Source organism: Pseudomonas sp. D2002, assembly GCF_013385735.1.
In the GTDB taxonomy this organism is placed as follows: Bacteria; Pseudomonadota; Gammaproteobacteria; order Pseudomonadales; family Pseudomonadaceae; genus Aquipseudomonas.
Genome location: NZ_JACAPL010000002.1, coordinates 203,144 through 260,814 on the forward strand (window position 1 = coordinate 203,144; position 57,671 = coordinate 260,814).

Annotated in this window: 41 protein-coding genes (2 of these 41 running past the window's edge); 28 read left to right on the forward strand and 13 right to left on the reverse strand. The window is 60.1% G+C overall.

Translation table 11 applies throughout. From position 1 onward, the window contains the following. Positions 1–4,439: the 5' portion of an NAD-glutamate dehydrogenase gene (locus HX783_RS01300; protein WP_177015659.1), read on the reverse strand. The gene continues 430 nt to the left of window position 1, outside the view; only the first 4,439 of its 4,869 coding nucleotides appear in the window; it begins with the start codon at positions 4,437–4,439; the stop codon falls past the left edge of the window. A 493-nt stretch (positions 4,440–4,932) separates the two neighbouring features. Here HX783_RS01300 and HX783_RS01305 point away from each other — a divergent pair, with 493 nt between their 5' ends. The 7 genes from HX783_RS01305 to HX783_RS01335 all read left to right on the forward strand — a co-directional run bounded on the left by HX783_RS01305 (position 4,933) and on the right by HX783_RS01335 (position 12,584). Beyond that, the gene (locus HX783_RS01305; protein WP_177015660.1) at positions 4,933–5,286 is read left to right on the forward strand and encodes a hypothetical protein; all 354 of its coding nucleotides are present in this window, start codon (positions 4,933–4,935) and stop codon (positions 5,284–5,286) included. 455 nt (positions 5,287–5,741) lie between these two features. Beyond that, positions 5,742–6,701 carry a MoxR family ATPase gene (locus HX783_RS01310; protein WP_017739127.1) on the forward strand — a complete coding sequence of 320 codons (960 nt, stop codon included), beginning with the start codon at positions 5,742–5,744 and terminating at the stop codon, positions 6,699–6,701. Between the two features lie 5 nt (positions 6,702–6,706). After that, complete coding sequence (locus HX783_RS01315; RefSeq protein ID WP_177015661.1) at positions 6,707–7,639, forward strand: DUF58 domain-containing protein; 933 nt, start codon at positions 6,707–6,709, stop codon at positions 7,637–7,639. Further along, a complete protein-coding gene (locus HX783_RS01320) occupies positions 7,636–8,130 on the forward strand; it encodes a DUF4381 domain-containing protein (RefSeq protein WP_177015662.1) in 495 nt (164 codons plus the stop codon). Before HX783_RS01315 ends, HX783_RS01320 begins: the two co-directional genes overlap by 4 nt. After that, the gene (locus HX783_RS01325; protein ID WP_159955999.1) at positions 8,123–9,211 is read left to right on the forward strand and encodes a VWA domain-containing protein; all 1,089 of its coding nucleotides are present in this window, start codon (positions 8,123–8,125) and stop codon (positions 9,209–9,211) included. Before HX783_RS01320 ends, HX783_RS01325 begins: the two co-directional genes overlap by 8 nt. Then, positions 9,208–10,947: a tetratricopeptide repeat protein gene (locus tag HX783_RS01330; protein WP_177015663.1), complete on the forward strand. Its 1,740-nt coding sequence runs from the start codon at positions 9,208–9,210 to the stop codon at positions 10,945–10,947. Before HX783_RS01325 ends, HX783_RS01330 begins: the two co-directional genes overlap by 4 nt. Continuing rightward, positions 10,944–12,584, forward strand: coding sequence for a BatD family protein (locus HX783_RS01335; protein ID WP_159955995.1), 1,641 nt, complete (start codon positions 10,944–10,946; stop codon positions 12,582–12,584). The genes HX783_RS01330 and HX783_RS01335 overlap by 4 nt, the downstream gene beginning before the upstream one ends. 126 nt (positions 12,585–12,710) lie before the next feature. On the opposite strand, the gene HX783_RS01340 is transcribed toward HX783_RS01335, so the two are convergent. Together HX783_RS01340 and HX783_RS01345 are read right to left on the reverse strand one after the other, a co-directional pair. Further along, complete coding sequence (locus tag HX783_RS01340; protein ID WP_177015664.1) at positions 12,711–13,121, reverse strand: hypothetical protein; 411 nt, start codon at positions 13,119–13,121, stop codon at positions 12,711–12,713. Positions 13,122–13,382: 261 nt separating this feature from the next. Then, entirely contained in the window at positions 13,383–14,000 is a 618-nt protein-coding gene (locus HX783_RS01345) for a hypothetical protein (protein WP_177015665.1), read from the reverse strand. A 439-nt stretch (positions 14,001–14,439) separates the two neighbouring features. Here HX783_RS01345 and HX783_RS01350 point away from each other — a divergent pair, with 439 nt between their 5' ends. The 8 genes from HX783_RS01350 (at position 14,440) to HX783_RS01385 (ending at position 30,530) form a co-directional block, all read left to right on the forward strand. Then, positions 14,440–14,739, forward strand: a complete 300-nt coding sequence (locus HX783_RS01350; protein WP_177015666.1) for a DUF6124 family protein — start codon at positions 14,440–14,442, stop codon at positions 14,737–14,739. 290 nt (positions 14,740–15,029) lie between these two features. Beyond that, on the forward strand, positions 15,030–15,437 hold the full coding sequence (locus HX783_RS01355; protein ID WP_177015667.1) for a hypothetical protein: 408 nt from the start codon (positions 15,030–15,032) through the stop codon (positions 15,435–15,437). Between the two features lie 25 nt (positions 15,438–15,462). Beyond that, complete coding sequence (locus tag HX783_RS01360; RefSeq protein ID WP_177015668.1) at positions 15,463–18,576, forward strand: hypothetical protein; 3,114 nt, start codon at positions 15,463–15,465, stop codon at positions 18,574–18,576. A 425-nt stretch (positions 18,577–19,001) separates the two neighbouring features. Further along, complete coding sequence (locus HX783_RS01365; protein ID WP_177015669.1) at positions 19,002–19,301, forward strand: DUF6124 family protein; 300 nt, start codon at positions 19,002–19,004, stop codon at positions 19,299–19,301. Between the two features lie 190 nt (positions 19,302–19,491). Beyond that, positions 19,492–20,733: an exonuclease SbcCD subunit D C-terminal domain-containing protein gene (locus tag HX783_RS01370; protein WP_177015670.1), complete on the forward strand. Its 1,242-nt coding sequence runs from the start codon at positions 19,492–19,494 to the stop codon at positions 20,731–20,733. After that, positions 20,730–24,368: an AAA family ATPase gene (locus HX783_RS01375; protein WP_177015671.1), complete on the forward strand. Its 3,639-nt coding sequence runs from the start codon at positions 20,730–20,732 to the stop codon at positions 24,366–24,368. Before HX783_RS01370 ends, HX783_RS01375 begins: the two co-directional genes overlap by 4 nt. Next, positions 24,365–24,961: a glutathione S-transferase gene (locus tag HX783_RS01380; RefSeq protein ID WP_177015672.1), complete on the forward strand. Its 597-nt coding sequence runs from the start codon at positions 24,365–24,367 to the stop codon at positions 24,959–24,961. The genes HX783_RS01375 and HX783_RS01380 overlap by 4 nt, the downstream gene beginning before the upstream one ends. A gap of 424 nt (positions 24,962–25,385) precedes the next feature. Further along, complete coding sequence (locus HX783_RS01385; protein ID WP_177015673.1) at positions 25,386–30,530, forward strand: hypothetical protein; 5,145 nt, start codon at positions 25,386–25,388, stop codon at positions 30,528–30,530. A 92-nt stretch (positions 30,531–30,622) separates the two neighbouring features. On the opposite strand, the gene HX783_RS01390 is transcribed toward HX783_RS01385, so the two are convergent. The 5 genes from HX783_RS01390 to HX783_RS01410 all read right to left on the reverse strand — a co-directional run bounded on the left by HX783_RS01390 (position 30,623) and on the right by HX783_RS01410 (position 36,023). Further along, positions 30,623–30,802 (reverse strand): hypothetical protein, encoded by a 180-nt coding sequence (locus HX783_RS01390; protein ID WP_159955985.1) that lies wholly within the window; start codon positions 30,800–30,802, stop codon positions 30,623–30,625. A gap of 156 nt (positions 30,803–30,958) precedes the next feature. Then, complete coding sequence (locus tag HX783_RS01395; RefSeq protein WP_177015674.1) at positions 30,959–32,134, reverse strand: lactonase family protein; 1,176 nt, start codon at positions 32,132–32,134, stop codon at positions 30,959–30,961. Continuing rightward, positions 32,121–32,417 carry a DUF5629 family protein gene (locus tag HX783_RS01400; protein ID WP_177015675.1) on the reverse strand — a complete coding sequence of 99 codons (297 nt, stop codon included), beginning with the start codon at positions 32,415–32,417 and terminating at the stop codon, positions 32,121–32,123. The genes HX783_RS01395 and HX783_RS01400 overlap by 14 nt, the downstream gene beginning before the upstream one ends. 180 nt (positions 32,418–32,597) lie before the next feature. After that, positions 32,598–34,973, reverse strand: coding sequence for an RND family transporter (locus HX783_RS01405; RefSeq protein ID WP_177015676.1), 2,376 nt, complete (start codon positions 34,971–34,973; stop codon positions 32,598–32,600). Positions 34,974–34,988: 15 nt separating this feature from the next. After that, positions 34,989–36,023 carry a YCF48-related protein gene (locus tag HX783_RS01410; RefSeq protein WP_177015949.1) on the reverse strand — a complete coding sequence of 345 codons (1,035 nt, stop codon included), beginning with the start codon at positions 36,021–36,023 and terminating at the stop codon, positions 34,989–34,991. 1,050 nt (positions 36,024–37,073) lie between these two features. On the opposite strand from HX783_RS01410, the gene HX783_RS01415 reads away from it, so the two are divergent. Together HX783_RS01415 and HX783_RS01420 are read left to right on the forward strand one after the other, a co-directional pair. Beyond that, complete coding sequence (locus HX783_RS01415) at positions 37,074–38,189, forward strand: Gfo/Idh/MocA family protein (RefSeq protein ID WP_159955975.1); 1,116 nt, start codon at positions 37,074–37,076, stop codon at positions 38,187–38,189. Positions 38,190–38,485: 296 nt separating this feature from the next. Continuing rightward, positions 38,486–40,165 (forward strand): M10 family metallopeptidase C-terminal domain-containing protein, encoded by a 1,680-nt coding sequence (locus tag HX783_RS01420; protein WP_177015677.1) that lies wholly within the window; start codon positions 38,486–38,488, stop codon positions 40,163–40,165. 62 nt (positions 40,166–40,227) lie between these two features. On the opposite strand, the gene HX783_RS01425 is transcribed toward HX783_RS01420, so the two are convergent. Beyond that, entirely contained in the window at positions 40,228–41,853 is a 1,626-nt protein-coding gene (locus tag HX783_RS01425) for a methyl-accepting chemotaxis protein (protein WP_159955971.1), read from the reverse strand. A gap of 233 nt (positions 41,854–42,086) precedes the next feature. On the opposite strand from HX783_RS01425, the gene HX783_RS01430 reads away from it, so the two are divergent. From HX783_RS01430 to HX783_RS01440, 3 genes are read left to right on the forward strand one after another with little or no spacing between them, the layout of a single operon-like run. Next, complete coding sequence (locus HX783_RS01430) at positions 42,087–43,514, forward strand: nucleobase:cation symporter-2 family protein (RefSeq protein WP_159955969.1); 1,428 nt, start codon at positions 42,087–42,089, stop codon at positions 43,512–43,514. A gap of 12 nt (positions 43,515–43,526) precedes the next feature. Then, entirely contained in the window at positions 43,527–43,988 is a 462-nt protein-coding gene (locus HX783_RS01435; protein ID WP_177015678.1) for an LEA type 2 family protein, read from the forward strand. Positions 43,989–43,993: 5 nt separating this feature from the next. Continuing rightward, the gene (locus HX783_RS01440; RefSeq protein ID WP_177015679.1) at positions 43,994–44,545 is read left to right on the forward strand and encodes a GNAT family N-acetyltransferase; all 552 of its coding nucleotides are present in this window, start codon (positions 43,994–43,996) and stop codon (positions 44,543–44,545) included. A gap of 117 nt (positions 44,546–44,662) precedes the next feature. Here HX783_RS01440 and HX783_RS01445 read toward each other — a convergent pair whose 3' ends face one another. Continuing rightward, positions 44,663–45,589, reverse strand: a complete 927-nt coding sequence (locus tag HX783_RS01445; protein WP_177015680.1) for a carbon-nitrogen hydrolase family protein — start codon at positions 45,587–45,589, stop codon at positions 44,663–44,665. Positions 45,590–45,679: 90 nt separating this feature from the next. Between HX783_RS01445 and HX783_RS01450 the strand changes: the two genes are divergently transcribed. After that, a complete protein-coding gene (locus HX783_RS01450; protein ID WP_177015681.1) occupies positions 45,680–46,600 on the forward strand; it encodes a LysR family transcriptional regulator in 921 nt (306 codons plus the stop codon). Here HX783_RS01450 and HX783_RS01455 read toward each other — a convergent pair. Continuing rightward, positions 46,572–46,826, reverse strand: coding sequence for a hypothetical protein (locus tag HX783_RS01455; protein ID WP_003190904.1), 255 nt, complete (start codon positions 46,824–46,826; stop codon positions 46,572–46,574). The two genes, HX783_RS01450 and HX783_RS01455, sit on opposite strands and share 29 nt — an antisense overlap. Positions 46,827–46,989: 163 nt before the next feature. Here HX783_RS01455 and HX783_RS01460 point away from each other — a divergent pair, with 163 nt between their 5' ends. Continuing rightward, on the forward strand, positions 46,990–47,310 hold the full coding sequence (locus tag HX783_RS01460; protein ID WP_159955959.1) for a YqjD family protein: 321 nt from the start codon (positions 46,990–46,992) through the stop codon (positions 47,308–47,310). A 61-nt stretch (positions 47,311–47,371) separates the two neighbouring features. On the opposite strand, the gene HX783_RS01465 is transcribed toward HX783_RS01460, so the two are convergent. Further along, positions 47,372–48,409 (reverse strand): Ldh family oxidoreductase, encoded by a 1,038-nt coding sequence (locus HX783_RS01465; RefSeq protein WP_177015682.1) that lies wholly within the window; start codon positions 48,407–48,409, stop codon positions 47,372–47,374. A gap of 169 nt (positions 48,410–48,578) precedes the next feature. Between HX783_RS01465 and HX783_RS01470 the strand changes: the two genes are divergently transcribed. After that, complete coding sequence (locus tag HX783_RS01470) at positions 48,579–53,723, forward strand: dermonecrotic toxin domain-containing protein (RefSeq protein WP_177015683.1); 5,145 nt, start codon at positions 48,579–48,581, stop codon at positions 53,721–53,723. An 18-nt stretch (positions 53,724–53,741) separates the two neighbouring features. On the opposite strand, the gene HX783_RS01475 is transcribed toward HX783_RS01470, so the two are convergent. After that, entirely contained in the window at positions 53,742–54,011 is a 270-nt protein-coding gene (locus HX783_RS01475; protein WP_016979404.1) for a PepSY domain-containing protein, read from the reverse strand. 152 nt (positions 54,012–54,163) lie between these two features. Between HX783_RS01475 and HX783_RS01480 the strand changes: the two genes are divergently transcribed. The 5 genes from HX783_RS01480 to HX783_RS01500 form a co-directional block, all read left to right on the forward strand. Then, on the forward strand, positions 54,164–55,159 hold the full coding sequence (locus HX783_RS01480; RefSeq protein ID WP_177015684.1) for a FecR family protein: 996 nt from the start codon (positions 54,164–54,166) through the stop codon (positions 55,157–55,159). 315 nt (positions 55,160–55,474) lie between these two features. Next, on the forward strand, positions 55,475–55,933 hold the full coding sequence (locus HX783_RS01485; RefSeq protein ID WP_177015685.1) for a hypothetical protein: 459 nt from the start codon (positions 55,475–55,477) through the stop codon (positions 55,931–55,933). Continuing rightward, entirely contained in the window at positions 55,930–56,493 is a 564-nt protein-coding gene (locus HX783_RS01490; RefSeq protein WP_177015686.1) for an adhesin, read from the forward strand. The genes HX783_RS01485 and HX783_RS01490 overlap by 4 nt, the downstream gene beginning before the upstream one ends. A 66-nt stretch (positions 56,494–56,559) precedes the next feature. After that, entirely contained in the window at positions 56,560–57,255 is a 696-nt protein-coding gene (locus HX783_RS01495; RefSeq protein ID WP_177015687.1) for a heme utilization protein, read from the forward strand. A 62-nt stretch (positions 57,256–57,317) separates the two neighbouring features. After that, positions 57,318–57,671: the 5' portion of a C39 family peptidase gene (locus tag HX783_RS01500; RefSeq protein ID WP_159955945.1), read on the forward strand. Its footprint extends 324 nt past the window's final position; 354 of the gene's 678 nt are visible here — the first part of the coding sequence; the start codon lies at positions 57,318–57,320; the stop codon falls past the right edge of the window.

Below are 57,671 nucleotides of genomic sequence, written 5' to 3' on the forward strand. Positions count from 1 at the left end.
GTGCCTGCAACCATGCGTGCCAATAACTCCGGTACGCCGGCTTCGGTGTAGGCCTGGTAGCGGTTCTGCCAGCCTTCACGGGTCGGGCCTTCCAGCAGTTCGTCGAGCTTGAGGCCCAACGCCGCCAGGTGCGGACCGAAGTGCGCGGTGTCACGGCCAGCGTCCTGCTCGTTGCGACGGCTGCGCAGGAACCAGCGCGTGGCACGGCGGCCCAGGCGCATCAGCTCATCCATCAGCTCCAGTTGCACCTCGGCGGAGACCTGGTGGTCCAGGGCTTCGATCTGGCGGAACCAGTGCGGGAGGTGGAAGATGTCACGCACGATCACGTAAGCACCGGCCACGTTCGCCGGGCTCATGCCGGTCGACTCTTTGAGTCGTTGCACGAAGGTGATGCCCATGTGGTTGACCAGGTCGTTGGCGATCTGGGTGCTGACGATTTCGCGCTTGAGGCGATGGCGACGCATGGCTTCGCCGAACTTGGCGACCAGGCTCGGTGGGAACGCGGTCTCCATGTCACGGGTCAGGTAGTCGTCATCCGGCACCAGCGACTTGAGCAGGGCTTCCTTGAGGTCGATCTTGCTGTACGAGATCAACACCGACAGCTCCGGACGGGTCAGGCCCTTGCCGGTGGAGGCACGCTCGCTGAGCTGCTCCTCGGTCGGCAGGTACTCGATGGCGCGGTCCAGCTTGCCACGGCCTTCCAGGTCGCTCATCAGGCGCTTGTACTCGGCTGCACGCTCGTAGGCTTTGCGCGCGGCCAGGGACAGGGCCTGGGTCTGCTTGTAGTTGTTGCCCAACACCAGGCTGCCGACTTCGTCGGTCATGCTCGCCAGCAGCTGGTTGCGCTGCTTGTCGGTCATGTCACCGGCCTGCACCACTTCGTTGAGCAGGATCTTGATGTTCACTTCGTGGTCGGAGCAGTCCACACCACCGGCGTTGTCGATGAAGTCGGTGTTGGAACCGCCGCCATTGAGGCCGAATTCCACACGACCCAGCTGGGTCATGCCGAGGTTACCGCCCTCGCCCACCACCTTGCAGCGCAGCTCGTTGCCGTTGACGCGCAAGGCGTCGTTGGCCTTGTCGCCCACGTCGGCATGGCTTTCGGTGCTGGCCTTGACGTACGTACCGATACCGCCGTTCCACAACAGGTCCACCGGCGCCTTGAGCAAGGCGTTCAGCAGTTCGGTCGGGGTCAGCTTGTCGGCCTGGATGTCGAAGCGCTCTTTCATCTGTGGCGAGATGGCAATGCTCTTCGCGCTGCGCGAGAAGATACCGCCGCCTTCGGACATGATGCTGGTGTCGTAGTCGGTCCAGGCCGAACGCGGCAAGTCGAACAGGCGCTGACGCTCAACAAAGCTGGTCGCCGGGTTCGGGTTTGGATCGATGAAGATGTGCAGGTGGTTGAAGGCCGCGACCAGTTGCAGCTTGTCGGACATCAGCAAGCCGTTACCGAACACGTCACCGGCCATATCGCCGACGCCCACTACAGTGATGCTGTCTTCCTGCACGTTGATGCCGCGCTCACGGAAGTGACGCTGCACACCGACCCACGCGCCTTTGGCGGTGATGCCCATCTTCTTGTGGTCGTAACCGGCCGAACCACCGGAGGCGAACGCGTCGCCCAGCCAGAAGCCGTAGTCGATGGCGATACCGTTGGCGATGTCGGAGAAGGTCGCAGTGCCCTTGTCCGCCGCGACCACCAGGTACGGGTCATCGTCGTCATGGCGCACGACGTTGGCCGGTGGCACCAGGGCGCCGTCCTTGAGGTTGTCGGTGATGTCCAACAGGCCGGAAATGAAGATGCGGTAGCAGGCGATGCCCTCGGCCGCGATCTCGTCCCGGCTGCCGCCCAATGGCAGGCGACGCGGCAGGAAGCCGCCCTTCGCACCCACGGGCACGATGACCGAGTTCTTCACTTGCTGGGCTTTTACCAGGCCCAACACTTCGGTACGGAAGTCTTCTTCACGGTCGGACCAGCGCAGGCCGCCACGGGCGACGTTGCCGAAGCGCAGGTGCACGCCTTCAACACGCGGCGAATAGACGAAGATTTCAAACTTCGGCACCGGTTTCGGCAGTTCAGGAATCGCGCGCGGGTCGAACTTGAAGCTGAAGTACGACTTGTTCTGGCCGTTGGCGTCGGTCTGGTAGAAGTTGGTCCGCAGCGTGGCCTTGATCAGGTCCAGGTAGCGACGCAGGATACGGTCTTCGTTGAGCACCTGAACGTCGTCCAGGGCGGTGAGGATCGCTTGTTCCAGGCGTTGCTGCTTGTCTTCCAGGTCATCGGCGGTGAGCTTGCGCGCCAGGTAGAAGCGCGTCTTGAACAACCGGGTCAACTCGCGGGCGATGTCGGTGTGGTTGTTCAGGGTGCTGGCGATGTAACCAAGGTCGAAGCCCAGGCGAATCTGCTTCAGGTAACGCGCATAGGCACGCAGCAGTGCCACGTCGCGCCACGGCAGGCCGGCAGTCAGGACCAGACGGTTGAACGCATCGTTTTCGGCATCGCCGTGCACGATGTGCACGAACGCGTCCTGCAGGGTGTCGTTGAGCTGCTGGATATCCAGGTTCACGCCTTCGGCGGCGATGAAGGCGAAATCATGAATCCAGAACTCGCGGCCATTGGCATGGCGCAGGCGGTACGGGAATTCACCCAGCACGCGCAGGCCGAGGTTTTCCAGGATCGGCAGCACGTCGGACAATGCCAGCGGCGTGTCGGCGTGGTAGAGCTTGCAATGCAGCTCGCGCTGGCCGGAAACCTGGCCCAGCGGCTGATAGAAGCTCATCACCAGCGGGTTGGCTTCGGTCAGGCTGTTGAGGTGCTGCATGTCGACCACGGCCGAATGCGCGGCAAAACGCTCGCGATAGCCGGCCGGGAAGCCTTTCGGGAAGTCCGCCAGCACGTTGGTGCCCTGGGCTTCGCCGAAGCTCTCGACCACCAGGCTCGAGTAGTCGTCCTGCCAGCTGCGGCAGGCCTGCACCACTTCTTTTTCCAGTTGCAGCGGGTCGATGTCCAGGCGGTTCTTCGGGTCAACCCGCAGAATCAGCTGCACACGGGCCAGCACGGACTCGGAGAAGAAGGTCCAGAATTCGCAGTCCGAGGCTTTCAGGCGATCCATCAGCACTTGCTGGATCTTCTGGCGCACTTCGGTGGAATAGATGTCGCGCGGCACGTAGGCCAGGCAGTAGCAGAAACGACCGTACGGGTCTTTGCGCAGGAACACGCGGATCTTGTTGCGTTCCTGGATCTGCACGATCGACATCACGGTGCTGAACAGCTCGTCGACCGGGGTTTGGAACAAGTCATCACGCGGCAGTACTTCCACCACTTGAGCCAGCTCTTTGCCCAGGTGCGCCTTGGGCTGGAAGCCCGAACGACGTTCGATTTCCGCCACTTTGCGACGGATATACGGGATCACCCGCACGCTTTCGCCGTACACCGAGGAGGTGTAGAGGCCCATGAAGCGGTGTTCCTTGATGACCTTGCCGTCGGCGCTGATCTCGCGGATCGACACGTAGTCCGGGTACGCCGGGCGGTGCACACGGCTTGGGTGCGCGGCCTTGGCGAACGACAGCACGGTCGGTTCACGCAGGTAGGCCACGGCGTAGTCTTCGATGCGCAGGTCTTCAGCGGTGAGGCCGGCACGCAGCAGCTTGGTCAGACCGAGGAAGGAGCTGGCGTCATATTCGATATGACCGCCGTCCTTGTCGTCACGTACCACGAATTCTTCATAGCCGAGGAAGGTGAAGTGGTTGCCCACCAGCCATTCCAGAAAGTTCTTGATCTCGGCTTTTTCTTCGCCGTCGATGCTGAACTGGCTGGCGTCGATACCGGCCAGCAGGTCCTGGACCTTGGCCTTCATCGGTTCGAAATCGGCCACGGCCACGCGCACTTCACCCAGCACTTGCTCAAGCTCTTTGCTCAGCACGTTGAGTTCGGCGGCATTGGCGCAGCGGTCGATTTCCAGGTACATCAGCGATTCTTGCTGGATGCCTTCGCCCTGGGTGCCTTTTGCCAGGATTTCCAGCAGTTCGCCCTTCTTGCCACGGCGCACGCTGAGCACGGTGGTTTGCAGGGTGTGGATGCTGTAGCCACGGCGGTTCAGCTCGGTGCGTACCGAGTCCACCAGGAAGGGCAAGTCATGGTGCAGCACTTCGACCGCGGTGTGGGTCGACTGCCAGCCATGACGTTCGTAATCGGGGTTGTAGACCCGCACTTGCGGTTGGGTGTGATCAAAGCGCTCAAGCAGGCGCCAGGCAGACAAGGTGCAACCGGCCAGGTCGGAAAGGCGACGTTGGGTCAGTTCGTCCAGGGAAATAATGCCGAAAAATTGCTCAGCGAACAGCGCCACTTGTGGCAGTGCCTGTTCACTGATGTGCTGCGCCAGTGCCGCTTGCAGTTGATGCTGGAAGTCGGCCTTGCTGGCTGCGGTGAAGAACGCCATCTGTGGTACTCCGCTTGGGCTTGTTATTGATGGAAGCGTCGCGTGTTATCCCCTTGCGGGGAGACCGTCAGCGCTGGTCGTCGGTGCTGATAACAAACACCTTAAACGAATCAGGGTGACAGGTGGGTGAAGCTGGACAAGACAATGAGGTCACATACAACTTCCATAAGAGGTGCGCCATGCAGGGTGACGGTACGACGGGCAGGTCAGACTCCCGGCACAGGGCACATCCGTTGCGCAGCTTAACGAGTGTAGGAAGACAGCTGCTTGCGACGCTGCGACATATTCGGTCATCGGTACGCAGGCTTGCGGTTGCGACTTGCGCAACCCGGATTTTTCTGCAGAAAAACCGGCTATTTTCAAGCCCGCGAGTACCGAAAATGACTGGTATGGCCCGTCAGGTCATGCACTGGGTCTGACATACGATGCAGCACAAAATTCGCCGCAGTGGCACAATTGCCTGGCTGCGCCCTCCCCAAAGACAGGATTTCCCATGCTGCAACTGAACACCGACGCACTGATGGCCACCCCGTGCGACGACGAAGAAGACAACATGGCCATGCTCTGCTGCCACGGTAAAAACGGCGAGATGTTCATGCTGTCCCGGTACCCGGATGAAGATGAAGTGGAACTCACCTGGGATTACGAGCCCTCGGCCCTGGATGGCCTGAAGGTCACCCTGAGCGACACCACGTTGCTGATCGAGCTGGCGGCGGGCGATGCGGATGCGCTGGGGGGCAAGGATCAGCTGCGGATCAACCACAGCACTGCCGCGTCGGATTTGGCTGAAGTTGAAGAAACCCTGCAGAACATTCTCAAGGGCACCGGCACCTATACCCGCACCTGATCGTCCCCACGCTCCGGCGTGGGAACGCATCCTGTGACGCTCTGCGTCACCCGTGCGCAAGAATTGAGCCTTGCATGCGCTGCCTGGACGCGGAGCGTCCGGGCGGCGTTCCCACGCAGAGCGTGGGAACGATCAATGTGGGAGCTGGCAAGCACTGATCGTTCCCACGCTCCGGCGTGGGAACGCATCCTGTGACGCTCTGCGTCACCCGTGCGCAAGAATTGAGCATTGCATGCGTTGCCTGGACGCGGAGCGTCCGGGCGGCGTTCCCACGCAGAGCGTGGGAACGATCAGCCTCAGCGCAATTTGTGCGATACACACAAAATTCCTACAAGTTTTCCTAAAAATACCCCGCGCGCCGTTAGTCTCCGCCCCCCTCGATGCATTAAAGTAAGCCCCCCAGGCCAGGCGTTTTTTTCTCAACGCCCGGTCAATCTCTCCAGGAACCGTCATCGATGGAACATCGTGAAGCGCTGCTCGCGCTGCGAACCTTTCTTTCTACGCAGATTCTCGGCCAGGAAAAACTCATTGATCGCCTGCTGATCGCGCTGTTGGCCGACGGCCATATGCTGGTCGAGGGCGCACCGGGCCTGGCCAAGACCAAGGCCATCAAAGAGTTGGCCGAAGGCATCGAAGCGCAGTTCCATCGTATCCAGTTCACCCCCGACCTGTTGCCCGCCGACATCACCGGCACCGAGATCTATCGCCCGGAAACCGGCAGCTTCGTGTTCCAGCAAGGGCCGATCTTCCACAACCTGGTGCTGGCGGACGAAATCAACCGCGCCCCGGCCAAGGTGCAATCGGCGTTACTCGAAGCCATGGCCGAACGCCAGGTCAGCGTCGGGCGCAGCACCTACGAGTTGTCGCCGCTGTTTCTGGTGATGGCCACGCAAAACCCCATCGAACAGGAAGGCACCTACCCGCTGCCCGAAGCGCAGCTCGACCGCTTCCTGATGCACGTCAAGATCGGCTTCCCGGACGCCGCCGTTGAACGGCGCATCCTGCAGCAAGCCCGTGGCGAAGCACTCAATGGCGAAACCAAGCCCGAACGCCGCGTCAGCCAACAGGCGATCTTCGCCGCGCGCAAGGAAATCCTCGGCCTGTACATGGCCGACGCCGTGGAGGAATACCTGGTGCAACTGGTGATGGCCACGCGCACCCCGGCCAAGTTCGACCCGGAAATGGCCGAGTGGATCGCCTACGGCGCCAGCCCGCGCGGCTCCATTGCGCTGGACCGCTGCGCGCGCGCCCACGCCTGGCTGGCCGGTCGCGATTTTGTGAGCCCGGAAGATATCCAGGCGGTGCTGTTCGACGTGCTGCGCCACCGCATTATTCTGTCGTTTGAAGCGGAAGCCGCCGGCATCGACCAGGACCGCGTGGTGCAACGCATTCTCGACGTCGTTGCCGTCGCTTGAAACCCATGAATGCAAGCGTAGGAATCCGCGTCACGCTCAGCGAACTGATTGAGATGCGCCACCGCGTGCGCGAAGTGCAGCTGTTTTCCACGCCGAGCCAGCGCAGCCCGCTGATCGGCCTGCACCATTCCAAGCTGCGCGGGCGTGGCGTCGACTTTGACCAGGTGCGCGTGTACCAGGCCGGCGACGACGTGCGCACCATCGACTGGCGCGTGACCGCGCGTACTCAAGAGCCGCACACCAAACTGTTCCACGAAGAGCGCGAACGGCCCATTTTCATCATGGTCGAGCAAAGCTGCCGGCTGTTTTTCGGCTCCGGCCAAATGTTCAAATCGGTGCTCGCCGCCCAAGCCGCCAGCCTGATCGGTTGGGCCGCGCTGGGGCATAACGACCGCGTCGGCGGGCTGGTGTTTGGCGACAGCGAGCACTACGAAATCAAACCCCGGCGCAGCAAGCAAAGCCTGCTGCAACTGCTCAACCGCCTGGTGCACGTCAACCAGAGCCTGAATACCGAAAGCCGCCCGGAAGCCGACGCCTTGGGCATGGCGCTGCGCCGTGGCCGCGAAGTGTTGCGACCGGGCAGCCTGGTCATCGTGATTTGCGATGAGCGCGCGCTGACCGAGGGCGCCGAGCAACAGCTGAGTTTGTTGTCACGCCATTGCGACTTGCTGCTGCTGCCGATCTCCGACCCGCTGGACCACGCCCTGCCCGCCGCCGGGCTGCTGCGTTTTGCGGAGCGCGGCGCACAGCTGGAACTGGATACGCTGAATTTCGACTTGCGCCAGGCCTACAAAGCCCAGGCCGAAGCCCGCGTCGCACGCTGGGAACTGCTCGCGCAAAAGCTGCGCATCCTGCTGATGCCGCTGAGCACCCAAAGCGAAATGGTCGAGCAACTGCGCGAATACCTCAACCCGCAACGCCCGGTTAAAAAGCAATGAGCAGCCTCGACCAACTGCAACCGCTGATTGCCCCGCCGGCCATCGGCTTCTGGCCGCCTGCACCGGGTTGGTGGCTGTTGCTGCTGGTGATTCCGCTGCTGGGCTGGGGCTTGTGGGCCTTGCGCCGCTTCCTGCCCACGCGCCGCCCGCTGGCCCGCGCCGAACAACCGCTGGACCCGCTGCGTATCGCCGCCCTCGCCGAGCTGGCGTTGATGCCCAAACCCTACGACGGCGCGCCGGCCGGTGCCTGGCTGCAACAACTCAACGGCCTGCTCAAGCGCCTGTGCCGCAACGACTACCCCTACAGCCAGAGCCACACCCTCAATGGGCGAAAATGGCTGGCATTCCTCGACAACCGCTGCCCGGCTGCCGGCCTCACGCGCTGGATGGTGCTGGTGGAAGGCGCCTACAAACCCGAATGCAAACTCGACGACAAGGCTATCGCCGGCCTGACCCAAGCCGTCGACACCTGGATTCGCAAACATGTTTGAGTTCGCCTGGCCGTGGATCTTTGCCCTGTTGCCATTGCCGTGGTTGATGCGGCTTATCTTGCCGGTGGCCGACAGTGGCGAGCCGGCATTAAAGGTCAGCTACCTTGCCGACCTCGAAGGCCTGGCCCGCCGCCGTGCACGCGTCAACCTGCCGGGCTGGCGCCAGCAAGCACCGTTCGTGGTGCTGTGGTTGCTGCTGCTCACCGCCGCCGCGCGCCCGGAATGGCTCGGCGAACCGCTGCCGATTGCCGCCAGTGGCCGCGACCTGCTGGTGGCGGTGGACGTGTCCGGTTCCATGGATTTCCCCGACATGCACTGGCAGGACGACGACGTCAGCCGCCTGAGCCTGGTGCAACACTTGCTCGGCGACTTCCTTGAAAGCCGCGAAGGCGACCGTGTCGGCCTGATCCTGTTTGGCAGCCAGGCCTATTTACAAGCCCCGCTGACCTTCGACCGCCGCACCGTGCGCACCTGGCTCGACGAAGCGCGCATCGGCATTGCCGGCAAGAACACCGCCATCGGTGATGCGATTGGCCTGGCCTTGAAACGCCTGCGCCAGCGTCCGGCGCAAAGCCGCGTGCTGATTCTGGTCACCGACGGCGCCAACAACGCCGGGCAGATCGACCCCTTGACCGCCGCGCGCCTGGCCGCTGAAGAAGGCGTGAAAATCTACCCGATCGGCATTGGCGCCGACCCGGAGCAAACCGGCTCACTGGGCATTCTCGGCGTCAACCCGAGCCTGGACCTCGACGAACCCGCGCTGAAGGCCATCGCCGAGGCCACTGGCGGGCGCTACTTCCGTGCCCGTGACGGCGACGAACTGCAGAAGATCAAGGAAACCCTCGACCAGCTCGAACCCGTTGCGCAACAGCCGACCCAGGCCCGCCCGGCCCAGGCGCTGTACAGCGCGCCATTGGCCCTGGCGCTGGTGTTGAGCATGTTGCTGGTGATCCAGGAGCGCTGGCCCAACAACGCGCTGCAACGCGCCTTCAATAAACTCTCGACTAAGGGCAATTTCCTGCAACAGCACCCTGAATGGCGCCAACGCCTTAAACGCCTGCGTTTGCGGAGGCGGCGATGATCGACCTGTGGCCGCACTGGTTCCGCCCTTGGTGGCTGTTGCTGCTGCCGCTGCTCGGCTGGCTGCTGTGGCAGCTGTGGCATCGGCAAAAGCGCGCCGGGCGTTGGCAGATGATTTTGCCGCCGGCCTTTCATGCGGTGTTGCTCAGTGGCGGCAATGGCCGCGAAAGCAAATCGCCGTGGGTGGTGCTGGGCATCGCCTGGCTGTTGGCCGTGCTGGCCTTGCTCGGCCCCAGCTGGCAACGGGTTGAACAGTCCAGCCAGAAACCCGCCGACCCGGTGGTGGTGCTGCTGGAATTGACCCCGGAAATGCTCGCCACCGACAGCCCGCCCAATCGCCTGGAGCAAGCGCGGCGCAAGCTGTATGACTTGCTGCAGGCGCGCGCCGATGCGCCCACCGCCATCATCGTGTACGCCGGCAGCGCCCACACGTTGGTGCCGCTGTCGGATGATTTGGCCACCAGCCGCAACTTGCTCGACGCCCTGCGCCCCTCGATCATGCCCGAGCCCGGCCATCGCGCCGACCTCGCCGTGGAAAAAGCCCTGGGCTTGCTCAAGCAAGGCGGCCTCGGCCAGGGCCGCCTGTTGCTGGTAGGCTCCTCGCTGTCGAAACAGGAACGCCAAGGCATTCGACTGCAGTTGCAAGGCGCCCAGGCCCCGACCTTGTCGATCCTCGGCATCGGCAGCCGCGAAGGCACGCCGGTCACCCAGGAAAGCGGCGAGTTCCTCAAGGACGAACAGGGCGCGATTCTGGTGCCCCGCCTGGACAGCCCAACCCTCAAGGCCTTCGCCAGCGAAATGGGCGGCCGCTACCGCGCCGCACGCCTGGACGACAAAGACCTGCGCCAACTCAACCTGCTCGATGGCCCGCAAAATTTGCGCAACGACGGCCAATTGCTGCACCTCGACACCTGGGCCGACCAGGGTTACTGGCTGCTGCTGCCGCTGTTGCTGCTCGCCGCCTGCGCCGGGCGTCGTGGCTGGTTGTTTTGTTTGCCGTTGCTGTTATTGGGCGCGCCGCAGCCCAGCTATGCGTTTGAACTGCAAGACCTGTGGCTGCGCCCCGACCAGCAAGGCCAATACCTGCTGAAGAAAAAGCGCCCCGCCGAGGCCGCCGAACACTTCGAAGACCCGCAATGGCAAGGTGTAGCGCTGTATGAAGCGGGCAATTACGCCGAGGCGATCAAGCGTTTTGCCCAGAGCAATGACGCTTATTCCCACTACAATCGCGGTAATGCGTTGGCCAAATCCGGCGAGCTGGAAGCGGCGATTGATGCCTACGAACAGGCGCTGGAAGCCCAACCCGACCTGCAACCGGCGTTAAAAAACAAAGCCCTGGTCGAAACCCTGATCCAGGAAAAGGCCGAGCCCGAGCCCGCCAAGCCGGCAAAAAAGGAAGATGACGAAACCACCCAACCCGGCCAAACTGCGCAACCGGGCACCAGTGGGCAAAGCGCCACGGGCGGCGAGCAATCGCCCCAAGGCCAGGGCGAGGCCAACACCGGCGATAGCCAAACCGGCGGCACACCCAAGGCCGGTGGCAACGATGTGCCGGGCAGCGAGCTGGGCGATGAGCAAACCACCACGCCGCCGTTGCGCCCCGCCGATGTCAACCTCGACGGCGAGCACCGCCAGGCCCTGGAGCAATGGCTGCGGGAGATCCCGGACAACCCCGGCGAACTGCTGCGACGCAAATTCTGGTACGAACAGCAACAACATCAGGACAAGACTCGATGAGCCGCCGCACCACCCTTCTGCTCCTGCTGGCGTTAACGGCAGGCCACGCCCAGGCGGCGAACCTGGTCGCCAGCGTTGACCGCAGCCGCCTCAATTCCGGGGAAACGGTGGAACTGACGGTCGAGTCCAGCGACGTCACCCAGTTCGGCAAGCCCGACTTGTCGCCACTGGATGCGATGTTCGAAGTCAGCGGCACGCGCCAGATCAACCAACTGACCACACTGGGCGGCGACAACCGCGCCACCACGCGCTGGATCATCACCCTGCTGCCCAAGGAAAACGGCACCGTGGTGATCCCGCCGCTGCAAGTGGGCGAGCTCAAGACCCAGCCGATCAGCCTGCAAGTGGTGGAAACCGCCAGCCAGAACACCAGCGCCGAACTGGCGCCGGTGTTCATCGAAGCCAACCTTGACCAGAGCAGCGTATACGTCCAGGCCCAAGCGCTGTTGACTGTGCGCGTGTACCACTCGGTGTCGCTGTACGACGACAGCAGCCTCACGCCGTTGCAGATTCCCGACGCGCGCATCGAGCAACTGGGCGAGTCGCGCACCTATGAAAAAGTCATCAACAGCATTCGCCATGGCGTGATCGAAACCCGCTACGCGATCTACCCGCAACACAGCGGCGCCTTGGTGATTCCGGCGCAGACTTTCAGCGCTACGCTGGTGGAGTCGCGCCCGCCGCAGGAGAACACGCTGCAGGGCACCAAGCCGGGCAAGCTGATTCACGTCAGCTCCGCCGAGCTGGCGCTGAGCGTCAAACCCAAACCCGCGCTGTACCCGGCGGACGCCCCGTGGATCCCGGCACGCAGCTTGACCCTGAGCGAAGCCTGGAACCCGGAGCCCGAGCACGTGCAAGTCGGCGACTCGCTGACCCGCAGCCTTACGGTCAAGGCTGAAGGCCTGTCCAGCGCGCAACTGCCAGCCCTGCCCAGCGCCGACATCAATGGCCTGCGCCGCTACCCCGACCAGCCGGTGCTCGGCAACCAGAACAACGACCGAGGCCTGATCGGCAGCCGCGAAGACCGCGAAGCCCTGGTGCCGACCCACGCCGGCGCCGTCGAACTGCCGGCCGTGGAGGTGGTGTGGTGGAACACCCACGAAGACCACCTCGAACGCACCAGCCTGCCGGCCCGCACCCTGCAAGTGGCGACCAACCCGAGCCTAGTGGTCGACACACCGGCCACCCCGACCGTGATCACCGCGCCGGACGATGACCGCCTGTGGCTATGGCAACTCAGCACCTTGATCCTCGCCTGCACCACGCTGCTGGGTTTCGGCCTGTGGTGGCGTGCACGGCGCCAGCCCGCCGTGCAACGTGCCGCGCAAACCGGCCCAAGCCCGCGCACGCTGCTCGACGACCTCAAGCGCGCCACCCAGGCCAACGACCCACACGCCACGCGCCAGGCCCTGGACGCCTGGGCGCGGCAACAGCCGGAAACCCTGGCAGACATGGCGGCGCGGTTTGTGCCGTTGTCGGATGCGCTGGATGGGCTCAACGGTGCGCTCTATAGCGAGAGCGGGCATTTCTGGTTGGGCGAGGACTTGTGGCGTGCGGTCAAGGCGATTCCGGTCGCCGAGCGCGAGCAAGACCCGGCGACGGACACCACCAGTTTGCCGCCGCTGTATCCCAAATAACCCTCCTGCAGAAGATCGCAAAAACCTGAGCCTTGAGCGCGCAGCCTGGACGCAGAGCGTCCGGGGCGGCATTCCCACGCAGAGCGTGGGAACGATCAAAGCCAGGCCCCATCGGGCGTGCATCAGTTAAAAAATGCTGTGGTAATTAGGCACCAAACGGGTTGAGTGTTTTTTTGTATGATCGACGTTGTCCCTATCGAACCGCCCATCTTCCTTGCCTGGGCGGCCTCGATAAACGCCAATATCCAATTTACGCAACAGCTTGGGGCGAGCCAGGATTTCCGTCGCAACGGCTTGTGCCTCAGCAGAATACGTCTTGTCGCTGGGTAGCAGCCCGGCAGCTTGCTTCAATTCATTGAAATTCACATATTCATCACCGCCACCGAATTCATTAAAGTGCTTGCCCACCTGCTCAATCAGCCGGTAGTCACTCCAATGTGAGGGCGGGCTTTCGGGGCGTTGAGCAGGTACTGGGTTCCAGGAGTCACCACTGCGGGGAGGCGTTACAACATCGGGTCGGATTGCACCAAAAGACATCGCGTTCTCACTCTCTAAAAAACACTAGGAAGCCCTGTTGCCAGATGGCCAGGGCACTCATTGAGTGATCAACAGGTATTGCTCGGTTCCTTGGACAGTCTAGGTATGTGCGACAAAACATCTGGCAACGGATACCCACCACCTGCCCCGCTGTATCCCGAGTAAATCTCTACCCACCTGACAGCACAAAAAACTGTGTGGGAGCTGGTTTGCCTGCTCCCACACTTGAACGGTATTAAAGGTCTACTTAATGGGGCTACATTAAAACTTATTCCACTGATCCTCGGCCTGCTTGCCAAAAATCACAGAAGCATTGCTGTTGTTGGTGCCATAAGACGTGACATGGCGGCTGGAATTCGCATCCAAACGGTGGTCACTGCGTAGCGCCCTATAACCCTGCTCGGTGAAGTCCTTCCACATCCCGGCCGGCGTGCCGCGACGAGCATCGCCACTGCGTGTGATGCCTTCCAGGTCGCCGTTATCCGAATACTTGCCACGACTTTTACCGGTTGAGGTCAACGAGGTGTCGATCCAGTTGAGGACACGGGCGGCATTGAAAGCGGCGTCCGCCCTGGACTCTGGATCAGGATTATTGGCAGTCCAGTCACCCAGGCGCTCATAGGCCAATTCACGCTTAATATCTTTTTGAAAGCCCAGGTTTTTCAAAATGGGGTTGTCATTAATGATCTGCTCGGCGCTACGGTGATCGCCCTCAGGCCGCTTGACGTTCTGCTGGGGAACAAAATGCTGGTTCCTCTCGCTGCGGTAGTTGGACGTACCGGTATCAGCAGCGACGCTCGTGTGGCTACTCGCGGAGTAGGCGCCTACGCTGACGTTGGCGGTGTAGACCGTAGGCAGTGCTGGAAGGGAAGTCGTCATCTTAGGTACTACTCTTCGTTATTTATGATAAGAACCCACTGTTAAGGCCAGTGCGAAAAGTGATTGGTACCTGAAAGCAGTTCGGTTCCCTCTGCATCCGACGCGCAGGTAAGACGAAATATGGGTGCATAGTTAAAGGCCAGCAATCCATATCCCTTTAATTTGCAGGACGTTTCCTAGACAATCCTTTGGCCTTGCGCCTGCTCAGTCCACTGGCTAGCCTTCGCTCCGTCGCTGCATATCAGCGATCGGGTGTGGAAACCTGTGAACTAGTAGGCGTCATGATCGTATGAAAGCGCTCAATGGCGGCTGTACGCGGGCAGACTTCGGTCTGGCCGAGTCCTACTACTCGGTTTTCCACCCCGTGTATGGCTGCCACCTACTCTGTCGTGTGGAAACGACACCAGGATGGCTCTTCAACTTAGTAGGAGCTTCACCGATGACCAAAATCGTCCCAGACCCACCCCGCTTCACCCCCGACCGCGAAATCTTTGAGCGCGCCCTGAGCCACTACCTGCAACCCGACTCACCGCCCTCGTTCACCGTGCATCACGACCTCAGCTTCGAAGACGCCCTCGCCCAACTCTGCGACCTGTTGCGCTGCGCTGCCGCCACCGCCGCCGTTTCCACCCAAGCGCTGACCGGCGATCAACGCGACATTGCCGGCGCCACCGAGCACCTGATCAACCAGGCCAAAACCCTCGCCGACCGCGCGCTGAACTGCCTGCACGCCGCATAACCCTCTGTGGGAGCTGGCTTGCCTGCGATGCAGGCACCTCGGTCTTTCAGTTACACCGAGGCGATGCCATCGCAGGCAAGCCAGCTCCCACATTGGATTTGTGTTGCCTGGGCGACATGCAGTGTCAAAGGCCGGCAACCATATCGCTTTATTTGGCAGGCAGCGGGCTTGCACTACCGCTCGTCGCCACTGTCAATTCTGACAGTAGATTCGATTTACCCCCCAGGCGCTTTATTCACCTTGCCCGTCGCCCTATTCCCGCGATCCCTGACCCGCCAAGGTAAATAGCCATGTCTACCGTCCCGCTTCCCTATGACGAATCGCTCACCATCCCCTTCCAGTCGTTCGAAACGGTGGATCTGACCAAGACCAAACATCCTGAAAATTCCTCCGAGGGCCTGGGGCGTGCAGCCTTGGTACCTCGTTCGAGGTGGGGTCTCAACGCTTGGGAAGATCAGACCCCTGGCGACTTAAGGGGGATGTACGCGGGTGTTCCGCCCCAGCCGCTAGTCTTGGGCCCTCTTGATAGCCTTGGGCCCATTGAATTCATATTCATTGACGCAGATAAGTTTCCCGACGGGGACAACCCCTATTTTGCCCGGGTAGTGCGTTTCGGTAACAAACAGGAAAGCCGCTCCGTTGTGAAAACGATGCTGTTCAAACAGTCCATCCCGGGGGGGGGAAGACCAGCGGCCTGAGGAGCCATGGCACAGCGGTTTATTCATGTGGACGGAAGGCCTTGACCTTAATAAAGGCGGGGTCATCAACAAAGAAGTAGCCAAGAACGGTTTCGACTGCCTGTTCCAGCCCTATCTGAACATTCGCCAGAACGACCGCATCATCATTCTACTTGACGGGATTCCTGTGGAGCATGTGGTAAGCCCCGATGAGGCCAAGAGCCTTAAGCCCATCAGGGTTCATATCGATAAAGCGACTATCCAGCAACTCCCCAAGAACGGTGAAGTGTTGCTCCGCTTCACGGTGATAGATGTAGTAGGGAACACACCTGCAGGGAAATACAAGTACTCGAAGCCGATCAAATTTATCAGCGAGTTAAACCCGGACCTGTTGCAGTTTCCATTGGTTCAGTTGGGCGACGACCCGCTTGATCAGATCGATCTGGACAGTTTGAAGCAGGACGCCAACCTCAATATAAAAGTCACGTTAAAGGGTTACGAGAAGGCGCCGAAGCCACCGCACAAGGTCTATGTCACGCTGGTAGCAACCCATCAGAAAAAAGACCCCATCACTATCGAGTTGCCGGTGGTTATTGATAGAAACAGGCACAGCGAATTGGTCCCGCTCCCCCAAGAGTACGTTAGTAATTTGGCCGACTGGAACCTTCGGGTATCGTTCGTGGTGAAAAGCGATGCCGGGGAGTTGCTGGGCACGTCGGGCAGCACCTCAGTGAGCGTGGTGGGCACGGCGACATTGATGGAGGCGCCGAATATCATTCCCTGCGAAGCGGGTTTGTCCCCGGCCAAGACAGAACTCACAGGCGTCATTCCCAGCTATGAGCCCCATAACCCGGACCATCTGGAAATTTTCTATGTGGAGTCGGCCAGGGCGGATGGGAGCGGCCAACGAATTTCACTGAATCAACTGGCGGGTCCGCAGGGCGGCACACGCCGATTGACCGCGCAGGCGCTGAGTGTGTTCGAGGGGCGCGGCCCGCTCCACGCTTATTATGAAACGATCAACGAAGACCAGACCCCTACAGTTATCCGTCAATCGAAGAGAATGACCTTCGAAATAGGCGAGCGCATCCCAACGCTGCCGAGAATCTATTTAGCCGATGCCGTCGACGACAACATCGACCCGAACACGTTGGCGTATGACAGCACATCGATGTACATCCCCGTGGCCAGCACGGTTAACGGCGACCGAGTGGAGTGGTCGGTCACCGGCAAGGACAAAAGGAGTTCAACCAGCGGCGTTATCAAGATTACCAAATCGCTCGAAGGGCCGGGTTTACCCAAACTGGAGATCCCCCTGGATGTAAAAATTATCACCGATAATTTAAATGGCAGCCTCCTGTGCACCTACAGCGTCATCAAGGCTGGGCAGCCCCCCAAGGTTTTGCGCTCTGAGCTCTATGAAGTCACCATCGGCCTGCCAGTGGTACTCACCTCGCTTGAAGTGCTGGAAGCGAATCCCAAAGAGCGCACCCTTGCGCCTAAAGACGTCATCAATGGTGCCACCGTGGAGATGAAGTACTCGACGGCGCGGGCCACTGACAGGATTGCTTTCAAGTGGAAGGGGCAATACGACGTCAGCCTCTATGAGACGGTCGTGTCGGCCGACCCGAAGGCCAAGAGCGTCAAGATCACCATTCCGGCAGATGTGATTGCCAAGGGCATTCGCCAGGACGGCAATAACATTGAAATCACCTGCAAGATTATGCGCGGCAAGTTCCATTACGAGTTTGCGCCGTTAAAAGTGCGCCTGTTGGCACTCAAGTCCCTGCCTGCACCGCGTATCAGCGGGCAGGAGAACACCACCGTGTTGCCCGTGGACTTACTCGATGTATCGGCTCGGATTTTAGTAGCGATTTGGGAGTTTATGCGTGTGGGCCAACACATGTGGCTGGAGTGCTCGGGTACCTTTGCGGATGGAACGCCGTATACCGAGAACATCTTTACCGCCAACGAAGTCACCACAGACAACCTGACCAAGGGTGTGGCGCTGAGCTTGCCGGTGGACAAGGTGCGTAACCTCCAGGACGGATCGCACTTCGAAATCAAGTTTTGGGTGAGCTTCCCGGGCCTTCCTGTTCTGCATACGGCGACCCTGTTCAACACGGCAAGTTTTATCATCCAACAACTGCCGGCTTCGTTGCCTCACCCAACCCTCAACGGTGTCTCCAGTACGGCGCAAGAAACGACGGTTGACCCGCTGACGATTCAGAACAACACCAGTGTGACGGTGAAATACCAAGGCATGCTGGCCACGGATATCATCCCGCTGTGCTGGGTGTTCGAAAATGGCACTCAGTATCAAACCACACTCAAGGGGCAGGCAAGTGGCTCAGTGGTGTTTGATATGACGGCCGCTCAGGTGTTGCACAACAGTGTAAACAGCAGGGTGCAGTTAAAGTATTCCGTCGTGCGCGGCGCCAAAATTACGCAGTCTAATGTTCAGACGATCACCGTCGGCACTATTGCGCAGGCCAACTTACCCAGGGCGCTGATTAATGGCCTGGCCTCGGGTACGGCCCTTGTCTTGAACAGCATCAAGGGCAATGCCACAGCGGCATTGGCCATATGGCCGCTGATTAAAGCTGGGCAACGGGTATGGTTGAACCTTGGTACGGATGGGGGGGAGTTGAAGGTGCTGGAGGGTTATCCCATCACCGCCATAGAGGCCAGGCAGGGCTTATCCGGCCTGCCAGTATCGCGTGATTGGATAGCGGGCGTGCCGCATAACAAAGCCGTCACGGTGAAGGTGTGGGTGGCGTTTGATGGCACTGATAACAGGCAGGCGAGCGTTGAATTTCCGACGACCACTCACACGGCGAACACCCTGGTGAACCCCCCTGTTATCACGATTGGGATCGTGGCGTCATCGGGCAGAGGCGTTTACAACGGAGGTTCCACCACTGCTGCGGAAGGCCTTGCAACAGAAATTCACGGAACTTGCGATGCTCGTCCCTTCGCCAGAGGGTTGAGAATCGGTCCCTACGCCGGGGGCGGTTACGGGATCTCGATTCCCGCAGGTACCACAACATGGAAATGCTGGACGTTGTGGTATACCTGGAACCCCCAAGACATTTATGTTGTTGATTCGTCACAGAATTACACCGTCTATTCCGCCCCCTTTAGAATATACAGGCGCTAATTGAACGGGTTTGTTTGCCCGAAAATAATGCTTGGGTAAAACAACCGGGGCAGCTCTACTTAGCGGTAGGCTGCCCCTTTTTCATCCCCCCACGCACGCTGGGCGACTTGCATGGTTAAAGGCCAGCAATCCATATCCCTTTAATTTGCGGGACGTTTCCTAGACAATCCTTTGGCCTTGCGCCTGCTCAGTCCACTGGCTAGCCTTCGCTCTGTCGCTGCATATCAGCGATCGGGGGTGAGATCCTGAGGAAAGGGGTGCCAAGGTCACAACCGCGAGCAACATGCTCTATGGCGGCTGTGTGCGGGCAGACTTCGGTCTGGCCGGGGGACTCCTACCGGTTATCTCACCCCGCACATAGCTGCCACCTTTTGTCGAGTGAGATCTGCAAAAGAATGGCTCTCAGTCTTTTAGGAGTCTCATTCATGCATAAAATCGTCCCAGACCCACCCCGCTTCACCCTCGACCGCGAAATCTTCGAGCGCGCCCTGAGCCATTATCTACAACCCGACTCACCGCCCTCGTTCACCGTGCATCACGACCTCAGCTTCGAAGACGCCCTCGCCCAACTCTGCGACCTGTTGCGCTGCGCTGCCGCAACCGCCGCCGTTTCCACCCAAGCGCTGACCGGCGATCAACGCGACATTGCCGGCGCCACCGAGCACCTGATCATCCAGGCCAAAACCCTCGCCGACCGCGCACTGAACTGCCTGCACGCCGCGTAACCCTCTGTGGGAGCGGGCTTGCTCGCGAAGGCGGTGTGTCAGTCACACATGTACTGACTGAACCACCGCCTTCGCGGGCAAGCCCGCTCCCACATTGGATCTGCCACATTGGATCTTGGTCAGCCGCGGGCACCGAGTGGGCTTTTACAGGTAAACTCCCCTCCTTTTCATCTTCTCCACGGAGTTCGCCTTGCGTCTGTTCCACACCTCCGACTGGCACCTCGGCCAAAACCTGCATGGCCAGGAACGCGACTTCGAACACGCCTGTTTTCTTGAGTGGCTACTGGGCCAGTTAACCGCCCATCAGCCGGATGTACTGCTGATCGCCGGCGATATCTTCGACACGGTCAACCCGCCGCTCAAGGCCCAGGAGCGTCTGTATGACTTCATCATCAGCGCCCACGAACAAAACCCCACACTCACGATTGTGATGATCGCCGGCAACCACGATTCCGGTTCGCGCATCGAATTGCCCGCGCCGTTGATGCGCCGCCTGCGCACCCATGCGCTGGGTCGCGTGCTGTGGCTGGATGATGGCCAGCTGGATGCCGAGCGCCTGCTGATTCCGCTGCCCGACGCCAAGGGCAAGATCGCCGCCTGGTGCCTGGCGCTGCCGTTTTTGCGCCCGGCGAAAGTCACCGGCGCGCACTTGGGCGATGATTACCTGCGCGGTATCGGCCAGGTGCATGAATGGCTGATCGCCGCCGCCAATGCCAAACGCAAGAAAGGCCAGGCGCTGATTGCCATCAGCCATGCGCATATGGCTGGCGGTTCGGTGTCGGAAGACTCCGAGCGCAGCCTGATCATCGGCAATGCCGAGGCGCTGCCGGCCACACTGTTCGACAAAAGTGTCGGCTATGTTGCCCTCGGCCACTTGCACAAGCCGCAAAAGGTCAACGGCGAAGAGCGCATTCGCTACAGTGGCTCGCCGATTCCGCTGTCGTTTTCCGAAATCGGCTACAAGCACCAGGTGCTCGACGTGACGTTCCAGGGCCAATGCCTGGTGAGTGTCGAACCGCTGCTGATCCCCCGCTCGGTCGACCTGCAACGCCTGGAAGCCGCGCCGCTGGCGGATATCCTCACGCAGTTGGCGCAGCTGCCCGACGTCGACCTGCTCGCCGAAACCCAACGCCACCCGTGGCTGGAAGTCCGCGTGCGCCTCGACGAACCGCAGCCGGACCTGCGCCAGCAAATCGAAAGCGCCTTGCAGGGCAAGGCCGTGCGGCTGGTGCGCATTGCCGCCGAATACGCCGGCAATCGCGGCAGCGACGCCACCGACGATGAGCGCCTGATCGAACTCGACCAGCTCACGCCCCAGGAACTGTTCAGCCGCGCCTGGCAGGACAACTACGGCAGTGAAGTGGATGAACAAACCTTGAAGGACTTCGCCGTGCTGCTCCAGGAAGTGCAACAGGAGGGCGAACAGCCATGAAGATCCTCGCCATCCGCCTGAAAAACCTCGCCTCGCTGGCGGGGCCGTTTGAAATCGACTTTACCGCCGAGCCACTGGCCAGCGCCGGGTTGTTCGCCATTACCGGGCCGACCGGCGCGGGTAAAAGTACTCTGCTGGATGCGTTGTGCCTGGCGCTGTTTGGCGCGGTGCCGCGCCTGGGTGACACCGGCCAGGCAAAAATGCCGGATGCCGACAGCGATATTTCCATCGGCGACCCGCGCACCTTGCTGCGACGCGGCACCGGCGGCGGTTATGCCGAGGTGGATTTTGTCGGCGTCAGCGGCCGTCGCTACCGCGCGCGATGGGAAGCCAACCGCGCCCGCGACAAGGCCAGCGGCAAGTTGCAGAACAGCCGGCAAAGCCTGATCGACCTCGACAGCGACCAACTGCTGGCCAGCCAGAAGACCGAATACAAAACCCAGCTGGAACTGGCCCTGGGCCTGAATTTCGAGCAGTTCACCCGTGCGGTGTTGCTGGCGCAAAGCGAGTTCAGTGCGTTCCTCAAGGCCAATGACAACGAGCGCAGTGAACTGCTCGAAAAGCTCACCGACACCGCGCTCTACACCCAGCTGGGCCGCCGCGCCTTCGACAAGGCCAAGGATGCCAAGGACGCGCACAAACAGCTGCAAGACCAGGCCACCGGCGTGGTGCCCCTGGCTGGCGAAGCGCGTGCCGAACTCGATCAGCAGTTGGCAGACGCCCAGCAGCAGCTCAAGACTCAACAAGCCCAGCTCAAGCAGTTGGAGTTGCAGCACACCTGGCTCAAGGAACTGCGCGAATGGCAGGAACGCCAGCACAGTGCGACTGAGCAACTGCAACGCGCGCAAGCCGATTGGGAGAGCCAGGGCCCGCAGCGCCAGGACTTGAGCCGCCTGGAACAACTGGCGCCGCAACGCCATCAATTTGCTCGACAGGCTGAACTTGGCACGCTGCTGACGCCACTCGCCGCGCAGATTCAGCAGCACCTTGAGCAGCAAACCGCGCTGCATACCCGTCAGGAGCAGGCGCAACAACAGCTAGCGGCTGCCCAGGCGGCACTGGCTGACGCCCTGAAACACCAGGCCGACGCCGTGCCCTTGCTGCGTCAGGCGTTTGAAGAACAAAGCACCCTCGCCCACCTGACCAAGGACTTGGCCAAACGCAGCGAGGACAAGCAGCAACAGGAAAGCGCCTGTAGCGAAGGCCAAGCGTTGTTGAAGGGCTTGCAGGACAAGCACAGCCACGTCGCCGAACGCTTGCAGCGCCTGGCCGCCGAGCTTGAGCGCAGCGCACCGTTGGCGCCGCTGAGCGATGCCTGGGGCGCTTACCGCGACCGCCTGCAACAGCTGTTGGTCATTGGCAGCCGCCTGAAAAAAGGCCAGGAAGAACTGCCGCAGCTCGAGCAACGCGCCACCCGCGCCGCCGAGCAATTCGCCCAGCAACGCGACGCGTTGGACCTGCTGTATCAGGAAGCCGGCGCCGAGCCACACGCGGTCACCGAACAGATCCAGCTGCTCGCCAGCCTCCTGCAGGACAATCGCAAGCAGCAACGCGCCTTTGAAGCGCTGACGCGCCTGTGGGACAACCAGCAACAGCTGGATCTACAGAGCGCCGGCCTTACGCAAAAACTCGCGGACGCGCAGCAGCAGCGCGAACAACTGAACCAGACCGGCCTGCAAACCAAGGCCGAGCTGACCGTCGCCGAGCAAACCTTGACGGTGACCAAGCAATTGCTGGAGCGCCAACGTTTGGCGCGCAGTGCCAGCGTCGAAGAGTTGCGCGAGCAGTTGCAGGATGACCAGCCATGCCCGGTGTGTGGCAGCCATGAGCACCCGTATCACCAGCCCGAAGCCTTGCTGCACAGCCTCGGCCGGCATGACGAAAACGAAGAGGCCACGGCGCAGAAAGCCGTCGACCTGCTCAAGGAAAAGCTCACCGAGCTGCGCGGCGAAGTCGGCGGTTTGATCGCCCAGCAAAAGGAATACCTGCAACAGCAGGAGCAACTGGCGACGCAGCAACAAGCGCTCAAGCCAAGCCTGGACGCGCACCCGCTGGCGGCCTCGCTGCTCAATCAGGATGCCGCCCAGCGCAGCGCCTGGCTGGCCCAGCAATTGGCACAACTGACGCAAAGCATCACTCAGGATGAGCAACGCCAAGGCGCCCTGCTCAACCTGCAACAAAATGCCGGGCGTTTGCAGCAGCAACTGCAAGCCGCCCAGGACGCGAGCCAGCAAGCACGGCAGTTGCTGGTGGACCAGCAGCGCGAGCTGTCCAACGACCGCGAACGCCTCGACGAAGAACTCAACGCCTTCGCCAGCCTGTTGCCCGCCGACACCCTCGAAGGCCTGCGCCGCGAACCGGCCGCGACCTTTATGCAACTGGACCAGCAGGTCAGCCAGCGCCTGGAACAGTTGGGCCATCAGCGCGACGAACTGGCTGAACAGCAGGAACGCCAGCAGGCCATCGAGAAACAACAAACCCATCAGCAGCATCGCCAACAGCAACTGGACGCCTTGCTCCAGCAGGTCACCGAGCTGGCCAGCCAACAACAGGCGGCCCAGGCAAAACTCAGTGCCCTGCTGGGCGATCACGCCAGTGCCGAACAGTGGCAACAGCAACTGGATCAGGCGGTGGCGCAGTCACGTCAGAGCGAAACCGACGCCAATCAGCAGCTGCAAGACATTCGTGGCGCCTTGATTCAACTGGCCGCCGACCTCAAGGCCCAACAGGAACGCCAAGAGGCACTGAGCGCCGAGCAACACAACCTCGGCGAGCGCCTGGGCGAATGGCGCACGCTGCACCCCGAACTGGATGACGATGGGCTGACGCGTTTGCTGGCCTTCGATGACAGCCAGGTCAGCGCATTGCGCCAGCAGTTGCAACACAGCGAAAAAGCCGTTGAACAAGCCAGGGTGCTGCTGCAAGAGCGTGAACAACGCCTGGCCGAACACCAGGCCCTGCACAACGGCAACCTGGAAGCCGAACAACTCGAAAGCACCTTGGCTGCGCTCAATCAACAGTTGGCCGACAGCGAGAAACACTGCGCCGAACTGCGCGCACGCCAGCACGAGGACCAACGCCGACAGGACGCCAACCACGCCCTGGCCGAACAGATCACCAAGGCCTACGAAGAATGGCAGCGTTGGGCCCGCCTGAATGCGCTGATTGGCTCGGCCACCGGCGACACCTTCCGCAAGATCGCCCAGGCCTACAACCTCGACTTGCTGGTGCACCACGCCAACGTGCAATTGCGCCAACTGGTGCGCCGCTATCGCCTCAAACGCGGCGGCAGCATGCTCGGGCTGTTGGTGATGGACACCGAAATGGGCGATGAACTGCGCTCGGTGCATTCGTTGTCGGGTGGCGAGACCTTTTTGGTCTCGTTGGCATTGGCCTTGGGCCTGGCGTCCATGGCTTCCAGCACGTTGAAGATTGAGTCGCTGTTTATCGACGAAGGCTTTGGCAGCCTCGACCCCGAGTCGCTGCAATTGGCGATGGACGCCTTGGACGGCTTACAGGCCCAGGGCCGCAAGGTGGCGGTGATTTCCCACGTACAGGAAATGCACGAGCGCATCCCGGTGCAGATCCAGGTCAAGCGCCAGGGCAATGGCTTGAGCACCCTGGAGGTCAAGTGAGCCAGGCGCTGCTGTATTCGTTTCGGCGCTGCCCGTATGCGATGCGGGCGCGCCTGGCGCTGCGCTATTCAGGCGTGGCGGTGCAGATCGTCGAGGTGAGCCTCAAGGCCAAGCCGGCCCAGATGCTTGCACTGTCGCCCAAGGGCACGGTGCCGGTGCTCTGCGTGGGCGATCGGGTGATCGACGAAAGCCTGGAGATCATGCAATGGGCGCTGGCGCAGCACGATCCCGAGGATTGGTTGCTGGGCGGTGACCCGTCGGCGTTGGAACTGATCGCCGAGAATGATCACGTGTTCAAGCATCATTTAAATCGATACAAATACGCCGAGCGTTACCCGCAACAGCCGATGGAACATTATCGCGCCGAGGGCGAGGTGTTTTTGCGTAGGTTGGAAGGGTTGCTTTCACAGAACGACTATTTGTTGGCCGATCATGTGAGCTTGGCCGATGCAGCACTGGCGCCGTTTGTGCGCCAGTTTGCGCATGTGGATCGCGAGTGGTTTGCGCAGGCTGCGTATCCGAAGTTGCAACAATGGCTAAACCATTTTTTGGCCAGCGCATTATTTCTCGATGTAATGAAAAAGACTCTTTAAAACAAAAGGTCGACATTTTAATCATTAATAAACACGCCGATAATTATTCCGTTACTTATTTATTACCGCGCAACAACTCACAATAATTACTTGCTCGCCCAGCCCGCAAAAATAGCTACTATCCGCCGACCGAACTGCCCCGGTAGTCAGGGGACATTCAACGTGTCAATCCGAGGAGTGTAGTGTGAGTTCAATATCAGCGCGTTCAGTTATCAGTAGTTACATGGCCCCGTTGACTGCCCCCCTGCCAAAGGCTGTAACACCTCCTGTTCATATAACCCATGATCAAGTCCAGAGCGCGCAGAAGTTAATGCATCACAGCCGGGGCCGACCACTTTCCTCTGCGCCTCCCCTTCAAACGCCGCCGTCAGATCGAACCGAAAACACGCTGCCTGCGCTATCCACTGACCCCCTCGGCGACGCTGTGCGCCAGCAGTTTTCCGGGCGCCCCACGCTGCGATCAGTCGTATCGGAATTACTGCGTGAGACCCTGCGCAACAGCACCGCCAACGAGGATATCGACATCAGCCACCTCGTCCTCAGCGAACCCGACCCGGATAACCCCACCCGGAACACACAGACCCCGCTTGTGGAACTCGCCCTTGACTATCTGGTGAATGGCACGGCATTGGATTTCACCGGTGACCGTACACGGGTCGACACACGCTCGCGCCAGACACAAGGTGCTACGGTTTCAAGCGTTAACACGCTGCCAATAGACCTGCGCGCACTCGAACAGGCCGTGCGTCGTTTAACCACCCAGCTCCAACCTGCCTTCATCAGCAGCGTGGTGAGCTATTGGAACAGCCCGGCGCAGGCGGCGCCCGCCAAGGGGCAAGAAGCCACCGCTCCAGCCATCACCCGCAGGCAATGGTTCAGCGATATCCTGCGAGACAACCTGCGCATCACCGGGTTGAAACATCCGGGCCTTGACGATGTGCAACGCGAGACCCTGGACCAGGTGGTGAGATACCCCGATCAATCCGTGCGGCCTGAATCAGAGGGCGCAACCAAAGCGTCGGTGTTCACCCTCAACACCGGCTTGAAACACGACCCGGATTCGTGGGACGCCTATACGGACGAGCTCTTGATTGTAAGGACTGTGGGAAACCGGCAGGTGGTTATGCTGTACACACCCAATGGAGACATCACACCCTATGACTCTCTCCAGGATTTCCAGCGCGCCTGGGAGCAACGCCTTGACCAACAGTTCCCGCTCGATCAATTGAAGTTTGGCCTTGAAGAGCCGCCGGGGTCGATCTTCGATACCCAGGCTGACAACATTCTGCATGACAGCCTGCGCAAACTCTCCACGCTGGCCACTCCCGATCCCGGGCAGGGCACACACGACCTGGCTGGGCAATTTTCCCGGGCAAGCGACCCTACCGCAGGCTTTGTTACCGCGACCAAGGCGGACCCACAGGTGCTTGAGCAAACCCAGAAGCGCCTGCCGCAATGGCTGCTCCACGCCAATGACCGTGATCGTTATGCCTACCGCACTCTGGGCCTGCAATTAGCCAGTACCTTGCAGCGTAATCAAGGGCGCTCGTACGACCATGGTATCCCCGACATCACCCAGTTTGCGCAGCAGCAACTCGATGCAAAATTGCCGAAGGGGTATGCCGCCCAAGACGTGAGCGTGGTCTTCAAGGTTGCAGTGGGAGACCTGGGCAGCGGCTACATCGAACGTGTGCCCATGAGCCTGACCAAGATGGCGCTGGAGAACCTTGCGGGCTTGCCGAAAGGCGAAATGGAGGTGTACCACAACGGCCGGCGCGTGCCTGAATTGGAGAGCGGTGACAGGCTCAAGAAGCTGGTGCAGGAAGTCGACATCGGGAAAAACTATCCAGAGCTGATTAAGCGCACGCTAGTGGGCAGGGGCCAGGATACGCAAGAACGTCGTTCGCTGTTTGCCGACCAGTTGGCGGTCGAGTTACCCCTGCAGGCCCTGGAACTCGCCCTGCAGAATGACTCGGGCTTCAGCGCCCGCAGTTACCGTTACGTCGAAGCGATCGTCAGCCCCGGCGCCGGAAAAAAATTTGCAGATGGCCAGGAAATCGTCATTCGGCCCCTGGCGTTCCGGCGCACACCCAACGCGCAGCCAGACGTTGTCGACAACATGTTTTTGATCGAACCCAAAGACACCACAGTCGGCCCGCACGTCCTTTATCGCCCGTTAACCGACGCGCCGTTGCTGGAATTCCCCACACGCGCGGCGTTGATGGAGGCCATTGCGCAACCGGGCACCTTGCAAACAACCGTGCTCGCCTGGCTGCGTGACCAAAAGACGCGTGACGTCTACGCACATAACGGGTTTCGGGAGCCGCATGCTCAGCAGTTCTTCCAGGGCGATGAGTTCCGAACCTATGAAGCGCCACGGCCCGCAGCGCTGGCAACAGAGGGCTATGACACCGCAGACTCGCTGCTTGAGGGCCTGCATGACGGCAAGCTGATGGACCACTTGTACGACGCCAACGCCCACAGCCTGACGAGCCTCGCCGAAGAGCAATCGGTGTCGAACAGCGAAAGCCGCTGGGCCTCTCTCAAGGAAGGCGGGTTCCTGGTACTCAATGCCGTGCTGCCTGCGCTACGTACACCGGGCATGGCGTTGGGCGCCATGTTGCAGCTGGACGCGATCCAGAATGACCTTGAGACGCTGGATGACGATAAGAAAAAGGACAAATCAGCGGCGGTGGTGGATCTGTTACTGAACATGATGTTTGCCCTCTCGCCGCTCAGCACGCACGAGGCCCCACACAGCCTCGGCGAGGACCGTTATGTGGCCGACAGATTGCCGAATACGGTCGAGGACGCGCCCGTCACCGCTAATACGGCACCTGTCAGGCGGGTGCCGGACGATATCAACCATGCGCTGCAATTTCCCAACTTGCACCCACGCACGCGGCTGGTGGACCTGATCAATTCGTTCGAAGTACCGCGACCACCCCACCCCGGCCTACCGATCGCGAAAGGACGGCTCGCGGGCCTGTATAGAATCGACGGTAAGCTGCATGCCAAAGCCAACGAGAAATGGTATCGGGTAGGTGCTGACCTGGACCAGGTGTTCCTGCTTGACGATAACGACAAGTGCCGCACAGGCCCGTTTCTGAAACCCACGGTCGACGGCAGCTGGGAATTCAAGTCTGTCGAGCGTCTCAACGGTGGCCAGAGAACCTCTGCCGATGACAACGACATCCAGACGCGGTATGAAACACTGAAGACCGATATAACGGCATTGGATAAAAAGCTCGAATTTTCGAAAAGCCTTCTGTCAAAAACACTCGACACCTATATAAAAAACCGCGCGCAGCTACTGGCGCGGTGGCAGGCCGTTGACCCCAACGTGCCTGAGAGTGAGGCCCATAGCCGTTATCAGGAACAACTGAAACTGACCACAACCTCTCGAACGCAACTCAACAGGATGCTCGAAACCCACCGCTCGAATTTAAAACTCAGCGGCGACCTGAAGCGCTCCGCGGTCGACATCCTGACGCCCAAGAAAAGCACGGAAAAATCCTCATTTTTTCAGGCGCAGCGCTCCGAGCTATTTCTGAAATTATTTGAGGAGCAACAAGCCCTTCAAAAGGTCTATAAAACCCTCGCTGGAGAAAGCCAGCATGCTTCGGATGGCGAACCTCTGGCCAGGATTATCCAGAACGTCAAAGATCCAAATTCAAGCGGCTATCAAAAATTTGTCGCGACCCTGGACAATACGGTTGATCAGAATGAGCAGATGATTCGCTACCTTGGCGAGCGCTCGGCACTTCTCGACGAGTGGGCAAATGACTCGCCTATCGGCAGAGAACACGCCAGGTCTATGGTCGAGCGGCTGAATGCCGAGAAGGCATTGCTGATCCCCGATGCCAACACCAGGGATAAAATAGCGCTCGCCAAAGACACGCTCAACCGAGCACAGCAAGCGCTCGCATCCGACCCTTCGAACGATCAATTGCGTGCCGATAAAGACGACGCTGAGCTGCATACACTTAAGTTGACCAGCGAGCTGAAAATCACTCAACTCAACGCTGAATTGGCCATTAATAACGCCAACATCAAACTCAGAAAAGGCCAACAAAAAGCGCTGATCGAACTCGGCGACCGGAAAACAGCCTTGGCGGTGTTGATGGTCAAAGCCAAACTGACACTTGAACAATGTGATACCCGCTTGCAGCTCAGCGATGCAAGGCGCGCACTGAGCAACGACCCTGCCAATACCCGGCTCGAAGACGACATCAGGCTGACGCAGAAGAAACTCGAAGAGAGCAAGCAACAACTTGCCATGCCCGACGTCATCGATGAGCTGGCCAGTGATCGAAAATACACGCGCGTGGATCAAGACAAAATCCCGGCATCCACCCACAACGAAGCGCTCAATCTGAAGCTGAATACGTTAGGGTCGCTTAGAGAGCTGAGCCTGAACAAAGCGAATCAAGCGACTTACCCGCCGGCAGAACTCGCCATCGGCACGCGTATCAGCCAGCGGCCGTTGGCGCCTATCGTGAAGCTCCATTGGGAGCTGCTCAACGAGACTGACGTTTCAGAGGCAAAACGCCGGTCGCAACTGACGCAGCTGATTGACACGTATGAAAGCCTGTTGGAAGACTGCCGCCAGCTCCAGGCCAGCCATTCGGTCATCATTCGCCCAAAATACAATGACCTGCTGATCAAGCGCCTGGGAGAGCTGCTCGATCATGCCCAACAGCAGCAAGACATACTGAACCAGGCAGAAAGGGACAGCGCCTTGAACCTGGCCTCCTCGTCCGGTCATTCACAAAACCGACAATCGCCTATTGATCGCAAACAACCGGACTCTCCAACGCGTACACCCTCACCCACTGAGATACACAAAGAAGAGGCTGCGGAGCCTGCTGTGAACACCCCGCCCCCCGTGCAACCTGCGGCGCCAAAGCCATCGCTCAAAGCCTTGAAGGCTCAGGGGCAAGCGTTGATCAAACAATGGGAGCAACAGGAACGGTTAGTGTTGCACGAGAAAAAGAAACTCAAACAACCTGACGAACTTCAAAAGATCAAACCGCTTGATTGGGACCACATGCTGCGAGAGCCGGCGTCGAACCTGCTTGAACTGGCCAACAAGACCGAAGCAACACACGGCGATGATCCGGCGTGTGCACAGCTTGTCGAGCAATGGCGCACACGTGCCGAAGCGATGCACAAAAGCACCTGCGAACATGTGCGAGACGCCTACGTTCTACAGGCGCCCTCTGCCGCCAATGTCGCTTACCTGTTCGATCAGCATCTGGTCACCCTGGAACCTGTAGGTCGGGTGTTTCCCACCCGAGCGGGTGATGTATTCACTGAATACGTGGTGCGCGACAGCCGGGAGCCTCATGACGTCCTCTGGTATGCACACTTCCACTACGCGACCGAAGAAGACGCGCTGACACGTCCCGCCAGCCATACGTTTGCGCACCTGAAACTACCCAGCCAACAAAAACTGACCCAGAAGGACTTGAACATGGCCGCAGGGAAAAACACGCTCGCCGATAAAATTGAAGATGCGAGAATTCGCGCACCGCTGGATGAGATATACCTCAACGCCAAACCCTAGGGCATGGCTGAACTCACCCGATACACAAACGCCAAACCACTGGAACNNGTTCCAGTGGTTTGGCGTTTGGCGTGTGCCGCGTCAATCAACGCTTATTGCTGGGCTTTGTGATCCAGTGCGGCATAGAAGTTGGCACTTTGTTGCAGGTATTTCTGGGTGTAGGCGCTGGTGCTGGATTTTTTACCGGCAACGTCCACGCTGGCGGCGGCTGGCAATGCCACGGTGGCGGAAACAGCGGAGGCGGCGATGATGGAGAAGAGGTTCAAGTTCATGTCGGTAACCCTTGTGTTCGTTCGTTTAGGTGGCCGGGGAAGGCCTTGGAACCCAACTTACGCCCGAGGGCTGAACCTTAGAAATGCTTTGAAACAGTAGCCGCTATTAATAGAATTAATACTGAGGGTCAGGCCCCGCACTGCGGGGCCTGTGGCTTATTGACGCACCAGGAACTTGAGGTCGCTGGGGGCATCAATCGGCAATTTCTGCACGGTTTTACCCAGCAGGCCGGTCTTGGGGTCGCGTTCGACCACCACAATTTGATTGCTCTTCTGGTTGGCGATCAGCAAAAACTTGCCGCTCGGGTCCAGGCTGAACTCGCGCGGGTGGTCGCCTTCAACCGAACGGCGCTGCAGTTCCTTGAGGTGTGCGGTGGCCGGGTCGATGCTGAACACCAGCACTTGGTTGGCGGTGCCACGGTTGCTCACGTAGAGGAATTTGCCGTCACTTGAAGCGTGCACAGCCGCGCCCGCTTTGTCGGACACCGGTTGCCCGGCAGCAAAGTCCACCAGTTGGGTCTGGCTGAGCTTGCCGTCGTTGTAGTCGTATACCGCAACCTGCGCGCTCATCTCGGTGGTCAGCCAGGCATGCTTGCCATCGGCGCTGAACAGCAAGTGACGCGGGCCACTGCCCGGTGGCAACTGCACAAAGGACGGATCGGCCGGGGTCAATGGCAGTTCGTGGTTGGCCTTGGGGTCGTAGCGGTAGGCAAATACCTTGTCGGCGCCCAAGTCCTGCACGAACACGTATTTGCCGTCTGGCGATGACACCACCGAGTGCACGTGGTTGGAGGCCTGGCGCTCAGGGTTCACCCGGCTGGACGGATGCCCGCTGAGTTGCACCGGCGCCGACAGCTTGCCATTGGCGTCGACCGGCAGCACCGCAAGGCTGCCACCCGGGTCTTCGAGCACCGAATAGTTGGCCACGAACAGGTAGCGGCCATCAGCAGCGAGGCTGGAATGGGTCGGCTCATTGCCCAGGCTCTGCACCTGGTTGATCAGGCTGAGCTGATGATTCTGCGGGTCGATGCTGTAACTGCTGACACGGCCGACCGGGTCTTTCTGGCCTGGGCCGTTTTCGTTGACCACAAACAGGTGCTTCTGGTCTTTGGAAATCGTCAGCCACGAAGGGTTGGCCGCTTTGGCCGCGAGCACAGGCTTGCCACTGAATTGACCGGTACGGCTGTCAAATTGCAGGCGGTAGATACCTTCGCTGGTGCCTGCGGTGTAGCTGCCCACCAGCAGTTCATAGGTGTCGGCCGGCGCGGCTTGCACCGACATCGCACCGACACTGCCCGCCATTAGCAGGGGCCAGAATTTACGCATCATCATCCGCTTCGTCCTCGTCATTATTGTTGCCGGTGACGCCGCTCATGCAGACCAGGCGATGCTCGCCCGACTCACCGGTAAGGGTCCAGCTTTGCAACGATTGATCAAAGATCGCCGCGTTGACTTGCTCCAGGCTGAAACTCCAGCGTTTCTCGGCACGACCGTCCATGCAGATGATCAGCAACTTCTGGTCGTCCAGGCTGAAGTCAAAGGTGTGCAGCCCATCGATTTCAACCATCTGGCAGTCTTCAAAAGCGTCGAGCAAGGTAGCGGTGTCAGCAGTCATGGCAGTCAATCATTTGGGGAAAGTGCCAATGATAGCCCACGCCGTACAGGTTGGACCTGGAATTAATGTGGGAGCGGGCTTGCTCGCGAATGCGGCGTATCAGTCACCCAATACATAGACTGAACCACCGCATTCGCGAGCAAGTCGAATCGTCGCACCGCCGCTCCCACAATTTGACCACTAGTGGGCAAACAGCGAATTGCCCTTCTGCCCCGCCAGCTTCTCCGGCTTGATCAGGAAACGCGCCAGCGCCGGCAACAGCCACAATGCACCGAACATGTTCCACAGCAGCATGAAGGTCAGCATCAGGCCCATGTCGGCCTGGAACTTGATCGCCGAGAAGATCCAGGTGCATACGCCGATTGCCAGGCACAGGCCGGTGAACAGCACGGCTTTACCGGTGGACTTGAGCGTCTGGTAATAGGCTTCCTGCAACGGCAGGCCAGCCCGCAGGAAACTCTCCAGGCGGCTGTAGATGTAGATGCCGTAGTCCACGCCAATCCCCACACCCAGCGCCACCACCGGCAAGGTCGCGACCTTGACCCCGATGCCCATGAACGCCATCAGTGCGTTGCCCAGCACCGAGGTCAGTACCAGCGGCAGCACGATGCACAGCGTCGCCGCCCACGAGCGGAAGGTGATCATGCACATGGTGGCCACGCACAGGTACACCAGGATCAGGATGGTCAGCTCGGACTCCTTGATCACCTCGTTGGTGGCCGCCTCGATCCCGGCGTTACCGGCGGCGAGGATGAACTCCAGGCCGTCCTTGTTATTTTCCTTGGCGAAGTCCTGCACCGCATGCACCGCGCGGTCGAGGGTTTCGGCCTTGTGGTCGTTGAGGAACACCAGCACCGGCGCCAGCGAGCAATTGTTGTTGTACAGGCCATCGGCGCGGGCGATGGAATTGTTTAATACGTCGGGGTTACGCGACAGGGTTTCCCATTTCAGATTGCCCTCGTTCATGCCCTTGATCATCTGCTTGGACACGGTCACCAACGAGATCGCCGACTGCACGCCTTCGGTGTTCTGCATCTTCCACATCAACTGGTCGATGGGCGCCATGGCTTCATAGCGCGAGCAGCCTTCGGGCGGGGTCTTGACCATCACCACCAACACGTCGGAACTGGTGGAGTAGTTGCTGATGATGAAGTTGTTGTCTTTGTTGTAGCGCGAGTCGGGGCGCAGTTCCGGCGCGCCTTGGTCGAGGTCGCCGATTTTCAGGTTCTGGCTGTACCAGAGGCCGCCACCGAAGGCGATCAGCGCCAACAGGATCGACACTGGCGCGACTTTGGGGCTGGCGAATTTGGACAGCAGGCGCCAGAACGGGTGTTCGCGGTGCGCGTCCTTTTTGCTCTTGGCGATGGCGCGTTTGCTGATGCCTACGTAGGAAATCGCCACCGGCAGCAGGATCAGGTTGGTGAACACGATCACCGCCACGCCGATGGAAGCGCCGATGGCCAGCTCGCGGATCACACCGATGTCGATGATCAGCAGCGTGATAAAGCCCACTGCGTCCGCAAGGATCGCGATCATGCCCGGCAGGAACAGCTGCCGGAACGTGCGCCGGGCCGCCGTCAGCGCGTTGTCCGCCTCACTCGATTGCAGCGCGATGCCGTTGATCTTCTGCACGCCGTGGGAAATACCGATGGCGAAGATCAGGAACGGCACCAGCATCGAATACGGATCGAGGCCAAAACCAAAGAAGTGCATCAAACCGAGTTGCCACACCACCGCCACCAGCGTGGTGCTCAACACCGCCACGGTGCTGCGCAGGCAGTTGGTGAACCACAACAGCAGGATCAGGGTGATGACGAACGCGATGCCGAAGAACATCACCACCATCACCAGGCCGTCGATCAGGTCGCCGACCTTCTTGGCGAAGCCGACGATGTGGATCTTGACGTTGGGGTTTTGCGCTTCGAATTTGTCACGGATCTTGTCTTCAAGCTCATGGGAGAACTTGCGATAGTCCAAGGCGAGTAATTTGCCTTGGTCTTGCGGGTCCGGGTAGGACTCCAGCAGCGGGATGTCGACGATGCTCGACTTGAAGTCGTTAGCCACCAGGCGTCCGACCTGGCCGGACTTGAGCACGTTATTGCGCAGTTGGTCGAGGCTTTGCGGCGAGCCATTGTAGCTTTGCGGGATCACTTCACCGCCGGCAAAGCCTTCCTCGGTGACTTCGGTCCAGCGCACGCTGGGGCTCCACAGCGACTTGAGGCCCGAGCGGTCGACGCCGGAGATGTAGAACACCTCGTCGTTGATCTGGCGCAGGGTCTCCATGTATTCCTTTGAAAAGATATCGCCGTCCTTGGCCTCCACCGAGATGCGCACCGTATTGCCCAGGTTGGCCAGGTCGTTGCGGTGTTCCATCATCTTTTCGATGAAGGGGTGTTTGAGGGGGATCATCTTTTCAAAGCTGGTGGACGGGCGAATCAACGTCGCCTGCCAGAACAGGAAAATGCTCACCAGCAGGCAGATGACGATAACTGCCGGGCGGTTGTTGAAGATCAGGCGCTCAAGAAAGGTCGCTTTATCGTTGTGATGACTGCTCATTCTCTGTCCGCCTTCTTATTGTTTTGTCGGTTCGGCGCCGGTCGGCGTGGCGACACGAACACCGCCCTGCCCGACCAGAATCAAGTTGCCGTTGCCCGCCGCCGTGACCGCCGAGAGTGAAATGCGGTCCGGGCGATTGAACACGCTGAAGGTTTGCCCATCGTCGTGGCTGACCACCACGCTGCCGCCGTTACCGACCACCACCAGCGAGCCGTCATCAAGCAGCGTGGCGCCCGACAAGCCGAACTCCAGGGCGCCGCGCGCGGCGTTCAGTTCAACCTGTTCCCACGTGCTGCCGAAATCCGTGGAGCGGTAAAGATTGCCGCGCAGGCCGTAGGCCAATAGCGTTTGCGCTTGCGCGGTGCTGATCACGCCAAACAGCGAGCCTTCGTACGGGCCTTCGAGCTTTTCCCAGGTCTGGCCGTCGTCGCTGGAGCGGAACATGCTGCCCTGCTCGCCGACGATAAACAGGCCGGCGTCCTTGATGTGAGCGATGGCGTTGAGGTGGAACTGGTCTTCGTTGTCGAGGCGGTCGCTGACGTCTTCCCAGGTGTTGCCGCCGTCGGTGGTTTCGATCAGCGCACCGTAGGCGCCCACGGCCAGGCCGTGCTCGGCGTCCTTGAACCAGATGTCGAGCAGTGGGGCTTCGCGCTTGAGGTCTTGGTATTGCTGGGTCCAGGTGGCGCCGCCGTCGACGCTTGCGAGGATTTGCGCATCATGGCCCACGGCCCAACCGTGTTTGTCGTCGACGAAGAACACCGCCGTGAGCAGTTGCCGAGTCGGCACTTTGGCTTGGGTCCAGGTGCTGCCCTGGTCATCGGAATAGAGGATGTGCCCGCGATCACCGACCGCCACCAGGCGCGAGCCTGCGTGGACTACATCGATCATCAAGCCTTTGGCGGCCTTGGGGGTTTCAATCGCAAATACCGGCTGTGCGGTGGCATCGCCGGCGGCCAGCACGGGTGTCGACAGCGCCGCAAACAGCGAGAGCGCTGTGGCCAGCATCGCAACCCGGCGTGCGGCGCGCGGGCGGCAAACAACCCAACCCATGACAGGCTCACTCATAGACCTTTCTCCCGAATTATTATTGTTAGGTCGTCTTGCCTTCCCGGGCCCTGAAACCTGCAATCTAGAGCGCCTGAAGGAAGCAGGGGCCATCCTATCGGGCTTTCGAATCGTCTGACAATCGGCGCTACGTTATCTTTTGTTAACTGGTGGCGTTTGCCGATGGCCTGAATGGGACAGTATTACTGCGCATGATGATGATCGTTCCCACGCTCCTGCGTGGGAATGCATCCCGTGACGCTCTGCGTCACTCGCGGGACGCGGAGCGTCCAAGGCGGCGTTCCCACGCGGAGCGTGGGAACAATCAGATTACTGCGCATGATGATGATCGTTCCCACGCGCCTGCGTGGGAATGCATCCCGTGACGCTCTGCGTCACTCGCGGGACGCGGAGCGGCCCAGGCGGCGTTCCCACGCGGAGCGTGGGGACAATCAGATTACTGCGCACGATGATGATCGTTCCCACGCGCCTGCGTGGGAATGCATCCCGTGACGCTCTGCGTCACTCGCGGGACGCGGAGCGTCCCTGGCGGCGTTCCCACGCGGAGCGTGGGAACAATCAGATTACTGCCCATGACGATGATCGTTCCCACGCTCCTGCGTGGGAATGCATCCCGTGACGCTCTGCGTCACTCGCGGGACGCGGAGCGTCCAATGCGGCGTTCCCACGCGGAGCGTGGGAACAATCGGATTACTGCGCATGATGATGATCGCTCCCACGCTCCTGCGTGGGAGTGCATCCCGTGACGCTCTGCGTCACTCGCGGGACGCGGAGCGTCCCAGGCGGCGTTCCTACGCAGAGCGTGGGAACAATCAGATTACTGCCCATGATGATGATCGTTCCCACGCTCCTGCGTGGGAATGCATCCCGAGACGCTCTGCGTCACTCGCGGGACGCGGAGCGTCCAAGGCGGCGTTCCCACGCGGAGCGTGGGGACGATCAGGCGGAATGAATTTTTATTCCATATCTTGAATTATGTGAATTTTTATTCCATTAATAGCCCTCCTGAAAACAATAATTCAAAGGACCACCGCTATGCGTGAACTCGGAATCGGCCTGATCGGCACGGGCTTCATGGGGCGCGCCCACGCCCTGGCGTTCAACAATGCCCGCGCGGTATTCGAACTGCCGGTCACCCTCAAATTGGCCGCCCTGGCCGATGCCGATACTGAGCGCGCCCAGCGCTGCGCCAGCGCATGGGGGTTTGCCCAGGCCCATGGCGACTGGCAGGCGTTGATCGACGACCCCAAAGTCGATGTCGTGGCTATCACCACGCCCAATCACCTGCATTACCCCATGGCCATGGCGGCGATCGCCGCAGGCAAGGCGGTGTATTGCGAAAAGCCGCTGGCCGTCAGCCTGGAGCAGGCCGACGCCATGCGCCGCGCCGCGAGTGCAGCCGGGGTGGTCACGCGGGTCGGCTACAACTATCAGCACAACCCGATGATCGGCCTGGCCCGGCAGATGATTGCCAAGGGCGAGCTGGGCGAGATCATCAGCTTCCAGGGCGAATTCAGCGAAGACTTCATGGCCGACCCGAGTTCACCCTGGTCATGGCGTTGCGAGGTGGAACACGCCGGAGGTGCCCTGGCGGATCTGGGCAGCCATTTGCTGTCGATGGCGCGCTATTTGGTCGGCGATGTACACAGCGTGTGCGCCGACACCCAGACCGTGCACGCCCAACGCCCAGTCGTCAAAGGCAGCAGCAACCTCAAACCCATCGCCGTGGATGACCAGGTGCATGCGCTGCTGCGCTTCGCCAATGGCGCGCGTGGCACGGTGAGCAGCAGTTGGCTCAAGCATGGCTACAAGAACCACCTGAGCTTTGAAATCAGCGGCACCCAAGGCACCTTGGCGTTCGATCAGGAGCGCTTGAATGAACTGCGTGTTTGCCGCGTCGGCCAGGACGGCTTCCAGCGTGTGCTGGCCGGCCCCGCCCTGCCCGGCTACGCCGCATTCAGCCCGGCCGCCGGGCATCAACTGGGTTACAACGAATTGAAGACCCTGGAAGTGCACGAGTTGATCATGGCGCTGGCGGGGCACGGCGCGGATGGCACTGATTTCGAGGGCGCCTGGGCAGTCGAGCAACTGGCAACGGCGATTCGCCTGGCGGCCATTCAAGAACGGTGGGTTGAGGTCAGCGAACTTTAGACAACTCGGGCGCTTCGTGGGGTTGGCGTGTACGCCCAATGCACGTCAACCTGCATGAGCGGGGTAACTTTTCTCTCGCCCCAAACAAATAAACCCCGACACACCTACACTCTTTATCACACCTGCTCTCGCACACCTTCAACACTCTATTTAACTGCCACTTTCAAAAATATACATTTAAGTCATACATAGACATATACCCCTGATTGGCATTCCCTGCCGAAAGACTTACTTTACCGCTTACACCCACTAACCCATGCACTACTTCTCACTTCTCTCTTATGCCAGGGATTGCCATGTCTATTACTCGAACAAATACGAGCGCACCTTATTACGCCCCTCAGCCCACATTAGATCATCCTTCCTCCCCCGTTAAACAGGACTGGCCAAGTGCTTGGCCTGAAGGGGATATCCCTGCACAGCTCACCCGTGAAAACTATAAAATCAAAGATCGAAACGGCGATGGCAAAATAACCATCGGCTACAGATTCTTCGATTCATCCGACCCTCAAGATCCCTGGCATAAAAGCAGTGGAACACTGGCACTCAGCGACGCCAGAAAAAAAGCCTTCAGAAGTTCGATCAAGGCGTGGGAGGACGTGATTAAGGTCAAATTTACCGAGAATGCAAAAGACGCCGACGCCATGCTGGTTGTTCATGGCAATAACGGCGTGGGGGGTTACGCCACAATGCCTTCCGATTACAGTGGGCTCATGAGCATCGGAATCGGCCTGGGCAACAAGAATCTACCTCTGAACTCTTCAATGATTCACGAAATCGGTCATAGCCTGGGGCTGGGGCACCCGGTCGGACGTCATCCCGAAAACAACAAGACCCATACGGCCATGTCATACAACACCCATTTTTGGCGGCCCTTTGACGAGCATGGCTCCAGCATCTCGGATAGCACCGCGACGCCGATGATGCGTGATATTACCGCTGGGCAGAGTCTCTACGGCGCCAACGATAAAACCCGCACGGGTGATACCACTTACGGCTTCAACTCCAATGCTGACCGCGATTACTACCGCTTGAACTCCCCCGATGACCTGACCGCGATCTGCGTATGGGACAACGGTGGGAATGACACCCTGGATTTTTCGGGTTACCGGCAGGACCAGAAGATCGACCTGAACGCCGAGCAGCTTTCGAACGTAGGTGGCAGAAAAGGCAATGTGTCGATTGCCAAGGGCGTTGTTGTGGAAAATGCCATTGGCGGCTCGGGGGATGATGAGCTGATCGGCAACCAGGTCAGCAATCGCCTGACGGGAGGTGCGGGGGCGGACAGATTGCACGGCGGCGGCGGCGCGGATACGTTTGTCTACACCCGTGTCAGCGACTCGCCGATGGAAAGCCCGGACATACTGGAAGACTTTGTGAGTGGTGTCGATAAAATTGATCTTTCCGGACTATTGAAGAACGCCGGTATTGCGAAGCCGAAAATCACCAGCGTACTCACCGATCGGGCCGCTGAATTAGACGGTCACAAAGGCGAACTGGCATTAGACTACGATAAAAATTTCAAGATGCACAGATTGATACTTGTGCTGGACAACATTGGCTCCACGCTGGTTATTCTAAGCAAGAACCCGATAAAACCTGGCGACCTGGTTACCGGCGACCATTCACAACTACCGATCACACCGCCCATGCCAGATCCTGCACCCCCGGCTTATAAAACCTATAACTATGACGCAGTCTCCGACTCACCCTACCAAAACTCGGACTTGCTCACTAACTTCACGACAGCCAAGGACAAGATCGACTTAAGCAACCTAAGTAAAAACTCACAGGTAACGCTCAACCACGTCAATAGGTACACAGGACGAATTGGCGACACTGTTCTTACCGTTAACCCGGCAACCAATCGGTACTACATCGGTATCGATATGACGGGAAATCGCAGGACCGACTTTTTGGTAAGAAGTACGAAGCCGATCACGAGCCAGGATGTTATTGGCGTCCAGTTCCAGTAATGCGGTGATCTCTTAACGCCAAGACCGGGAGCGGCAAACCGCCACTCCCGCGCGCATTCAAATCAGATAACGAACCGTGCAACCATCCCATTCAAATCCACCGCCAGACGCGACAACTCATGGCTGGCCGCACTGGTCTGGTTAGCCCCGGCTGCCGACTGGGTCGCCAGGTCACGGATGTTGACCAGGTTGCGGTCCACTTCACGGGAAACCTGGGCCTGTTCTTCCGACGCGCTGGCAATCACCAGGTTGCGTTCGTTGATCAGGCTGATGGACTGGGTGATCTGCTCGAGTGCCACGCCCGCAGCGCGGGCCATTTCCAGGGTGGTCTGGGTGCGCTGGTTACTCTGCTGCATCGATTGCACGGCTTCACCGGTGCCGGTCTGGATGCCGGCGACCATTTTTTCGATTTCCTGGGTCGACTGCGCGGTGCGATGCGCCAACGCCCGCACTTCATCGGCGACCACCGCGAAGCCACGCCCGGCTTCACCGGCGCGGGCCGCTTCAATCGCCGCGTTGAGCGCCAGCAGGTTGGTCTGCTCGGCAATCGCGCGAATCACGTCGAGCACTTTGCCGATGTCGCGGCCTTGAGTCGCCAGGCCTTCGATCATTACCGAGGTGTTTTGTACGTCCTGGGTCATGGTCTGGATCGCGCCGACGGTTTCCACCACGCGGTCACGGCCTTCACGCGCCGCCTGGTTGGACTGGCTGGAGGCTTCGGAGGTGGACACCGCGTTGCGCGCGACTTCTTCCACGGCGGCGGTCATCTCGTTGACGGCGGTGGCAGCCTGGTCGATTTCGTTGTTCTGTTGTTGCAGGCCTTTGGAGGCTTCTTCGGTGACCGCGCTCAGCTCTTCGGCGGCGGACGCCAGTTGCGTGGCTGAACCGGCAATGTGCTGGATGGTCTGGCGCAGGTTGGTTTGCATGGCCGACAAGGCACCGAGCAGGCGCGCCGGTTCATCCTTGCCATCGTCTTCGATGGGTTTGCTCAGGTTGCCACCGGCGATGGTTTCGGCCGCTTCCACGGCTTTGCGCAGCGGCGTAACGATGCTGCGGGTCAGCAGCCAGGCCAGCAGCACGGTCATCAAGGCGGCCACGACCGACACGATGATGATCCCGGTGACTGCTTGCTGATAGCTGCCTTGCGCTTCAACCCCGGCCTGATCGGCGTCGGCACTGTTGATGGCGATCAGCTTGTTCAACTGCTCGCCCATCAGGTCGGTGCCGTCCTTGATACGCGTGTTGATGAGCGTGCGCATCTCCTCGACTTTGTTCTGCTGGGACAGCGACATCATCTCGGCCTGGGCCGTGAAGTAGCTGTCCAGGGTCGCGGCGAAGGTTTTGTACAAAGCCGCCTCTTCCGCGCCGGCCGGCATGACCGCATAAGCCTTCTGAGCCTGCTTGACCTTGTCGACCAAAACGCCCACGCGGACCTTGGCTTCGTCCAGGGCCGCGGGCTCGCGGTTGATCAGGATGCGGAAGGACAAAATGCGCAGGCGCAGAACGTTTTCCGTCATGTTGCCGAGAAACTTCACGCTTGGTAGCTGGTTGGTCCCCATGTCCAGCGATGCTTGGCGGATAGTCGTCATGCGGTTGACGGCAAACACACCAAGGATCACGACCAGCAACGCAATGAACGCAAAACCGAGAAACGCGCGAGGGGCAATATTCAGATGACGAAGGGACATAGGGGTGCTCTCAGAAGTAGTGTTGGCGAGCGTCCCTGCCGCGACACGATCAGTCGGCGTCAACGCGCCGCTCTGACCTTTGCGCACCCTTGTTGTAATAGTGGGGTGGGCTTACCTACGGTATCGGCCGGCGTGTGAATTTTATGCAGGATGTTTCGAAATATTTTTACACACTTCTGACTGCCAGCACTTTCTGGCATCCTGCGCGCCCCTTTCCCTACCGGGCCTGTATTTTGTCTGACGCTCAAACCCCTCGCCCCCGCTATAAATCCGACCTGATCTACGGCCTGGAAGACCGCCCGCATTTCACCGCCGCGATTTTCGCTGCGCTGCAGCATGTGCTCGCCAGTTTCGTCGGCATCATCACCCCCACCTTGATCGTCGGCGGCGTACTTGGCCTTGAAAGCGAAGTGCCGTACCTGGTGAGCATGGCGTTGTTCGTGTCGGGGCTCGGCACCTTTGTGCAGGCGCGAACATTCGGCCCGGTCGGTTCGGGCCTGTTGTGCCTGCAAGGCACCAGCTTTTCGTTTATCAGCGTGATTCTCAGCGCCGGTTTTATGGTCAAGGCCCGGGGCGGCGGCACCGATGAAATTCTCTCGACCATTTTTGGTATCTGCTTTTTCGCGGCCTTTATCGAAGTGGTGCTCAGCCAGTTCATCGGCAAACTGCGCAAACTGATCACTCCGGTGGTAACCGGCACGATCATTACCTTGATGGGCCTGTCGCTGATCAAAGTGGCGGTCACTGACATGGCCGGCGGTTTTGGCTCCAGCGACTTGGGCGCGGCGAGCAACATGGGCCTGGCGGCGCTGGTGCTGCTGACGATTGTGGTCCTGAACCGCTTCAGCAACCCGTTCCTGCGCCTGGGTTCGATCGTGATCGGCCTGACGCTGGGGTTCGTCGTGGCCTGGTGGATGGGTCGCGTCGACCTGGCAGCCTTGCCGCAAGTGCCGCTGATCAGCGTGCCGGTGCCGTTCAAATACGGTTTCTCGTTCGACTGGGTGGCGTTTATTCCGGTCGCGGTGATCTTCCTGATTTCGCCACTGGAAGCCGCCGGTGACTTGACTGCCAACTCGATGATTTCCCAGCAGCCGGTGAAAGGCCCGCTGTACATCAAGCGCATCAAGTCGGGCCTGTTGGCCGACGGCCTCAATTCGGCGATGGCGGCGACCTTCAACAGCCTGCCGATGGTGACCTTCGCGCAGAATAATGGCGTGATCCAGCTGACTGGCGTGGCCAGCCGCTATGTAGCGTACTTTATCGCCGGCCTGCTGGTGCTGCTGGGGCTGTTCCCGATGATCGGCGCGGTGCTGCAATTGATGCCTAAACCGGTGCTCGGCGGCGCCACCCTGATCATGTTCGGCACTGTGGCGGTGGCCGGGATCAAGATCCTCGCCGAAGCCGGGCTGCACCGGCGCAATGTGCTGATCGTGGCGATCTCGCTGGGTATGGGCCTGGGCGTGGCTGCCGTGCCGGAAGTGTTGCGCGACCTGCCCAAGGCGCTGCACAACATCTTCGAATCGCCGATCACCGTGGGCGCGTTCTGTGCAATCCTGCTGAACATTTTCCTGCCGGAAGAGTTCATAGAGCTGGAAGAAGATGAATTTGATCCGGAGTCCTCTACCCTCAAGGTCATGCAGGACCCGGACGTCACGAAATAGGAGCACCTTTATATGCGCAAGCTCATGGTTCTATCGTTACTGCTGCTGACCTTGAGCGCCTGCGCGCTGTTCCCCAATCGCGACCCGGTGAATATCACGGTGGTGGGCATCGAGCCGCTGCAAAGCCAGGACCTGGAAGTACGTTTTGCCGTGAAGCTGCGGGTGCAAAACCCCAATGAAACGGCAATCGACTACAGCGGCGTAGCCCTGGACCTGGACGTCAATGGCCGGCCGTTGGCGTCGGGCGTGAGTGATCAAAGCGGCAATATCCCGCGCTTTTCCGAGACCGTGCTGACCGTGCCGGTGAGCGTTTCGGCGTTTTCCGTGTTGCGCCAAACCCTGGGCCTGAGCCAGACCCAGAGTTTGAACAACTTGCCCTACGTATTGCGCGGCAAACTCGCAGGTGGGCTGTTTGGCACCATGCGCTTTGTCGACCGCGGCACCTTGAACCTGCCGAACACGGCCACTTGGTAAACGCCATGCAACCGACGTTGTTCACCGACAGACTGATCCTGCGCCCGCTGACCCTCGACGATGCCGAGGCCACCCAGGCGCAGTTCGCGCATTGGGAAGTGGTGCGCTACCTCAATGCCCAGGTGCCCTGGCCGTACCCGGCCGACGGCGCGCGCCGTTATATTGAAGAGGTGGCCTTGCCGGGCATGGCCAATGGCGACCAATGGCATTGGTCGATCCGCCTCAACAGTCCGCCGGAGCAGTTGATCGGCAATATCAACCTGACGGACGAGCAAGACGACAACCGAGGGTTCTGGCTGGGCCCGCAATGGCAAGGCCAGGGCTTTATGAGCGAAGCCAGTGCGGCGGTGACGCAGTTCTGGTTCGAGGTGCTCAAACGCCCGCGGATGCGCGTGCCCAAAGCCGCGCCAAACTTAAGCTCGCGGCGGATTTCCGAACGCACCGGTATGCGCCTGATCCGAACGGATGAAGGCCAGTTTGTCGCAGGCAGCTTCCCGCGGGACATTTGGGAGATAACCCGCGAGGAATGGTTGGAATTTAAATCGTCCAAACAATGAAGCACTCATGTGGGAGCGGGCTTGCTCGCGAAGACGGTCTTTCAGTCAATACCTTAGGTGGCTGACCCACCGCTTTCGCGAGCAAGCCCGCTCCCACATTTTTTTCACTGTGTTCAATCAGTCAGTAAGGGTACGCACGCCAGGCTTGGCGCGCTCATCCACCACCAACTCAAAAATATCCGGCCGCGCGTAATGCCCCACCACGTCATAGTCATAACGTGCGCGCACCAACTCATCGGTGTTGATCTGCGCCGTCAACAGCCCCGCCTCGCCGCGCAACGGCCCCGCCAGAATATCGCCCATCGGCCCGACGATCACGCTGCCGCCGGCGATCAAAGGGCGGTCTGACGGCCAGTTGGCCACCTGCACGCCCAGCGCCTGCGGCGATTCTTGCACCTGGCAGGCACTGACCACGAAGCAGCGGCCCTCATGGGCGATATGACGCATGCTCACCTGCCACATTTCACGCTCATCCACGGTGGGCGCGCACCAGACCTCCACGCCTTTGGCGTACATCGCCGTGCGCAGCAACGGCATCATGTTTTCCCAGCACACCGCGCCACCCACGCGGCCGACCGCGGCATCGATCACCGGCAAGGTCGAGCCATCGCCGGTGCCCCAGATCAGCCGTTCGGTGCCGGTGGGCATCAACTTGCGGTGCTTGGCCACCAGGCCACCCGACGGCTCGAAATACAGCACGGTGCAATACAAGGTGCTGCCGCTGCGTTCAATCACACCGATCACCAGGCTCGCACCGGTACGCGCCGACAACCCGGCCAGTGCCTCGGTCTCGACCCCAGGCACATCGATGGCGTTGGCAAAATACTGCGCAAAGGCTTCGCGGCCTTCCGGCAGGCGATAGCCCAATTGCGTGCCGAAGCCCTCGCCCTTGGGGTAGCCACCCAGCAAGGCTTCGGGCATTACCACCAGTTGCGCACCGCTGCGCAGTATCTCGTGCTCATACGTCAGGATTTGCGCCAGGGTGTCGGCCTTGCCAGCTGGCAGCGAACCGATTTGCAAAGCAGCCACAGTTGAAACAGGCATCACGCTCACTCCGAATATTGGGGTTGCCCATTCTCCGGCGCGCAGCAATCATGAATAAAGCCCACCTCAGTGCTAAATGATATGAGCCAAATGAATATCGCCCAGGTTGATTTGAACCTGCTGAAAACCTTCGAAGCCCTGCATGACGAGTCCAGCGCCAGCCGCGCGGCGTTGCGCCTGGGCGTTACCCAATCGGCAATCAGCGCGGGCTTGCGGCGATTGCGCGAGCTGTATGGCGATCAATTGTTTGTGCGTACCGGGCGTGGATTGGCGCCAACCCTGCGCGCCAACCAGTTGAAGCCGGTGATCAGCGAGGCGCTGGACCGCTGCCGCCAGAGCCTGGCGATGATCAACCCGGATAACCCGCACTATCAGGGGCGCTCGGTGGTGCTGGGTTTGTCCGATGATTTCGAGATTGCCCACGGCCGTCGGCTGATCGAGGAGATTGCACGGCGCGCGCCGAAGCTGCGCGTGATCTTCCGCCAGACCCACAGCCAGATCGTCGCCGCCGCCCTGCTCGACCGTACCCTGGACCTGGCGATTACCGCAGGCGGTTTCGCACAAGGCCGATTGAGCCGGCAGGTGTTGGGCGAAGGTGATTATCGCTGCTTGGTCGACCCGCACAGCCTGGCACCGGGCCAGGACAGCATCAGCCTGGAGGCATTCGTCACCCGCGAGCATGTGCTGGTGTCATCGGGCGGGTTTATCGGGATTACCGATGAAGGCTTGGCGGCGCAGGGGTTGAGCCGCCAGGTGTGCGCGTCGACCAGCCACTTTGCCGCGCTGCCGTTTTTGCTCAAGGGCAGCGCGGCGGTGGCGACGATTCCCGGGCATGCCGCCGAGGCGATTGCGCAGATGACCGGCTTGCGTGTGCTGCCCTGCCCGCTGGCGCTGCCACGCTACCCGGTGGAACTGGGTTGGCGCACCCAGGCGCAGCTGGATCCGCTGTTGCTGAAAGTACGCGAGGCGATTGTGGCGTGCTTTATTTCGCCGCCGCCATCAGCTTGTTGACTTCGCTGCGCACCATGTTGGAAAACTCCGGCGGCGACATGCCGTCAAGCTCGGCGCGCACCCACTCGGCCCACTTGCCTTTGCGCTTGGCGCGCTCGCCGAACAAGCGTGCCGCTTCGCCTTTGGCCTTGCCCAGGTTGGTTTGCCACAGGTCGTAGAGGCGGGACTTTTCATCTTCCAGCTCGGCGCGTTCGGCGAGGGTTTTGTTGGCCAGATTGAAGCTCATGTTGAATTACCTGCTGCACAAATAGGTGACATCTTACACTGTAGGTCGAAATATCCTGATTCGGATTTTGCCCCCAAACAGCTCGCGGCAAAAAATCTGCAACTTTTGCCGTCGCCCGATACTCCATTGTTCACTGTCACATTCACTCGCAAGGAGTCACACAATGGCCCGCAAAACCGCTGCCCAAGCTGTCGAAGACCAAATCAAGGATCAAGCCTTCAGTGAACTGACGGCGCTGATTGAAGAATCGGACAAACTGCTCAAGAGCAGCGCTGCCCTGGTAGGCGAAGAAGGCGAAACCTTGCGCGAGCAGGTCGCCATCAAGCTCAAGCAGGCGCTGGAGTCGGTGTCCAACGTGCGTGAACGCAGTAAGCCGGTGGTCGATGCCACCGAGACCTACATCGGTGGCCACCCGTGGCAGACCGTAGCGATTTCCGCAGGCTTTGGCCTGGTGGTGGGCCTGTTGCTCGGTCGTCGCAACTAAGCCATCGCTGCTAAGCCATCGCAGCTAAACCCTTGAGGCTGCGCCGCTGGCGCAGCCCCTTTTAGCCTTCGGCCAGTGCCTGCAACTGCTGAAGGTCCTGCGCGTCAATCTCGATCCCTGTTTCCTGCGACTTCGCCCGTGTGCGATGGCGCCGATCCCCCGGCAACCGCCGCAACCCCGCCGCATGCATCTGCCGCACCAGTTCCTGGCTGCGCTCGGCGAAGTTTTGCCCGGCGGTTTTGCTCGGGTCGATCAGGATCAGCAACTGCCCGGTCCACGGCGTGCGGGCGCCGGGGTGATCCGACCAGTTGAATTCAAACGAGAAGTTCCCACCCGTCAGGGCGGCCGCGAGCAATTCGACCATCATCGATAACGCCGAGCCCTTGTGCCCGCCAAACGGCAGCAGCGCCCCGCCCTCAAGGATGGCCTTGGGGTCCTGGGTCGGCTGGCCCAGGCTGTCGACGCCCATGCCCGGCGGCAAGCGCTCGCCCTTGCGCGCGGCAATTTGTACGTCGCCATGGGCGATGGCGCTGGTGGCCAGGTCGAACACAATCGGCGCGCCATCGGCCCGTGGCGCGGCAAACGCGATCGGGTTGGTGCCGAACAGCGGCCGGTCGGCGCCATGGGGCACCACGCAGGTCATGCTGTTGACCACGCTCAGCGCCACCAGGCCTTCTTCGGCGAACGGTTCGACATCCGGCCACAACGCGGCGAAATGGTGGGAGTTGTGAATGGCCAGCAGCGCAATCCCGGCACTGCGGGCTTTTTCCACCAGCAGCGCGCGCGCAGCTGCCAGCGCGGGTTGGGCGAAGCCGTTGCAGGCGTCAACGCGCACAAAACCTGCGGCCACATCCGTGACCACCGGCAGGGCCTTGCCGTCGACCCAGCCACTGGCCAGGGTGCTGAGGTAACCGGGGATGCGAAAGATGCCATGGCTATGGGCGCCATCGCGTTCGGCGCTGGCGCAATTGTGCGCCAGGATGGCGGCCACCTCGGGCGAGGTGCCGTGCCGGACGAATATCTGTTGTAGCAAGGCCACCAGCTCAGTGAGACCGATGGAGGTTGAAGCCGTAGCCAGTGTCGGAGACTGCGCAGACATTTGAAGCTCCGTTTTTATGATTGGAGGGCGCAACGAATGAACATACAGGCCTCGATAAAACACCACGCACGGCGCCTGCTGTCAACTTGCGCAGGGGCTGATTATTTACCCCGACCTGCCAATCACGCGTACTTACCCTGTCGTCTTCCGAGCACACTGGAGACTGATCATGGTCCGCGTCACCCCGCCGTACTTTTTCGACGAATTCCTGCAGCCCATCAGTCGAAAAACCCCCAGCGACCGCGAGCGCGCATTGGGGCTCACCACCAAAGACCTTGATTGGCTGCATAACCTTTACTACGCCAGCGATGCCGCTCGCCAGGATACCCAACTGCGCGGCCATCCGATGCGCGTCGAGAAACTGCTGATCAACGTCTCAGGTCAACCGGCGACGCCCATCGCCGGTGCATTTGTGATGAGCCCCAGCCCGGACGGTGCCAAGGCCCTGCTGTACACCCCGTATGGCGGCATTCAGGTTGCTGACGATCATGCCTCGCTGCTCACCGAGGTGGGCAAGCAGTTGGTGGACCCGGTGCAGCGCGTCGAATGGCTGAGCTTCCTGTCGATTGCCCAGCGCAACGCATTGCCTGTCGGCACCACCATGACGTTGACCACTGCAACGATCGAAGGCTCGGTGCAAGTGGACCAGGAGCAGACGCTGCAGGCCTGCCAGCATGCCAATGTGCAGGCGATGCTGGCGCACCTGCAAAAAATCCCGACCTTGCCCGGCATGCTCGATACGCTGCTCGGCATCATGGCGCGCGCTGATTTCCCAGGGCTGGATCAACGCCATACGCAGGTGAACTGTTTTGTGCAAATGCCGGGGGGCGGCGGTCGACGCTGGGTCGAGTCCCAACCGTTAAGCGAAGCGCTCCTGCAATTTTATGTACGACATGCCTGGCCCAAGGCGCAAACCCGCGAGTTCATTAACCCCCGGCATGTCACCAGCACCTTCACCCAACCCCAACGGGAACAGGATCTGCAGCAGTGGGAAACGCTGGTCGAACAGACCTCCAGCATCTTGTCAAAGCTGCTGGACAGCCTGCTGCAGACTTACTGGAACGAGGACACCGGCAGCGGCACCTCGCGCCTGGATTTTTTCGCGCAGGTCATGGCTGATAAGTTTCGTCTGGATATCTTGCTCAAGCGCCAACAAGAAACCCTCACTGCCGACCAAAGCCACACGCTCCAGGCGCTGTTCCTCAGCGACCAGACCGCGCGCAGCCACTACGCCACCCGCCTGAGCGTGGAGAAAGTGCGGCTTTACGCGCCGTATCAGCACTATGTGGAGCTGGCCGGCACGCTGATGCTCAGCGAAACACACGCTTACCTCTACACGCAATCGCGCGGATTGCAGGTGCTTGAAAACCTGGATGATCTGAAAGACACCTTGTTGAGCATGCTCAAGGCCGCCGGGCACGAAGATGAGTTGCTCAACGTGCTCTCCCTGGATGAACGCAACACGTTTATGAGCCTGGACCAGATAAACATCGCGGCCGGCCCCGTCACGGGCGGCGTGTTCACCGGCATGGTCGAAGACATTGCACTCAAGCAGATCAGCAATATGAACCACGCACTGGAACTTTACCGGCGCAGCGACGGCCAGGTAGACCTGGCTGCGCTGCTCGATTGCGCCCTGGATATACGCACGATGCTGGACGATCGCCTGGCACCGCTGGACACCGCCGGGCGTTGGACGGTTCATCCGGTCACCAGCGGTAACAGCCGCCCCTCTACGGTAAAAGCCGAGCGCGCCAAGCTGCACCTTCAACGCCTGACGGCGGCCGAGGAGGCGCTGGCCATCGAGCGCAAACAGCATCCGACCTTGCGCAGCATGGTCACCCTTGCCCTGGACGCGCAGCTGCAGGCACAGCAATTGGAGGTGAAGGCCGATGAGGTCTACATCAACAGCTACGAAACGCCAGCCCAGGAACGTGAAGAGCGCCCGCCCGTGTCGTCGTTGAGCATGGTCGAGCACTTCATCGAACGCTTGAGCCTTGAAGCCGCACCGATTGCCGGCGCCGACACCACCGGCTTTTACAAAAAGCTCGACCCGCGTGTGGCCCAGCAGTTGCACAGCATGACCCTGAGCACTTTCAACGACGTGATTGACCGAGTGTTGAAGGTATTTGCTGACAACGATATGCATAACCTCCCACGCCTGTTTTTGGGCAACGCCCGTGACAAGCATGCCCACTCAATGCGCCTTGGGTTGCAAAGCGAGGCCGAAATGCGGGTATTGGGTAAAACCATGACCGCCCGCAGCCAGGCGGTGCTTGATACGGTGCTGCGGCCGGACAGCCTGCTGCGCTTGACCCGTCACGGCCTCAACGGCTTTTTGCCGGATGCCTACGCATTGACACTGGGTATTGGCACCTCGGCGGCTACCAGCCCCCTTGCCAACCTGTTTGTACTGACTGAACGCGGCGGTATTGACCCCGAACGCTCAGGCCGGGTCGTGCTGTGGACGCCTCGGCTGGGCCATGAAGTGTTTACGTCGATTGAAACCCTGCGCAGCGCATTGACACAGCGCCTGGCGCATTCGATCAAGCGTTTGAGTCTGCTGGAAAACCTGCCCGTCTCCCTGCGCAGGCCCCATCAGGTGTATCGGTTGGGCCCGCTGCAACGCATCGATGACAACGTACTGAACAACCGCCTGCAAACCTACAGCGATTACGTGATGGACGGGGTTGATCACCTGCTTTCCATGAAGTTACCCGCGCGTGCCCTGCAAGACCGCCTGGACAACGTGCTGGAGCAGGCCGCGCCCACCAATCTGGCACGCGCGATCGCGGTGGCCGGCGCCCTCGTCAACCAGCAGGCGCTGCCCGTGTGGCTGGGCATGGCAACGACTCAGGACCAGATCCATCACGCTGAACTGCTTGAGCAATACCACAACAGTGCACCCGACGAAAAAGACTACTTGCACGGCATCGTGCCCGTGCGCAAACATGCGTTCACAGCCCTGCAGGCGCTGCTCAAGGCACGGTTTCCCGACCATGACCTCTCGCCGGATGACATTCAACTGCCGGTGCACCAGGCGCTGGACGTCCATGTATTGAGCCTGACCGATTTTGCCGTGCGTCACTGGCCGGACCTGGAAGCCGAAAACCTGCGTCCACGTTCACGCACTGCCACGCCGCTGCCGCCTGCACTGGACGCCAGTACGGTGATCCAGATGGTCCGGCAGCTGGACCTTAAAACCGCTTACCACAGCGTGGTACAGAACACGCTCAACGCCCAGACCGAAGCGGCGCGCAAACGCCGGCGCCTGTTCTGCCGTCAGTTGCCTTGGCAAATGCTGCAATACGCCCACGAGCAAAAGCTGCAGGAACGCCTTACAGCGCGGGCCCTTGGCTACATCCAGCAGGTTTTCAACATGCCCGATGCCCTGGCACGCGCAACCCTTGCGGGCGCGACCGCCATTATTCGCCCGCTGGCGTTGATAGCGACCGATGGCGCTGCGGCCGTGAAGGCATTGGGCATGTACCTGATTGGCCCTGAAAGCAGCAGCGCCGGGCCGCTGGTGTTATATGCGCCCTACAGCGAAAACCATGTGCTCAAGGAGTATGCGAACGAACAAGCCTTGCTGGATGAATTGGAAAAGCCGGGTGCACTTCAGGATTGGACCTTGCGGCACTTGGAGCTGGCGCATCAGGCCACTTACCGCAACCTGCTGCAAAACAACCGGCATCGCCCCTCCGACATCCGTCTCGCCGCGTCTGCGGTGAGCGGCAACGCCCTGCACGCCCTGTTCAGCGACAACACGCAAATGCTGCTCAAGATGCTGGCTTGCCAGTTCAAGAAAGACGCCAAAGGTCTATGGGACACTGCGGTCAACCTGCTGGGCGAGGACATTCCCACGGCCGTGCGCTTCATGGCCGGAAAACTTGCGTACCCTCTGGTGGTGTGGCGCAGCTACCGATTGTTCAAACGCTCAGCCGAGGCGCTGCAATTGCACAAGTGGAGGGCTGCCTTGAAGGACTTTATCGCGGGCGTGGCGCAAATGGCGGCGCTGCGTGGGGAACTGGACGGCAGCGCAAAACCGCCGCCCACAGAAAAACCCGTCACGCTGGCAGAGCTGTCGGACGACACGCTGCCCACGGCGACAAGCCTGAGCAGCCTGGACATCACCGCCCCCTCACGCACTGAGTTACAGCCTTTCGAAGATCACGATATCGCGCTGAAGGACCTTGAAAAAAGCCCCACCAGCCATGTCTATCACGACAAGTCCAGGTCAAAAAGCTATGTGCCACTGGACGGAAAAGTCTACTCGGTCAAGAAAACCGCCCAGCACTGGCGCCTGTCCAAGGACCCACTGAACGGCGCCTACGTGGGCCGCAACCCACAAGGCAAATGGGTGCTGGACCTGCGTCGGCATAACCCGCGCTTCGGCAAAGTACTGTCGCGCTACAGAACGCGCAACGGCGAGCGCGATACGATCAACATCGAAGCGAGCGGCATACGCGCGATAGCCAACCTGTCCAACTGGAAAGCCCAGGCCATCAATGAAGCATTGAACGTGGCGACTTATTACGGCGTCACCTGCAAGCGCAACATCGCGCACTTTTCGCTGCAACGTGATCCCAATAGCCGCGTCGGGCTTTTTTTGGGGGAAATGTTCGGTGTGATCAGCATCAGCCCGCAGCAGCTCAGTCGGGTCGAGAAAATTATCGATGGCATACTCGATGAATTAAGCGACCCCAGCTTGACCGGGCCCGATTCCAAACGTTTTGTCAGCGGCACCAGCCGCGTGAGCATGGCGCAGGAATACGCCTTTGTGATTCCTGAGGACCGGGAGCGCAAACTGTATTTGCTCAACCGGTTCTTTGATCCGGACATGGACGAGTACCAGAACCGCTTGAACTCACCCTTCGATATCTCGGCCCACGCCAGGGCCAGCACGTTGATTCACGAATTGACGCACTTGAGGCTGCGTACCGAAGACATCGCGTACATGGACACGATGCGCCCCTTTCCCGACTTGATTAACCCTGCGCAGCCGGGTGCGCAGTTGATGAAGACGACGCTGGAAGATTTGCGCAAGACCGCATTGTCGACGCTGACACCCGCCACAATGCTGTTCAAGACCTGGGATGATTTATCGGCGACATGGGAAGACTACGGTGCGGACAGCGGCACCCAATACGTCAAACAAAAAGTCCTCAGCGCCACGGGCGCCAAGGACCTTGATGACGCCCGGCAGGTATTCATGAGTGACCCCGACAAGCGAATCGACACCATTTTGGCCAACGCCGATTCAGTGACTTATCTGATTACTCACCTGGGCCGTTTGCTGGATGCGGGAGCCTGAGCGGCCCCCGGCAGTGCCTCAGTCTTTCTGGTCACGCAGGATATTGCCCGAGGCGCCGTCGATACGTGCTTCATAGACCGTGCCATCGGACTTGCGGCCTTTGACTTCCCAATAGCCATTGTCGTCCGCTTCGGCCGCGTAGACCTCAACGTACCCGGCCTTGGTCTTGGCCACTTCGATGGCCTTTTCAATGGTAATCCAGCCCGCGCCCGGCTTATCGGCCAGGGCTGCGCCGGCACTCAGCAAAGCGGTGGTTGCACACAGGGCGACTAAGGTTTTCTTCAGCATGTTCGTACTCCTTTGTGGGAATGACGGACTCGTGTCCTGTGATTTCTGAGTTTTCCAAACGAGAATAAGTTCCAATTGATGTGCAATCGCCATGATGGTTGTTCTCGCCATCCGCCTCGGGAGGTTAGAATGTGCGAAATCAGGATGGATTAATGAGCGAAAACTCCCTTTCAGAAGCCGAATACGACGCCATCACCGACGCCGCTGCGCATTGGTGCATGCGCCTGCATGCCGGTGATTGCACGGCTGAAGAACGTCGGGCGTTTACGCAATGGCACGATGCCGACCCGCTGCACGCCTTCGAATACGCGGCCATGCTGGAAATTTGGGACGTGGCCGACCACCTGCCGCGCAGCGAGCCTTCGCCGGTGGTACTGCCGTTCAAGCCGCGCAGCCGCTTGCGCACTTACGCCGTCGCTGCAGCGGTGTGCCTCGCCGCCTTGCCGCTGGCAGCCTTCACGGGCTGGGAAGCAGGCTGGCTGCCCAGTGCCTATGAGCATTTCGATGCTGCCAATGGCCTGCGCAAGGTCACCCTTGGCGATGGCAGCCAAGTCGAGTTGAACCTGGGCACCGAATTGGTCTACCGCAATTACAAGGATCAGCGCCAAGTCACCTTGAAAAAGGGCGAAGCCTTTTTCAAGGTCACCCATGACCGCGGTCACCCGTTTATTGTGAAGGCCGGTGACGGACAGGTCCGGGTCACCGGCACCCAATTCAACGTATGGAAGTATGAAGACCAGGTCCGGGTGATGTTGCTGGAAGGCTCGGTGCAGATTTCCAGCGATACGCAGCACGCCGGCGTGCCGCTCAGCCCTGGCATGCAAGCCAGTTACCACACGGGTGACGCCACCCCGCAAGTCGCCGCGATAGACCCCAACGACGCTGGCCTGGCATGGCGCCAGGGCAAGTTGGTACTCGACAACCTGGCCCTGGCCGACGCGTTGCCACTGATCAACCGCTACCTGAACAAACCGGTGATGCTGGCAGATGCCAATACCGGGGCGATTCGCATTGGCGGCATCTACAACATCAATGAGGTCAACAACCTCGTCCCTTCCCTGCCCAAGGTTTTGCCGGTCTACCTGACCCAGAATCAGGACGGCAACCCCGTACTCAATTCCATCCCGCGTAAAGCGCCGAAGGGCTAAGCCCGCCTGCTCGTACGGGCTCGCTTGCGCCCGTAGTGTCCAATTTTGAAACACTTCCCTGGCCTGAATCGCCCGCCCGGTGCGGATTCATGGCTTTGTCATGTGCAGTGTTTCATCACTGAGACAGCCAACAGGTGGGGCTGCGCATAGACAGCCGCAGGGCGAGTGTTTCGCGGATGAAACACTTCGGCCGTCACCTCCCCACACATTAATCGCAACCTACTGAATATTCACGAAAAATCAAAAGCGGCACGCGTTCTGCTCTTTCCCTTACAGCGCTGTTTAGGGTCAGCGCGAAGAATAAGGAACACTGCCATGGACACACACAATCAAGGCTCCTTGAGCCTCCTGCTGATCAGCTGTGCACTGAGTGCCGGTGTGAGCCTCCCAGTGCTCGCGGCAGGTGATGGTGTGATCGTGATTGAACGCCAGGTGCAACCGTATTCGATCGGCCGTGCACGCGGCACCGACCCCTACCCCACCACCGTCAACGCCAACCCGTCTGCGCAAATCTTCCGCGCCTCCACCAATGAGCTCAGCGACCACGACATCGCGGGCATCAGCAGTGGCTCCAGCATTACACGCAGCATCATGCCCAATGGCGACATCACCGGTTTGAACAATATCGGCAGTGCCAACAACCTCGGTGCAGGCAGCGCAGCGGGCCATAGCGGCAGCGGCGGCGGCATCGCCGGCACGGTAAACGGCGCGATTTCCAGCGGCCTCGCCCCACTGAACAACATCAGCGGCATGGTCGGGGGGGCAATGAAATGAACCGCTCCTGGATGCTGCTTGCCGCGCTCGGTTGCACAGCGGCCATGGCCGACAGCAACAACAACGCGACCATCGATAACTCGGGCAAGCAATACAACGGCGTGGTCACGGTCAACCAGGCCGCCGGCGACCAGCAACAGCTGAGTAACAACGTTGCCATCACCGTCGGCCACAACGCCCAGACGACCATCGCCGTCACGCAAAAAATCAGCGGCGCCGCCGCCGACCGCGCCCTCAACGCCAAGACCGCGATCCAGGGCAACTCTTTCAGCAATGGCAACGGTGCACTGAGCGTCAACCAGTCCGCCGGGGCCCAGAACCAGATGATCAATGCCGTGCGAATCAGCGTCAGCGCTGGCCCGCAAAGCATCGACGACAGCGTCATGTCGCAACAGAACGTTGCGCTTGCAACCGACTCAGGGTTGACCCCTACCACTGGCAGCCGCCAGGTCGTTACCAGCGACCAGGCCTTCACCGGCAGCCGTGGAGTGGTTCAGGTCAACCAGAGCGCCGGGGTGGGGAACCGAGTGGCTAACACCCTGAATGTACGACTCAACTGATGGAGCTGAGTCGATAGCTAGACCGTACCAACACTTAACCAACTAATAGAAGCAAGGAGATACACCATGAAAACTACAATGGCTCTTAAACCACTGGCTTTCGCTCTCGCTGCGCTCATGGCTGTTGCTGCTCAAGCGGGTCAACCTAACCATCATCCTCAGCCTGCGCCAACGACCGCTTCCGCGACGACTCTGGACGGTCAAAGCAACCACTCCAACGTGGTGATCAATGACAAAACCAAAAACAACGCTTCGGCCAATGACTCCTACAACCACATCAGTGGCGTAGCGAACGGCAACGTGCTGAGCGGTGACAACAACCAAGGCAAAAACGACGTGGCCATCGTTTCCGGTGATGCCGACTTCGTGTTCGCCAGCGCCGGTACCGCACAATCGAACACCGGCAACTTCGTGCTCAACAGCGGCACCAAAAACAACGCTTCGCTCAACGACAGCGGCAACCACGCATCGGGCATCATTCAGTTGAACGCAGCGTCTGGCACCTCCAACCAAGCCAGCAACAGCACTGCAATTGCCTCGGGCAATGGCGACGGCGGCGCAGCAGCGGTCACCGGCGTGCAGGACGTGTCGGGCAACCTGACGCTCAACCTGAGCAGCGGCCACGGCTGGAGCACCAAACCTGTGGTCAACAACGCCAGCGTGAACAACTCGATGAACTACAGCTCGGGCGTATCGAACTCCAACGTTCTGTCGGGCAGCAACAACCAAGGTCAGAACAACGTAGCAATCACTCGCTTCTGATCCAGATAGGGCCTTGGCAACAAGGCCCTTTTTATTTCCAGTGTCCAACAGGTCATACGATCATGCGCCTCGTTGCCGTCCTCCTTTTGCTCGCACTCACCGGCCCGACCTGGGCAGGCCAAGTGGCAATCGTCATGCCCGGTGGCGGGCTGATGTACAAAAAGGTCGAGAGCATCCGCGAGCGCAAATTCGCCAACCTGGTGGAACAGAAAACCGATTTCAGCTGCGGTGCCGCCGCGCTGGCGACCATCTTGCGCCAAGCCTATTGGATGGACGTGGATGAAGACCACGTCATCAAGGGCATGCTGGTCAATGCCGACCAGGATTTGGTGCGCACCCAGGGCTTCTCGATGCTCGACATGAAGCGCTACCTGGAAAGCATCCACATGCGCGCCAAGGGCTACCGGATTACGCCC

Excerpts from the sequence above, each read along its gene's own strand:
- HX783_RS01335 (WP_159955995.1), top strand. The coding sequence starts at position 10,944 with ATGAGCCGCCGCACCACCCTTCTGCTCCTGCTGGCGTTAACGGCAGGC.
- HX783_RS01455 (WP_003190904.1), bottom strand. The coding sequence starts at position 46,826 with ATGAGCTTCAATCTGGCCAACAAAACCCTCGCCGAACGCGCCGAGCTG.
- HX783_RS01305 (WP_177015660.1), top strand. The coding sequence starts at position 4,933 with ATGCTGCAACTGAACACCGACGCACTGATGGCCACCCCGTGCGACGAC.
- HX783_RS01365 (WP_177015669.1), top strand. The coding sequence starts at position 19,002 with ATGCATAAAATCGTCCCAGACCCACCCCGCTTCACCCTCGACCGCGAA.
- HX783_RS01485 (WP_177015685.1), top strand. The coding sequence starts at position 55,475 with ATGGACACACACAATCAAGGCTCCTTGAGCCTCCTGCTGATCAGCTGT.
- HX783_RS01345 (WP_177015665.1), bottom strand. The coding sequence starts at position 14,000 with ATGACGACTTCCCTTCCAGCACTGCCTACGGTCTACACCGCCAACGTC.
- HX783_RS01425 (WP_159955971.1), bottom strand. The coding sequence starts at position 41,853 with ATGTCCCTTCGTCATCTGAATATTGCCCCTCGCGCGTTTCTCGGTTTT.
- HX783_RS01460 (WP_159955959.1), top strand. The coding sequence starts at position 46,990 with ATGGCCCGCAAAACCGCTGCCCAAGCTGTCGAAGACCAAATCAAGGAT.
- HX783_RS01435 (WP_177015678.1), top strand. The coding sequence starts at position 43,527 with ATGCGCAAGCTCATGGTTCTATCGTTACTGCTGCTGACCTTGAGCGCC.
- HX783_RS01340 (WP_177015664.1), bottom strand. The coding sequence starts at position 13,121 with ATGTCTTTTGGTGCAATCCGACCCGATGTTGTAACGCCTCCCCGCAGT.
- HX783_RS01400 (WP_177015675.1), bottom strand. The coding sequence starts at position 32,417 with ATGACTGCTGACACCGCTACCTTGCTCGACGCTTTTGAAGACTGCCAG.
- HX783_RS01360 (WP_177015668.1), top strand. The coding sequence starts at position 15,463 with ATGTGGACGGAAGGCCTTGACCTTAATAAAGGCGGGGTCATCAACAAA.
- HX783_RS01350 (WP_177015666.1), top strand. The coding sequence starts at position 14,440 with ATGACCAAAATCGTCCCAGACCCACCCCGCTTCACCCCCGACCGCGAA.
- HX783_RS01490 (WP_177015686.1), top strand. The coding sequence starts at position 55,930 with ATGAACCGCTCCTGGATGCTGCTTGCCGCGCTCGGTTGCACAGCGGCC.
- HX783_RS01440 (WP_177015679.1), top strand. The coding sequence starts at position 43,994 with ATGCAACCGACGTTGTTCACCGACAGACTGATCCTGCGCCCGCTGACC.
- HX783_RS01325 (WP_159955999.1), top strand. The coding sequence starts at position 8,123 with ATGTTTGAGTTCGCCTGGCCGTGGATCTTTGCCCTGTTGCCATTGCCG.
- HX783_RS01355 (WP_177015667.1), top strand. The coding sequence starts at position 15,030 with ATGTCTACCGTCCCGCTTCCCTATGACGAATCGCTCACCATCCCCTTC.
- HX783_RS01470 (WP_177015683.1), top strand. The coding sequence starts at position 48,579 with ATGGTCCGCGTCACCCCGCCGTACTTTTTCGACGAATTCCTGCAGCCC.
- HX783_RS01330 (WP_177015663.1), top strand. The coding sequence starts at position 9,208 with ATGATCGACCTGTGGCCGCACTGGTTCCGCCCTTGGTGGCTGTTGCTG.
- HX783_RS01480 (WP_177015684.1), top strand. The coding sequence starts at position 54,164 with ATGAGCGAAAACTCCCTTTCAGAAGCCGAATACGACGCCATCACCGAC.
- HX783_RS01405 (WP_177015676.1), bottom strand. The coding sequence starts at position 34,973 with ATGAGCAGTCATCACAACGATAAAGCGACCTTTCTTGAGCGCCTGATC.
- HX783_RS01475 (WP_016979404.1), bottom strand. The coding sequence starts at position 54,011 with ATGCTGAAGAAAACCTTAGTCGCCCTGTGTGCAACCACCGCTTTGCTG.
- HX783_RS01390 (WP_159955985.1), bottom strand. The coding sequence starts at position 30,802 with ATGAACTTGAACCTCTTCTCCATCATCGCCGCCTCCGCTGTTTCCGCC.
- HX783_RS01395 (WP_177015674.1), bottom strand. The coding sequence starts at position 32,134 with ATGATGATGCGTAAATTCTGGCCCCTGCTAATGGCGGGCAGTGTCGGT.
- HX783_RS01320 (WP_177015662.1), top strand. The coding sequence starts at position 7,636 with ATGAGCAGCCTCGACCAACTGCAACCGCTGATTGCCCCGCCGGCCATC.
- HX783_RS01495 (WP_177015687.1), top strand. The coding sequence starts at position 56,560 with ATGAAAACTACAATGGCTCTTAAACCACTGGCTTTCGCTCTCGCTGCG.
- HX783_RS01310 (WP_017739127.1), top strand. The coding sequence starts at position 5,742 with ATGGAACATCGTGAAGCGCTGCTCGCGCTGCGAACCTTTCTTTCTACG.
- HX783_RS01465 (WP_177015682.1), bottom strand. The coding sequence starts at position 48,409 with ATGTCTGCGCAGTCTCCGACACTGGCTACGGCTTCAACCTCCATCGGT.
- HX783_RS01315 (WP_177015661.1), top strand. The coding sequence starts at position 6,707 with ATGAATGCAAGCGTAGGAATCCGCGTCACGCTCAGCGAACTGATTGAG.
- HX783_RS01415 (WP_159955975.1), top strand. The coding sequence starts at position 37,074 with ATGCGTGAACTCGGAATCGGCCTGATCGGCACGGGCTTCATGGGGCGC.
- HX783_RS01410 (WP_177015949.1), bottom strand. The coding sequence starts at position 36,023 with ATGGGTTGGGTTGTTTGCCGCCCGCGCGCCGCACGCCGGGTTGCGATG.
- HX783_RS01450 (WP_177015681.1), top strand. The coding sequence starts at position 45,680 with ATGAATATCGCCCAGGTTGATTTGAACCTGCTGAAAACCTTCGAAGCC.
- HX783_RS01445 (WP_177015680.1), bottom strand. The coding sequence starts at position 45,589 with ATGCCTGTTTCAACTGTGGCTGCTTTGCAAATCGGTTCGCTGCCAGCT.
- HX783_RS01420 (WP_177015677.1), top strand. The coding sequence starts at position 38,486 with ATGTCTATTACTCGAACAAATACGAGCGCACCTTATTACGCCCCTCAG.
- HX783_RS01375 (WP_177015671.1), top strand. The coding sequence starts at position 20,730 with ATGAAGATCCTCGCCATCCGCCTGAAAAACCTCGCCTCGCTGGCGGGG.